This window comes from Actinacidiphila glaucinigra (genome assembly GCF_900188405.1).
Lineage (GTDB): Bacteria > Actinomycetota > Actinomycetes > Streptomycetales > Streptomycetaceae > Actinacidiphila > Actinacidiphila glaucinigra.
Genome location: NZ_FZOF01000012.1, coordinates 55784 through 111356 on the forward strand (window position 1 = coordinate 55784; position 55573 = coordinate 111356).

At 73.2% G+C, this 55573-nt stretch carries 50 protein-coding genes, 3 tRNA genes and 1 pseudogene; 13 read left to right on the forward strand and 41 right to left on the reverse strand.

Annotated elements, in window-relative coordinates; translation table 11 throughout:
- Nucleotides 1-91: 91 nt before the first annotated feature.
- From CHF15_RS23425 to CHF15_RS23435, 3 genes are all read right to left on the reverse strand, one after another.
- Entirely contained in the window at nt 92-403 is a 312-nt protein-coding gene (locus CHF15_RS23425) for a DUF6412 domain-containing protein (RefSeq protein WP_375821286.1), read from the reverse strand.
- A gap of 47 nt (nt 404-450) precedes the next feature.
- Nucleotides 451-1212: a class E sortase gene (locus CHF15_RS23430; RefSeq protein ID WP_089225835.1), complete on the reverse strand. Its 762-nt coding sequence runs from the start codon at nt 1210-1212 to the stop codon at nt 451-453.
- Nucleotides 1213-1282: 70 nt separating this feature from the next.
- The gene (locus tag CHF15_RS23435; RefSeq protein WP_245938998.1) at nt 1283-2590 is read right to left on the reverse strand and encodes a DUF445 domain-containing protein; all 1308 of its coding nucleotides are present in this window, start codon (nt 2588-2590) and stop codon (nt 1283-1285) included.
- A 173-nt stretch (nt 2591-2763) separates the two neighbouring features.
- Here CHF15_RS23435 and CHF15_RS23440 point away from each other — a divergent pair, with 173 nt between their 5' ends.
- Together CHF15_RS23440 and CHF15_RS23445 are read left to right on the forward strand one after the other, a co-directional pair.
- Nucleotides 2764-4089, forward strand: a complete 1326-nt coding sequence (locus CHF15_RS23440) for an SGNH/GDSL hydrolase family protein (RefSeq protein WP_089225837.1) — start codon at nt 2764-2766, stop codon at nt 4087-4089.
- Between the two features lie 25 nt (nt 4090-4114).
- On the forward strand, nt 4115-5227 hold the full coding sequence (locus CHF15_RS23445; RefSeq protein WP_089225838.1) for an aminotransferase class V-fold PLP-dependent enzyme: 1113 nt from the start codon (nt 4115-4117) through the stop codon (nt 5225-5227).
- Nucleotides 5228-5589: 362 nt separating this feature from the next.
- Here the strand turns inward: CHF15_RS23445 and CHF15_RS23450 are convergent, their stop codons facing one another.
- The 3 genes from CHF15_RS23450 to CHF15_RS23460 are packed head-to-tail and all read right to left on the reverse strand — an operon-like array spanning nt 5590 to nt 8163.
- Entirely contained in the window at nt 5590-6567 is a 978-nt protein-coding gene (locus CHF15_RS23450) for an ABC transporter ATP-binding protein (protein ID WP_089225839.1), read from the reverse strand.
- Nucleotides 6567-7370, reverse strand: coding sequence for an ABC transporter permease (locus CHF15_RS23455; RefSeq protein ID WP_089225840.1), 804 nt, complete (start codon nt 7368-7370; stop codon nt 6567-6569). Before CHF15_RS23455 ends, CHF15_RS23450 begins: the two co-directional genes overlap by 1 nt.
- Nucleotides 7363-8163 (reverse strand): ABC transporter permease, encoded by an 801-nt coding sequence (locus CHF15_RS23460; protein WP_089225841.1) that lies wholly within the window; start codon nt 8161-8163, stop codon nt 7363-7365. Before CHF15_RS23460 ends, CHF15_RS23455 begins: the two co-directional genes overlap by 8 nt.
- Nucleotides 8164-8435: 272 nt before the next feature.
- Between CHF15_RS23460 and CHF15_RS23465 the strand changes: the two genes are divergently transcribed.
- Nucleotides 8436-10667 carry a transglycosylase domain-containing protein gene (locus tag CHF15_RS23465; RefSeq protein ID WP_089225842.1) on the forward strand — a complete coding sequence of 744 codons (2232 nt, stop codon included), beginning with the start codon at nt 8436-8438 and terminating at the stop codon, nt 10665-10667.
- A 33-nt stretch (nt 10668-10700) separates the two neighbouring features.
- Here CHF15_RS23465 and CHF15_RS23470 read toward each other — a convergent pair whose 3' ends face one another.
- The 3 genes from CHF15_RS23470 to CHF15_RS23480 all read right to left on the reverse strand — a co-directional run bounded on the left by CHF15_RS23470 (nt 10701) and on the right by CHF15_RS23480 (nt 11797).
- Entirely contained in the window at nt 10701-11021 is a 321-nt protein-coding gene (locus CHF15_RS23470) for a DMT family transporter (RefSeq protein WP_089225959.1), read from the reverse strand.
- Nucleotides 11022-11124: 103 nt separating this feature from the next.
- Nucleotides 11125-11463: a GroES family chaperonin gene (locus tag CHF15_RS23475; RefSeq protein WP_026251892.1), complete on the reverse strand. Its 339-nt coding sequence runs from the start codon at nt 11461-11463 to the stop codon at nt 11125-11127.
- A gap of 10 nt (nt 11464-11473) precedes the next feature.
- Nucleotides 11474-11797: a DUF3618 domain-containing protein gene (locus CHF15_RS23480; RefSeq protein WP_089225843.1), complete on the reverse strand. Its 324-nt coding sequence runs from the start codon at nt 11795-11797 to the stop codon at nt 11474-11476.
- A gap of 100 nt (nt 11798-11897) precedes the next feature.
- Here CHF15_RS23480 and bcp point away from each other — a divergent pair, with 100 nt between their 5' ends.
- Complete coding sequence (gene bcp, locus CHF15_RS23485; protein ID WP_018564004.1) at nt 11898-12365, forward strand: thioredoxin-dependent thiol peroxidase; 468 nt, start codon at nt 11898-11900, stop codon at nt 12363-12365.
- Between the two features lie 28 nt (nt 12366-12393).
- Here bcp and CHF15_RS23490 read toward each other — a convergent pair whose 3' ends face one another.
- Together CHF15_RS23490 and CHF15_RS23495 are read right to left on the reverse strand one after the other, a co-directional pair.
- Entirely contained in the window at nt 12394-13035 is a 642-nt protein-coding gene (locus CHF15_RS23490; protein ID WP_089225844.1) for a class F sortase, read from the reverse strand.
- Between the two features lie 4 nt (nt 13036-13039).
- The gene (locus CHF15_RS23495; protein ID WP_143681625.1) at nt 13040-14023 is read right to left on the reverse strand and encodes a hypothetical protein; all 984 of its coding nucleotides are present in this window, start codon (nt 14021-14023) and stop codon (nt 13040-13042) included.
- A 193-nt stretch (nt 14024-14216) separates the two neighbouring features.
- On the opposite strand from CHF15_RS23495, the gene CHF15_RS23500 reads away from it, so the two are divergent.
- Complete coding sequence (locus tag CHF15_RS23500) at nt 14217-14996, forward strand: HAD-IIA family hydrolase (RefSeq protein ID WP_089225846.1); 780 nt, start codon at nt 14217-14219, stop codon at nt 14994-14996.
- 54 nt (nt 14997-15050) lie between these two features.
- Here CHF15_RS23500 and CHF15_RS23505 read toward each other — a convergent pair whose 3' ends face one another.
- From CHF15_RS23505 to CHF15_RS23535, 7 genes are all read right to left on the reverse strand, one after another.
- On the reverse strand, nt 15051-16151 hold the full coding sequence (locus CHF15_RS23505; RefSeq protein WP_089225847.1) for a 2-aminoethylphosphonate ABC transporter substrate-binding protein: 1101 nt from the start codon (nt 16149-16151) through the stop codon (nt 15051-15053).
- Between the two features lie 23 nt (nt 16152-16174).
- Nucleotides 16175-16972: an ABC transporter permease subunit gene (locus CHF15_RS23510; RefSeq protein WP_179279928.1), complete on the reverse strand. Its 798-nt coding sequence runs from the start codon at nt 16970-16972 to the stop codon at nt 16175-16177.
- On the reverse strand, nt 16959-17795 hold the full coding sequence (locus CHF15_RS23515) for a 2-aminoethylphosphonate ABC transporter permease subunit (RefSeq protein WP_245938999.1): 837 nt from the start codon (nt 17793-17795) through the stop codon (nt 16959-16961). Before CHF15_RS23515 ends, CHF15_RS23510 begins: the two co-directional genes overlap by 14 nt.
- Nucleotides 17788-18849 (reverse strand): ABC transporter ATP-binding protein, encoded by a 1062-nt coding sequence (locus tag CHF15_RS23520; protein WP_089225849.1) that lies wholly within the window; start codon nt 18847-18849, stop codon nt 17788-17790. Before CHF15_RS23520 ends, CHF15_RS23515 begins: the two co-directional genes overlap by 8 nt.
- 1 nt (nt 18850) lies before the next feature.
- Nucleotides 18851-19531 carry a phosphonatase-like hydrolase gene (locus tag CHF15_RS23525; protein WP_089225850.1) on the reverse strand — a complete coding sequence of 227 codons (681 nt, stop codon included), beginning with the start codon at nt 19529-19531 and terminating at the stop codon, nt 18851-18853.
- A gap of 5 nt (nt 19532-19536) precedes the next feature.
- Complete coding sequence (locus CHF15_RS23530; protein ID WP_089225961.1) at nt 19537-20658, reverse strand: TIGR03364 family FAD-dependent oxidoreductase; 1122 nt, start codon at nt 20656-20658, stop codon at nt 19537-19539.
- 155 nt (nt 20659-20813) lie between these two features.
- On the reverse strand, nt 20814-21566 hold the full coding sequence (locus CHF15_RS23535) for a GntR family transcriptional regulator (protein WP_089225851.1): 753 nt from the start codon (nt 21564-21566) through the stop codon (nt 20814-20816).
- A gap of 179 nt (nt 21567-21745) precedes the next feature.
- Here CHF15_RS23535 and CHF15_RS23540 point away from each other — a divergent pair, with 179 nt between their 5' ends.
- The gene (locus tag CHF15_RS23540; protein ID WP_089225852.1) at nt 21746-23152 is read left to right on the forward strand and encodes a hypothetical protein; all 1407 of its coding nucleotides are present in this window, start codon (nt 21746-21748) and stop codon (nt 23150-23152) included.
- Here CHF15_RS23540 and CHF15_RS23545 read toward each other — a convergent pair.
- Together CHF15_RS23545 and CHF15_RS23550 are read right to left on the reverse strand one after the other, a co-directional pair.
- Nucleotides 23142-24101: a hypothetical protein gene (locus tag CHF15_RS23545; protein WP_089225853.1), complete on the reverse strand. Its 960-nt coding sequence runs from the start codon at nt 24099-24101 to the stop codon at nt 23142-23144. The two genes, CHF15_RS23540 and CHF15_RS23545, sit on opposite strands and share 11 nt — an antisense overlap.
- 20 nt (nt 24102-24121) lie before the next feature.
- Nucleotides 24122-25324, reverse strand: coding sequence for an ROK family transcriptional regulator (locus CHF15_RS23550; RefSeq protein WP_089225854.1), 1203 nt, complete (start codon nt 25322-25324; stop codon nt 24122-24124).
- A 56-nt stretch (nt 25325-25380) separates the two neighbouring features.
- On the opposite strand from CHF15_RS23550, the gene CHF15_RS23555 reads away from it, so the two are divergent.
- Complete coding sequence (locus CHF15_RS23555; RefSeq protein ID WP_089225855.1) at nt 25381-26451, forward strand: Gfo/Idh/MocA family oxidoreductase; 1071 nt, start codon at nt 25381-25383, stop codon at nt 26449-26451.
- A gap of 75 nt (nt 26452-26526) precedes the next feature.
- On the opposite strand, the gene CHF15_RS23560 is transcribed toward CHF15_RS23555, so the two are convergent.
- From CHF15_RS23560 to CHF15_RS23570, 3 genes are all read right to left on the reverse strand, one after another.
- Nucleotides 26527-27075, reverse strand: coding sequence for a hypothetical protein (locus CHF15_RS23560; protein ID WP_089225856.1), 549 nt, complete (start codon nt 27073-27075; stop codon nt 26527-26529).
- Between the two features lie 128 nt (nt 27076-27203).
- The gene (locus CHF15_RS23565; RefSeq protein WP_089225857.1) at nt 27204-27557 is read right to left on the reverse strand and encodes an STAS domain-containing protein; all 354 of its coding nucleotides are present in this window, start codon (nt 27555-27557) and stop codon (nt 27204-27206) included.
- Between the two features lie 163 nt (nt 27558-27720).
- Nucleotides 27721-28461 (reverse strand): GAF and ANTAR domain-containing protein, encoded by a 741-nt coding sequence (locus tag CHF15_RS23570; RefSeq protein WP_089225858.1) that lies wholly within the window; start codon nt 28459-28461, stop codon nt 27721-27723.
- 172 nt (nt 28462-28633) lie between these two features.
- On the opposite strand from CHF15_RS23570, the gene CHF15_RS23575 reads away from it, so the two are divergent.
- Nucleotides 28634-29674: a glycoside hydrolase family 6 protein gene (locus CHF15_RS23575; protein WP_089225859.1), complete on the forward strand. Its 1041-nt coding sequence runs from the start codon at nt 28634-28636 to the stop codon at nt 29672-29674.
- 21 nt (nt 29675-29695) lie between these two features.
- Here the strand turns inward: CHF15_RS23575 and glxA are convergent, their stop codons facing one another.
- From glxA to CHF15_RS46720, 5 genes are all read right to left on the reverse strand, one after another.
- Nucleotides 29696-31624, reverse strand: a complete 1929-nt coding sequence (gene glxA, locus CHF15_RS23580; protein WP_089225860.1) for a radical copper oxidase GlxA — start codon at nt 31622-31624, stop codon at nt 29696-29698.
- Nucleotides 31621-33423 (reverse strand): glycosyltransferase family 2 protein, encoded by a 1803-nt coding sequence (locus CHF15_RS23585; protein ID WP_089225861.1) that lies wholly within the window; start codon nt 33421-33423, stop codon nt 31621-31623. Before CHF15_RS23585 ends, glxA begins: the two co-directional genes overlap by 4 nt.
- Nucleotides 33424-33863: 440 nt before the next feature.
- A complete protein-coding gene (locus CHF15_RS23590) occupies nt 33864-35978 on the reverse strand; it encodes a SpoIIE family protein phosphatase (protein ID WP_089225862.1) in 2115 nt (704 codons plus the stop codon).
- A 135-nt stretch (nt 35979-36113) separates the two neighbouring features.
- Nucleotides 36114-36186: transfer RNA gene (locus tag CHF15_RS23595), tRNA-Lys, on the reverse strand.
- Nucleotides 36149-36472 (reverse strand): LuxR C-terminal-related transcriptional regulator, encoded by a 324-nt coding sequence (locus CHF15_RS46720; RefSeq protein WP_375821090.1) that lies wholly within the window; start codon nt 36470-36472, stop codon nt 36149-36151. Before CHF15_RS46720 ends, CHF15_RS23595 begins: the two co-directional genes overlap by 38 nt.
- On the opposite strand from CHF15_RS46720, the gene CHF15_RS45825 reads away from it, so the two are divergent.
- Complete coding sequence (locus CHF15_RS45825; protein ID WP_245939000.1) at nt 36384-36734, forward strand: hypothetical protein; 351 nt, start codon at nt 36384-36386, stop codon at nt 36732-36734. The two genes, CHF15_RS46720 and CHF15_RS45825, sit on opposite strands and share 89 nt — an antisense overlap.
- Nucleotides 36735-37871: 1137 nt before the next feature.
- Nucleotides 37872-37944: transfer RNA gene (locus CHF15_RS23610), tRNA-Lys, on the forward strand.
- Nucleotides 37945-38032: 88 nt separating this feature from the next.
- Here the strand turns inward: CHF15_RS23610 and CHF15_RS23615 are convergent.
- The 5 genes from CHF15_RS23615 to ehuB all read right to left on the reverse strand — a co-directional run bounded on the left by CHF15_RS23615 (nt 38033) and on the right by ehuB (nt 42082).
- Entirely contained in the window at nt 38033-38788 is a 756-nt protein-coding gene (locus CHF15_RS23615) for an IclR family transcriptional regulator (protein ID WP_089225864.1), read from the reverse strand.
- A gap of 216 nt (nt 38789-39004) precedes the next feature.
- Entirely contained in the window at nt 39005-39814 is an 810-nt protein-coding gene (ehuA, locus tag CHF15_RS23620) for an ectoine/hydroxyectoine ABC transporter ATP-binding protein EhuA (protein WP_089225865.1), read from the reverse strand.
- Complete coding sequence (gene ehuD / locus CHF15_RS23625) at nt 39804-40439, reverse strand: ectoine/hydroxyectoine ABC transporter permease subunit EhuD (protein WP_089225866.1); 636 nt, start codon at nt 40437-40439, stop codon at nt 39804-39806. Before ehuD ends, ehuA begins: the two co-directional genes overlap by 11 nt.
- The gene (gene ehuC, locus CHF15_RS23630; RefSeq protein WP_089225963.1) at nt 40439-41116 is read right to left on the reverse strand and encodes an ectoine/hydroxyectoine ABC transporter permease subunit EhuC; all 678 of its coding nucleotides are present in this window, start codon (nt 41114-41116) and stop codon (nt 40439-40441) included. The genes ehuD and ehuC overlap by 1 nt, the downstream gene beginning before the upstream one ends.
- Nucleotides 41117-41164: 48 nt before the next feature.
- Nucleotides 41165-42082, reverse strand: coding sequence for an ectoine/hydroxyectoine ABC transporter substrate-binding protein EhuB (gene ehuB, locus CHF15_RS23635; protein ID WP_089225867.1), 918 nt, complete (start codon nt 42080-42082; stop codon nt 41165-41167).
- A 138-nt stretch (nt 42083-42220) separates the two neighbouring features.
- Here ehuB and CHF15_RS23640 point away from each other — a divergent pair, with 138 nt between their 5' ends.
- Entirely contained in the window at nt 42221-43705 is a 1485-nt protein-coding gene (locus CHF15_RS23640) for an NAD-dependent succinate-semialdehyde dehydrogenase (protein ID WP_089225868.1), read from the forward strand.
- 680 nt (nt 43706-44385) lie between these two features.
- Here CHF15_RS23640 and CHF15_RS23645 read toward each other — a convergent pair.
- Nucleotides 44386-45480, reverse strand: a complete 1095-nt coding sequence (locus CHF15_RS23645) for an LLM class flavin-dependent oxidoreductase (RefSeq protein ID WP_089225869.1) — start codon at nt 45478-45480, stop codon at nt 44386-44388.
- Between the two features lie 66 nt (nt 45481-45546).
- Nucleotides 45547-47421 (reverse strand): putative bifunctional diguanylate cyclase/phosphodiesterase, encoded by a 1875-nt coding sequence (locus tag CHF15_RS23650; protein ID WP_089225870.1) that lies wholly within the window; start codon nt 47419-47421, stop codon nt 45547-45549.
- A 426-nt stretch (nt 47422-47847) separates the two neighbouring features.
- On the opposite strand from CHF15_RS23650, the gene CHF15_RS23655 reads away from it, so the two are divergent.
- Nucleotides 47848-48987 (forward strand): M6 family metalloprotease domain-containing protein, encoded by a 1140-nt coding sequence (locus CHF15_RS23655; RefSeq protein WP_089225871.1) that lies wholly within the window; start codon nt 47848-47850, stop codon nt 48985-48987.
- Nucleotides 48988-48991: 4 nt separating this feature from the next.
- A complete protein-coding gene (locus CHF15_RS23660) occupies nt 48992-50221 on the forward strand; it encodes a M6 family metalloprotease domain-containing protein (RefSeq protein WP_089225872.1) in 1230 nt (409 codons plus the stop codon).
- A gap of 97 nt (nt 50222-50318) precedes the next feature.
- Here the strand turns inward: CHF15_RS23660 and CHF15_RS23665 are convergent.
- From CHF15_RS23665 to CHF15_RS23690, 6 genes and pseudogenes are all read right to left on the reverse strand, one after another.
- A tRNA-Lys gene (locus CHF15_RS23665) sits at nt 50319-50391 on the reverse strand.
- 56 nt (nt 50392-50447) lie between these two features.
- Nucleotides 50448-50993, reverse strand: a pseudogene (locus CHF15_RS23670) (bifunctional DNA primase/polymerase); the annotation flags it as partial.
- A 112-nt stretch (nt 50994-51105) separates the two neighbouring features.
- Entirely contained in the window at nt 51106-51477 is a 372-nt protein-coding gene (locus CHF15_RS23675; protein ID WP_089225874.1) for a hypothetical protein, read from the reverse strand.
- A gap of 77 nt (nt 51478-51554) precedes the next feature.
- Nucleotides 51555-52880: an AAA domain-containing protein gene (locus tag CHF15_RS23680; protein ID WP_089225875.1), complete on the reverse strand. Its 1326-nt coding sequence runs from the start codon at nt 52878-52880 to the stop codon at nt 51555-51557.
- Nucleotides 52877-54430, reverse strand: coding sequence for a hypothetical protein (locus CHF15_RS23685; RefSeq protein ID WP_089225876.1), 1554 nt, complete (start codon nt 54428-54430; stop codon nt 52877-52879). Before CHF15_RS23685 ends, CHF15_RS23680 begins: the two co-directional genes overlap by 4 nt.
- The gene (locus CHF15_RS23690; RefSeq protein WP_089225877.1) at nt 54421-55446 is read right to left on the reverse strand and encodes a hypothetical protein; all 1026 of its coding nucleotides are present in this window, start codon (nt 55444-55446) and stop codon (nt 54421-54423) included. Before CHF15_RS23690 ends, CHF15_RS23685 begins: the two co-directional genes overlap by 10 nt.
- Between the last annotated feature and the right edge of the window lie 127 nt (nt 55447-55573).

The following is a 55573-nucleotide window of genomic DNA, read 5'->3' on the forward strand; positions in this document are numbered from 1 at the left end:
GCGGGTGTCGTCGTGCCGGTGGGGGTGGGCGCGGCGTGACGGGGCGCGGTGGGGCAGCGGGTGCCGGGGTGCGGTGGCGGTGGCGTTGCCCCTAGGCGGCCGTCGGGAGGGGACGGCCGGGGGCCCTGGGGCGTGGGCGGCCGGAGGCGTCGGGATCGCGCTGGGGGAGGAAGGCGGTGCGGTGTTCGCGGTCGCGCAGCGCGGTGCGGACGCGTCCGCGGGGTACGGGGGCCGCGGTGGCCGCGAGGCGGAGGGCGCTGCCGACCAGGAGGGCGACGGCGGCGGTGGTCGCGGCGGCGGCGACGGCGGCGGTGAGGCCGGTGTGGGTGAGCAGGAGGCCGGTGAGCAGCAGCAGGAGCGCGGTGCCGTGCAGGCGTGCGGCTGCGGCGGTGCTGCGGATCACGCGGGCTGCTCCTTTCGTTCGTTCCGCTGGGGATGACGAACGGGGGGTCAGCGTGGTTCCGCGGCGGCGAGTCCGCCCCAGACGACGAGGCGGTGGGTGGAGGTGAATTCGGGGGTGCAGGTGGTGAGGGTGATGTAGTGGCCGGGGCCGGTCATGTGGCGGCGGGGGTGGACGGTGCTGTGGGGGACGGGGGCGATGACGGTGCCGTCGGCGGGGGTGGTGCGGGGGACGGTCTGCCGGACGACGTAGGTGTAGCGCGTGGTGGCGGTCTCGACGACGAGGGTGTCTCCGGGGCGGAGCCGGTCGATGCGGCGGAAGGGTTCGCCGTGGGTGTTGCGGTGGCCGGCGAGGGCGAAGTTGCCGGGTTGTCCGGGCTGGGCGGTGTGGGGGTAGTGGCCGGCGTATCCGCGGTTGAGGACCTTGGCGCGGCTGATGCCTTCGGCGATGGGGGCGGTGACGCCGATGCGGGGGATGCGGAGGACGGCGTAGGCCTGGGAGGGCCGTGGCGTGCTGGTGAGGGTGCGGCCGGTGGTGCGGGAGTGGTTGCCGGGGGCGGGGACGGGGGCGCCGTCGGCCGCTGATTGGTCCGATGTCTCGGGGGTGGGGGCGGCGGGGGTGCCGGCGCGGTCCCATTGGCGTTCCAGGGTGGTCACCCGGTCCGTGGCGGCGGCGTGCGCCTGCAGATTGGTCCACCACAGCTGGTGGGCGACGAGCAGCAGCAGGACGGCGCCGAGGGTGAGGGCGGCTTCGCCGGCGCCCCACAGCGCGCGTCCCTGCCAGCGCAGTGGGGCGGGGGTGCGGGTGGGCATGCCGGCACGGTAGATGACGTCGCGTCAGATTCCCAGGCCGCGGCCCCGCCCGCAACGCGCCGACGCCCCGCTATCCCGCGAGGAGCCGGGACACAGAGTAGATGACCAGGCCCGCCAGCGAGCCGACGACGGTGCCGTTGATCCGGATGAACTGCAGGTCGCGTCCGACGTTGGCCTCGATCTTGCGGGTGGTCTGCTCGGGGTCCCAGCCGGCGATGGTGTCGGTGATCAGCGCGGTGATCTCGTCGCGGTAGGTGGTGACCACATAGGTGGCGGCGTCCTCCAGCCAGCCGTCGATCTTGGCGGTCAGCCGCGGGTCCTCCGTCATCCGCGCGCCCAGGGACAGCAGTGAGGCCCGGGCACGCAGCCGCAGTTCGCTGCGCTCGTCCTCGGCGGCGGCGACGATCATGCCGCGGACCGAGCCCCACGCGGACTCGATGAGGTCCTGGACCTCGTTGCGGGCGATCAGGTCCTTCTTGAGTCGTTCGACGCGGGCGCGGGTGTCGGGGTCGGACTGCAGCTCGACGGCGAAGTCGGCCAGGAAGCGGTCGATCGCCTCGCGCGCGGGATGCTCGGGCATGTCCCGCATCTCGGCGGTGAAGCGCACGAGTTCCTTGTAGACGCGTTCGCCGACCCGGCGGTCCACGAAGCGCGGCGTCCAGCCGGGGGCGCCTCCCTGGACGGCGTGCATCACCGAGTCGGAGTGCTCGACCAGCCAGTCGTGGGCGCGGACGCAGACCAGGTCGACCACGCGCCGGTGCCCGCCGTCGGCGACGACGCGCTCCAGCATCTTGCCTATCCCCGGGGCGATCTCCTGGGCGTCGGCGCGCCGGGTGATGGCCTCGCCGACGACGGCCTGGACGTCGGAGTCGCGCAGCACGGTCAGCGCGCCGCGCAGCGCCGCCGCGCCCTGTTCGGTGACGCGGTCGGCGTGCTCGGGGTTTTCCAGCCAGGCGCCGAGCCGCCGGGCGATGCCGACCTTGCGCAGCCGGGTGCGGACGACCTGCGGGGACAGGAAGTTCTCGCCGACGAAGTCGCCGAGGGTGCGGCCGAGCGCGTCCTTCTTCGTGGGGATGATCGCGGTGTGCGGGATGGGCAGGCCGAGGGGCCTGCGGAAGAGCGCGGTGACCGCGAACCAGTCGGCGAGCGCGCCGACCATGCCCGCCTCGGCGGCCGCCGCGACATAGCCGGACCACGCGCCGGCTCCCGCCGACTCGGCCCATCTGGCCAGCGCGTAGACCGCGGTGGCCACCAGCAGCAGGCCGGTGGCGATCACCTTCATACGTCGTACGCCGCGCCGCCGGCCCTCGTCGGCGGGGCTGTACGAGAACGCCGGAGTCGGGTCTTGGTCCGATCCGGTCACCGGAGCCGTTTTCATCCGCCGCATCCACTCCTTCCGCGTATCGTCCACACCACACTCTTCGAGTGGAACGAACAACGAGTTCCCGGCGTCCGACAATGCAGACGGGCAGGCCCCACGTCTCCATGGGATCATGGCGGCAGCGGATCGCGCCGGTTTCCCGCCCTTTGATCCCAGGAGTGAAGCGCCGCATGGCCAGATCGTCGGGTTATGCACTGCTCGCCGGAATTGTCGCGCTGGCCGCGGTCATCTCCGCCGCGATCTTCGTCACCGCCGACCGTACCGGCGCCTCCGGCCGCTCCGGCGGGCCCGTCGTGGCGGCCGGACTGCCCGGTGTCCCCAACCAGGCCGCGCCCGCGGCGTCCGGTTCGTGGGTGGGTACCTGGTCGACGTCCCCGGTGGGCGGCGAGCCGAACGCCCCGGACGGCTACGCGGGGTGGTCGATCCGCAACGTGGTGCACACCAGTGTCGGCGGCACCTCGGCGCGCGTCCACCTCTCCAACCTCTTCGGCCGCACCCCGCTGCAGATCGGCCGGGCGACGGTCGCCGTCGCGGCCGCCCCGGGGTCGCCCGCGGCGGCGGGCGGCACGATGCGGTCGCTCACCTTCGGCGGGCGGACGCAGGTGCGGATCCCCGCGGGCGGCAGTGTCGTCAGCGATCCCGTGCAACTGGCCGTTCCGCAGGCGGCGGACCTGCTGGTGACGACGTACACCCCGCAGGCCTCGGGCCCGGTGACGTACCACCCGCGGGCGCAGCAGACCTCGTTCATGGCGTTCGGCGAGCGCGCCGCGCGCAGTGACGGCGCCGCGTACACCACGCGGACCCCGTACTGGCGCTACGTCACGGGGGTGGACGTCTTCACGCGGCAGGCGGCCGGGTCGGTGGTGCTGTTCGGCGACTCGATCACCGACGGCATCACGGCCACCCCGGGCGCGAACCACCGCTGGCCGGACCGCCTGGCGACGCGGCTGCGCGGCTCCGGCGACCGGGGGCTGCGGCTCGGCGTCCTCAACCAGGGGATCAGCGGGAACCGGGTGCTGCGCGACGGCGAGTACGGCGGCAATCCCAGCGGTCTGAGCCGCCTGGAACGTGACGCGCTGTCCCAGACCGGTGTGCGTACGCTCGTCGTCGAGCTGGGTATCAACGACGTGCTGCGGCCGCCGCAGCGGACCGGCGCGCAGGAGATCGTCTCGGGGCTGCGGGAGATCGTGGCGCGCGGTCACGAGCGCGGGCTGCGGGTGCTGGGCGCCACGCTGACCCCGTGCGGTGGCCACGCAGGCTACAACACGCACTCCGAGGCGGTGCGGCAGCAGGTGAACGCCGCGATCCGGGCGGGCACGGTGTTCGACGAGGTGATCGACTTCGACCGGGCGCTGCGCGACCCGAACCGGCCCTCCGCGCTGCTGCCCGCCTACGACTCCGGTGACCACCTGCACCCCAGTGACGCCGGATTCCTGCGCATGGCGGAGACTGTGAAGTTGTCGCTGCTCAAGGGCGGCGTGGCGGCCAAGGTGTGACGAGTACGGACGGACGGCGACACCCATGACGGAGCACGCGGGCGGGCTGCCCGGCTACGCGGAGCACTTCGGCGAGCCCGAGGGGTACCTGGACTTCGCCCGCTACGGCCCGCCCTCGCGGGACGTCCTGGACGCGACGGCGGCCGCCCTTGCGGCGTCGGCGGAGGCCGACCACACCACCGTCAACGACCTGATGCGGGCCGAGCCTCGGGCCCGGGCCGCGGCGGCCCGGCTGGCGGGCACGGACACCGAGCACGTGGCGCTGCTGCCCAACGCCTCCACCGGGATTTTCCACGCCGCCTTCGGCGTGCCCGGCGGCGCCGTCCTGGTGCCGTCGGCCGACTTCCCCGCCAACCACTACCCGTGGCGGCGCGCGGCCGCCCTGGGCCGGGCGGTGCCGCGCTGGCTGGACGGCGCGCCGACCCCCGACGCGGTGCGCGAGGCGCTGACGGACGAGGTGGTGGCGGTCTCGGTCAGCGCCGTGGACTTCCGCACCGGCTACCGGGCCGATCTGGCGGCGCTGCGCGAGGTCGTCGGGGACCGGCTGCTCGTGGTGGACGCGATGCAGGCGTTCGGCGTCGCCGAGCTGCCGTGGCAGGCGGCGGACGTGGTCGTCGCGGGCGGCCAGAAGTGGTTGCGGGCGAGCTGGGCGACCGGTTTCGCGGCGCTGTCGGACCGGGCCCTGGAGCGGCTGGAGCCCACGCTGACGGGGTGGACCGGGGTCGAGGACGTCGCCGTCTTCGACGACACCGAGCACCCGGTCGCGCCGGACGCGCTGCGCTGGAGCATCACCAATCTGAGCCCGGTGACGGCGGCGGCCTTCGCGGTGGCACTGGAACTGGTCGAGGGTGTCGGGGTGGCCGCGATCGAGGGTCACGTGGCACGCCGGGTCGACGAGCTGATCGACGTGGTCCGCTCGGCCGGCGGGCAGGTGCTGTCCCCGGTGGCCCGTGCCGAGCGGGCGGGCATCGTGTCCTTCGCGGTGCCGGACGTGGACCCGGCGCAGGTCGCCAAGGCGCTGCACGAGCACGGGGTGACCCCGTCGGTGCGGGCGGACTCCGTGCGGCTGTCTGCGCACGCGTCGACCACGGCGGGCGCGGTGGAGCGGGTGCGCGCGGCGCTGTCCTCGCTGCGCTGACCCGCGGGGCGGGGACACCACCCCGCCCGGCCCGCGCCCCGGCCACCGGCTGGCCGGGCAGGGAACACCGCGGTGCCGGGGAGGACCTGTCCGGGCGATCGGCGGCTGCCGCACTGCGCGCGGGCTTCGCGGCGTCGGCCCGACCCGCCGCGCCGTCGTGGGGGACGGGGTCGCCGTCGAGGACCCTTCCCGCGCGGGCTGCCGGCTGCGGCACGCGTCGTCACGTCGGCCGCGCGATGCACGCAGGACGTTCCCGCGGCGCCCCCGGGAGGGCGGCGCCGGCCAAGTCCCCCGCAGGACCCGGAGGTCGTGGACGCCTGTGGCGCCGGCCCGCTCGCACCGCCGGGACGGCGGAGGCCGCCTCAGGCAGGAGCGGTGCTGCTCGCCGCGTACATGCGGGCGATGACGTCCTCGATGGCGGGTTCGCGCACCGACAGGTCGACGACGCCGTGCCGCGCGGCGAGTTCGGCGACCAGGGGCGCCGCGCTGGCGGCCGCGGGGAAGGCGATCCACTGCCGGGGGCCTTCGACGCGTTCGCAGCGGGCGCCGGGCAGTTCCACCGGTGGCAGCTCCCGCTCGAAGTCGACGACGAGGGTGCGCTCGCTGTCGCCGGCGGCGTGCAGCCCGTCGAGGCCGCCGTCGTACACCAGGCGGCCGTGGTCGATGACCATGACGCGGCGGCACAACTGCTCGATGTCGGTGAGGTCGTGCGTGGTGAGCAGCACGGTGGTGCCCTGCTCGGTGTTGACGGTCCGCAGGAACGCGCGGACCTTCGCCTTGCTGACGACGTCCAGCCCGATGGTCGGCTCGTCGAGGTAGAGCACCTCGGGGTCGTGCAGGAGCGCCGCGGCGATGTCGCCGCGCATGCGCTGGCCGAGCGAGAGCTGCCGTACGGGGACGTCCAGGAGCGGTGCGAGGTCGAGCAGGCCGACGCAGCGGTCGAGGTTGCGGCGGTAGCGGGCGGCGTCGATGCGGTACATGCGGCGCACGAGTTCGTAGGAGTCGCGCAGCGGCAGGTCCCACCACAAGGTGGTGCGCTGGCCGAAGACGACGCCGATGCGGCGGGCGAGCCGGGTGCGTTCGCGGGAGGGGTCGATGCCGGCGACGCGCAGGCGCCCGCCGCTGGGGGTGAGGATGCCGGTGAGCATCTTGACGGTGGTGGACTTGCCGGCGCCGTTGGGCCCGATGTAGCCGACGACCTGGCCGGCGGGGACGGTGAAGGAGATGCCGTCCACGGCGCGCACCTGCCGGCGTTCCCGGCGCAGCGGGCCGGTGCGGCGGCGTACGTCGAAGACCTTCTCGACGCGGTCGAGTTCGATGAGGGCGGTCATGTCGGGCATCAGCTCCCGGTGCTCCGGTACGAACGAAGGCCCGCCCGCCAGGCGGCGCCGGCCAGGGCGCAGCAGGCGACGGCGACCAACGGCGGGGCGAAGTCCACCCAGCCGGGCAGGCCCAGGGGGTCCTGGCGGCCCAGGATGCGCAGGGCGGGCAGCCAGTTGACGAAGGCGAGGGGCATCACGAAGGTGACGCCGCGCACGAGTTCCTTCGCGAACACCGACGGCGGGTACTGCAGCAGGGTGGCGCCGCCGTAGGTGAAGGAGTTCTGCACCTCCGAGGCGTCGCCGGCCCAGAACTGGAAGGCCGCGCCGGCGACGAAGACCGCGCCGAAGATCCCGGCGCCGCTGAGCAGCATCATCGGCAGCAGCACCAGGTCCAGGGCGGTCCAGTGCAGTTCCAGACGGGTCACCGACCAGACCAGGACGAGCAGTCCCTGGACGATCCGGCCGATCCGGCGCAGCGCGAAGCGGTCGGCGGCGACCTGGGCGAGGACGGGCACGGGCCGCACCAGGAGGGTGTCGAGCGTGCCGTCGCGGACCCGGCCGCCGAGCCGTTCCATGCTGCCCAGGGCGAGGTCGGCGAGGCCGAAGGCGGTGCCGGCGGTGCCGTAGAGGAAGGCGACCTCGGGCAGCGAGAAGCCGCCGAGCCGGTCGACCTGGGAGAACATCAGCAGGATCGCGAGGAAGTCCAGCCCGGTGGCGGCGAAGTTGACGGCCGCGGTCATGAGGAACGACGCCCGGTACGCCAGGGCCGAGCGGGTCCACATCCACACGATCAGCCCGTAGGCGCGCAGTCCCTCAGCCACCCTGGACCACCACCTTGCGGGTGGCCGCGGACTGCAGCAGCCGCCCCGCGCCGAGCAGGAGGACCGCCCAGGCCGCCTGGAAGGCCAGGGCCGCGGCGAGGGCACCGCCGGTGTGCCGGCCGAGCAGGATGTCGGCGGGCACCTGCAGCAGCGCCGACCAGGGCAGCACCAGGGCGATCGCGGAGAGGTCGCCGGGGAAGGCGTTGAGGGGCAGCAGCATGCCGGAGAAGAAGAGCGTGGACAGGCCGGAGACGGCGACGATCCCGGTGCCGTCCATGAGCCAGAAGACGCTGAGGACGACGAGGTAGCGCAGGGCGAAGCTGACGAGGACGCCGAGGGCGACCGACAGCAGGAAGAACGCCCAGGTGGCGGGGGAGGCCGGGAGGGCGAGGTCGAAGGCGAGGGCGCCGCAGGCCATGGGTACCGCGCCGCGGGCGAGCAGCTGGTAGCCGGCCCGGCCGAGGTCGGCGGCGAGCCACCAGGCCTGCAGGTCGGCGGGGCGGTGCAGGTCGACGGCGATGTCGCCGCTGCGGACCCGCTCGATCAGCTCGTCCTGGAAGCCGCCGCCCATGAGGGAGGACGTCGCGAACAGCGCCTGGCCGATCCAGACGTACGTCAACGCCATGGACTGGTCGTAGCCCCCGAGGTGCGGCCGTTCGTGCCAGAGGGCGATGTAGGTGTATGCGGTGATGAAGCCGAAGACGGTGTTGGTGAAGACGCCGGCCGCGGTGGCCACCCGGTACGTCGCGTGGCGCCGGAAGCCGCTCGCCGCCACGGTCGCGTACAGGTGCATGGTCCCTCCTCCCGGTGTGGGGAACGGGTCCGCCCGTTCGCGCGCAAGCGCCCGACCTTACTCGTGGTGACCGCCGACTGCCACGGAGTTTTCACCCGGCGGGGTGGAGGGCGTCACGCATTCGGCCTGTCACAGGCTTGTCACGGATGCACAGCGATGACCCATTTTGTCCTGATGGTGGGAAAGTGTCCGCCGGGTCGTACGGCACGATTGACCCAAGATGTTCCCGCCGCGGCACAACCCTCGGCGGCCGCGGAGGAGTCAGTACAGACATGAGCAGCAGCAACGCTTCCCCCGGCGGCTGGGAGAACCGGCCCTCCGGCAAGAAGCCGAAGCGCACCGGTGCCCGCAGGCTGATCCCGAGCTGGCGCGCGGTGCTCGGCGCGTTCCTGTTGGTCGTGCTGGCGTGCGCGGGGGCGTTCATCATCGGCTACCAGCTGGTCGACATCCCCAAGGCGAACGCGGGCGCGGTCGCGCAGAGCAACGTCTACCTGTACTCCGACGGCACCCAGCTGGTCCGCGACGGCGCGGTCAACCGCGAGAACGTGGGCCTGGACCAGGTGTCCGAGGTCGCCCAGCACGCCACCCTCGCCGCCGAGGACCGCAACTTCTACCACGAGTCCGCGGTCAGCCCGAAGGCGATGCTGCGCGCGGGGTGGAACACTGTCACCGGCAAGGGCAAGCAGTCCGGTTCGACCATCACCCAGCAGTACGTCAAGAACTACTACCTCAACCAGGAGCAGACGGCGGTCCGCAAGGCCAAGGAGTTCTTCATCGCGATCAAGCTGGACCGCGAGAAGACCAAGGAGGAGATCCTCGAGGGATACCTCAACACCAGCTACTACGGCCGCAACGCCTACGGCATCCAGGCCGCCGCCCAGGCCTACTTCGGCAAGGACGCCGACGAACTCGACGCCGCCGAGGGCGCGTACCTGGCGACTCTGCTCAACGCGCCCAGCGAGTACGACATCGTGGCCCACCCGCAGAACAAGGCCAAGGCGGAGGCCCGCTGGGACTACGTGCTGGACGGCATGGTCAAGGAGGGCTGGCTGAGCGAGGGCGAGCGCGCCGGGCTGAAGTTCCCGACGCCGCACAAGGCCAAGGCCGCCACCGGGATGTCCGGCCAGCGCGGCTACCTGCTCGAGGCCGTCAAGGACTACCTGTACGAGGCGAAGATCCTGGACGAGGAGACGCTGCGCTCCGGCGGATACCGCATCACCACCACCATCGACCGCAAGAAGGAGAAGGCCTTCGTCAAGGCGGCCGAGGAGCAGCTGCTCGACAAGCTCAAGCCGAAGGCGCACAAGGCCGACAAGTACGTGCGGGTCGGCGGGGCGTCCATCGACCCGGCCACGGGCAAGGTCGTCGCGATGTACGGCGGCGTCGACTTCACCAAGCAGTTCGTCAACAACGCGACCCGCTCGGACTACCAGGTCGGCTCCACCTTCAAGCCGTTCATCTTCGCCTCCGCCGTGCAGAACGACTCCACCACCCAGAACGGCCGGCGCATCACCCCGTACACCGTCTACGACGGCCGGAACAAGCGCGAGGTCATCGGACGCGACGGCCCGACCGGCTATGCCCCGGCGAACGAGGACGACGTCTCCTACGGGGCGATCACGGCCACCAACGCCATGGACAAGTCCGTGAACTCGGTCTACGCCCAGATGGCGCAGGACGTCGGCTCGGGCAAGGTCAACGACACGGTGCGGGCGCTGGGGATGCCGGAGAAGGTGAAGCTGGTGAGCAGCCCGGCGATGGCGCTGGGCACGATGACGGCGAGCCCGCTGGACATGGCGCAGACCTACGCGACGCTCGCCAACCACGGCCGGTACGTCCCGTACAGCATGGTCGTGAAGATCACCAAGAACGGGCAGGACGTGCAGCTGCCCACCCGCCGGCCCACCCAGGCCGTGCACCGCGAGGCCGCCGACACCACGACCTCGATCCTGCGTTCGGTGGTCCGGGGCGGCACCGCCACCGCCGCGCAGGCGGCGGGCCGGCCCGCCGCGGGCAAGACCGGCACGGCCGAGGAGGACAGGGCCGCCTGGTTCGCCGGTTACACCCCGGACCTGGCCACCGTCGTCGCCGTCATGGGCCAGGACTCCCAGACCGGCGCCCAGAAGGAGCTGTACGGCACCACGGGACTGCCCCGCGTCAACGGCGGCGGCTTCCCCACGCAGATCTGGGCGCAGTACACGGCCGACGCGCTGAAGGGGAAGCCGGCGAAGAACTTCAAGCTGCGGCTGGAGCCGGGTGCCCAGGCCCCGCCGACCACCGCCCCGCCGGTCAGCTCCGCCCCGCCGACGACCTCGGCCCCGCCGACCACCACCGCCCCGCCGGAGACCTCCGAGCCGCCCGGCACGGAGGAACCGCCCACCAGCGAGGAGCCGAGCGAGCCCGGCGGCCCGTCCAGCCCCGGCGACGGCGGTGGCACCGACGACGGCGGACTGCCCATCGGGGGCCTGGACGGCGACCCCGGCGGCGGGGACGACTTTCCGTAGGCACGCGGCGCCCGGTGCGTTGCGGTGTGACGCTCAGTGCCCCGAGGTCGCCTTCAGGCCGACCACGGACACCAGCAGCAGGCAGATGAAGAAGATCCGGGCGGCGGTCGCCGGCTCGCCCAGCACCACGATGCCGAGCACGGCCGCACCGGCCGCGCCGATCCCGACCCACACCCCGTAGGCGGTGCCGATCGGCAGCGTCCGGGCCGCGTACGACAGCAGCAGCATGCTCGCGACGATGCCGAGCCCCGTGCCGACGCTGGGCCACAGCCGGGTGAAGCCGTCGGTGTACTTCATGCCGATCGACCAGCCGACCTCGAGCAGGCCGGCGGCACACAACAGGACCCATGCCATGACGGGCACCTCCACGATCCTCGGGGGGTCAGGGGGTGCGTCGTCTTTGCATGGGCCCTGGTACGGCGCGTCTCGTCAGGGTACGGACCCGACGATAACAAACTCAGAGGTAGAGGCCGGTGGAGTCCTCCGAGCCCTGCAGCCGCTCCGCCGCCACCGCGTGCAGGTCCCGCTCCCGCATCAGCACGTACGCCGTACCGCGCACCTCGACCTCGGCCCGGTCCTCCGGGTCGAAGAGCACCCGGTCGCCGACCTCCACGGTCCGTACGTTCTGTCCCACCGCGACGACCTCGGCCCAGGCGAGCCGCTTGCCGACGGCCGCCGTGGCGGGGATCAGGATGCCGCCGCCGGAGCGCCGCTCGCCCTCGGGGACGTCGGAGCGCACCAGCACGCGGTCGTGCAGCATGCGGATGGGAAGCTTGTCATGCGTATTCGAACTCACAGGTACGACGTTACCGGCGGCGCCGGCGCAGTGAGAGCCCGGCCACCACCGCGACCAGTGCCACCGCCGCCACCGCGACCGGCACGATGCGCTCCACGCGGGGCGCGCCGTCCTCCGACACGAAGTGGCCCCGCAGCTCGGTCACGCCGCGGTTCACCGCCACGTACGCACGGCCCGCGGTGCGGTCCACCGCCGAGCTGACCTTCGCCTTGGCGTCCGCCGCGAGCGTGCTGGGATGCACCCGCACCGCGATCTCGTCCAGCGTCGCGGCCAGCGCCTGCCGCTTGAGGGCGATGTCCGCCTCGATCTGAGCAGGGCTCCTGCCATCCGACACTGCTCCGCCTCCATCGTCCTTGTCGACCGGTACCGTGCAGACAGTCTGTCAGCCCGTCCGTGCCGATGCCCGTCGGCACCCCGAACCGGAGAACTGCACCATGAGCGAGCGCCTCCAGCCCGGCGACACCGCCCCCGCCTTCACCCTTTCCGACGCCGACGGCAACGAGGTCTCCCTCGCCGGCCACGCGGGCCGCAAGGTCATCGTGTACTTCTACCCGGCCGCCCTCACGCCCGGCTGCACCAAGCAGGCCTGCGACTTCACCGACAACCTCGACGTGCTCGCGGGCGCCGGCTACGACGTCATCGGGATCTCGCCCGACAAGCCGGAGAAGCTGGCCAAGTTCCGCGAGAAGGAGTCCCTGAAGGTCACCCTGCTCGCCGACCCCGACAAGTCCGTGCTGACCGCGTACGGCGCCTTCGGCGAGAAGAAGCTGTACGGCAAGGTCGTGACCGGGGTGATCCGCTCCACCGTCGTCGTCGACGAGCAGGGCAGGGTCGAGCACGCCTGGTACAACGTCAAGGCCACCGGACACGTCGCCAAGCTCATCCGCGACCTGGGGGTCTGACGGTCTGACACCCCGTCGGCCGGGGCGGTCACGCCCGGGTGTGCGAGCCGGTCAGCGCCGCGTACACCACGACGTTCGCCGAGTAGGACTGGGTGGCGTGGTCGAAGGTGCCGCCGCAGGTGATCAGCCGCAGCTCCGGGCGGACCCCCGAGCCGTACACCCGGTCCGCGCGGAAGCCCGTCTTGTCGACGATCTCCACGCCCTCGACGGCGAACTCGGCGACCGAGCCGTCCGAGCGGGTGACCTCCACCAGGTCGCCCTGCGTGACCGTGCTCAGGGCGTAGAAGACCGCCGCTTTGCTGCGGGTGTCGACGTGCCCGACGATCAGTGCCGCCCCCGCGTCCCCGGGGGCGGGACCGCGCCCGTACCAGCCCGCCACGTCCGGCGTGCTGAACGGCGGCGGGTCCACAGCGCCGTCGGCGGTGAGCCCGCGCTCCACCAGCTTGGCGTGGATGCCCGCCGAGCGGATGTCGATCCGTAGCGGGCGCGCCGGGGGCAGCGGTGTGTGCGCCGCGTACACCTGGGCGGGCCGCCCGGCGGCCCCCGCGGTCGCGGCGGGCGCGGGGGCGCCGATCCCGGACCCCGGCAGGCCGGGGTGGACGTATCCCTTCAGCCACGCCGCGGAGAGCACCACGGCGGCCGCGAGGGCCGCGACGGTACGCGCCTGCACCGGGTCAGTCCCGGGTACGGCGGCGGTGCACGACCAGCCCCGCGGCCCCCGCCACGGCCAGCACGCCGGCCGCCACGATGCCGGGCACGCCCGCGGGCTGCTGCTGCGCGGCGGCCTGATGGGCCGCCATGGCGCCGCCGCCCGCGGGAACGGGCGCGGACGGGAAGCCGGAGGCGGCCTCGGTGACCGCCAGCGTGCCCTCGTGGGACTTCCCGTCACAGGTGATGGCGACCCGGTAGGAGCCCGGGGTCAGCCCGGAGCGGACCACCGCGGAGGCGTACATCCCGCCGTCGCTCGCCGGGGCGAGCGTGACCGGGGTGACGAACGCGGAGGAGCTGACGGTGCCGGTCTTGGCGCGGTCGCACTGGTCGGTGCGGACGTCGACGTCGGCGCCGGGGCCGGCCGTGCCCGGGGTGATCCTCACCGGGCCGCTGTCGACGCCGGCGACGCCTCCAACGCCGCCGACGCCTCCAACGCCTCCAACGCCGCCGACGCCCCCTACGCCGCCGACGCCCCCTACGCCGCCGGTTCCGCCGACGCCCCCTACGCCGCCGGTTCCGCCGTCGTCCGGGCCGTTGCCGCCGCCGTTGCCGCCGCCGTTGTCCTCGCGGCCGTCGTCGTCCTGTCCGGAGTCGTTGCGGCCGCCGTTGTCACGGCCGGAGTCATCGTCGTCGTTGCTGTTCTGGCGGCCGTTGTCGCGGCCGCTGTCGTCGTCGTCATCGTCATCGTCGTTGTTGCTGTTGTTGTTGTTCTGCCGGCCGTTGTCCTGGTCGTCGTCGCCCTTGTTGCCGAACTGCAGGAGCGGATTGCCGCCCCCGCCGTCGTCGTCCCCGTCACCCCCTCCACCGCCTCCGCCGAACTGGAAACTGGTCCCGCTGGAGTCGTCCCGCCCGTCGTCCGCCACGGCCGCGGTACCGCACAACGCGATCAGCGTCGCCGCGGCGGCGGCACACAAGGGAACGCGGGCGGCCCCCATGACAGAGCCCATGATCACAACCTCCACTCACCCGGGCTCATGCCGTCGGATTGGTCGGCCCCGGTGTTTCGAAGGTCCCTTCCCGGGCGGGCCTTCGCATGCGGTGGTGCTCCGGACGGGTCGGGGGGTCGCCCGGACCGGCGAACCCGGGGCGGACACCGCGCGCATGTGCACAGGTCACCCGGCCGGACTAGAGTCCGCAGCCATGACAGCGCGCAAGCCCATCGAATCCTGGCTCACCGACATGGACGGCGTCCTCATGCACGAGGGCATCCCGGTGCCCGGCGCGGACGCCTTTATCAAGCGGCTGCGGGACTCGGGCCGCCCGTTCCTCGTCCTGACGAACAACTCGATCTACACCCCCCGCGACCTGGCGGCCCGGCTCAGCCGCATCGGCCTGGACGTGCCGGCCGAGAACATCTGGACCTCGGCGCTGGCCACGGCCCGCTTCCTGGACGACCAGCACCCCGGCGGGACGGCGTACGTCATCGGTGAGGCCGGCCTCACCACGGCCCTGCACGACGCGGGGTACGTGCTGACCGACCACGAGCCCGACTTCGTGATCCTGGGCGAGACGCGGACCTACTCCTTCGAGGCCCTCACCAAGGCCATCCGCCTGATCAACGCCGGCTCCCGGTTCATCGCCACCAACCCCGACAACACCGGTCCCTCGCCCGAGGGGGCGCTGCCCGCCACCGGCTCGGTGGCTGCGCTGATCACGAAGGCGACAGGGAAGGACCCGTACTTCGTCGGCAAGCCCAACCCGCTGATGATGCGCACCGGCCTCAACACCATCGGCGCGCACTCCGAGACCTCCGCGATGATCGGCGACCGCATGGACACCGACGTGCTGGCGGGCCTGGAGGCCGGGATGCAGACCTTCCTGGTGCTGACCGGCCTGACCAAGTCGGGTGACATCGACCGCTTCCCGTACCGGCCGACCACCGTCGTGGACTCCATCGCGGACCTCGTCGACCTCGTCTGACGACGGCGCGCCCCCGGCCGCGACCGGCCGGGGGCGCACCGCGCCGGGAGCGCGTCAGCTGCCGGTCGCCTCCTGCCAGGCCTGGACGTACGTGTCGAGGTTGGTGTCGATGTCCGCCCAGTCCGGCTGGAAGACCTCCACGTTCTGGAGGATGCGGGACAGCGCTCTGGCGTTGGCGTCGTCGGCCTTCACGTCGGTGCGCGCGGCGAAGCCGCCGCCGATGGAGCTGACCTGCTTCTGGGCCTCCTCGCCGAGCATGAAGTCCAGCAGCTTCCTGCCGTTCTCGGAGTGCGGTCCGCCCTTGACCAGGCCGCCGGCGTACGGCAGCGCGAAGGTGGTGGCCCGGCCGCCCTGGGCGGCCGGGAACCAGATGCCGAGGTTCGGCATCGACTTGGTCTGCGCGAAGTTCATCTGGACGTCGCCGTTGGCGACGAGGATCTCGCCCTTGTCGACCTTCGGCGCCAGCTTGCCGGTGGAGGAGGACGGGCCGACGTTGTTGGCCTGGAGCTTCTTCAGGTACTCCATGGCCTGGTCCTTGCCGCCGAAGTCGTGCATCGCCTTGATGACGACCGCGGTGCCGTCGCCGGCGACGCCCGGCGTGGAGTACTGGAGCTTGTTCTTGTACTTCGCGTCCAGCAGCTCGTCCCAGGTGGTGGGGGCGGTCTTCAGCTGCTGCCTGTTGTAGACGAAGCCGAAGTAGTTGTTGACGACCGAGGTCCAGGTCCCGTCGGTGGACTTGTCGGCGGCCGCGACCTTGTTGGCGCCCTTCGGGGTGTACTTCTCCAGCAGCCCCTTGGCGCCGGCCTGCTGGATGAAGGGCGGCAGGGTGACCAGGACGTCGGCCTGGGTGTTGGACTTCTCGCGGACGGCGCGCTGCACGACCTCGCCCGAACCGCCCTCGACGTAGCGGACCTTGATGCCGGTCTGCTTCTCGAAGTCCTTGAAGACCCGGTCGTACCAGCCGTCGCCGTTCTCGCCCTTGAGGCCGTCGGCGCTGTAGACGGTGACCTCCTTGGCGTCGGAGGCGGAGGAGCCGCCGCCGCAGGCGGTGAGGGCGCCGCCGAGGACGAGGGCGGAGGCGAGGACGGCGATCGGGGCGCTCAGGGCGCGACGGGGGGCGCGGGAGACGCGGGAGACGCGGGGCACGGAGGACATGGCGGGACTGATCTCCTTGGGGGTCATCGGTAGGAGGCCTTGGTGCGGATGCGGGAGAGGGCGAGCAGGACGAGCAGGGTCGTGCCCATGAGGACCACCGCGAGGGCGGAGCCGGTGAAGGGCGAGCCGCGGTCGGTGGCGCCGAAGACGAGGACCGGCAGGGGCAGCCAGTCGGGCGGGTAGAGCATCATCGTGGCGCTCAGCTCGCCCATGGACAGGGCGAAGCAGAGCCCGGCGGCCGCCCCCAGGGAGGGCAGCAGCAGCGGCAGTCGGACCCGCCACAGCACGTACCAGGGGCGGGCGCCGAGGCTGGCCGCCGCCTGTTCGTAGGCGGGGTCGAGGCGGCCGAGCGCCGCCGTCACCGACTGGTGGGCGAAGGCCGTCACCAGGACGGTGTGGGCCAGGATCACGATCCACCGGGTGCCGTTGAGCAGCACGGGCGGTTTGCTGAAAGCCACCAGAAGCGCGAGTCCGGCGACCACCGACGGCACCGCGACCGGCAGCATGAACAGCAGGTCCATCACGCGCCGGGCCCGGCGGCCCAGCGCGTGCGCGGACAGCGCGGCCCAGGTGCCCGCGGTCAGCGCCAGGGCGCTCGCAGCGGCCGCGGTGGCCAGGCTGGCCGTCAGGGCCCGCAGCGACTCGCCGCGCACGGCGGCGTCGTAGTGGTCCAGGGTCGGGCCGGACGGCAGCGCGCCGCTCCAGTGGCCCGCGAAGGACGCGGCCACCAGCACCAGCAGCGGCAGCGCGAACAGCGGCAGGAAGAGCAGGGCGAACAGCGCCCACACGGCCCGGCGGCCGCCGCGGCTATGCACCAGCACGTCGGCTCACCGCCCGGTAGATGCCGTACAGCGTCAGCGAGACGGCGACGTTGACGGTGGCGACGACGCAGGCCGCGGGGTAGTCGGACTCCAGGATCGCCTTGGTGTAGACGAGCATCGGCAGTGTGGTGACGCCCTTGGCGCCGGTGAAGAGCACGATGCCGAACTCGTTCAGGCACATCACCAGCACCAGGCTCCCGCCGGCGGCCAGCGCGGGCAGTGCGTCGGGGAGGATCACCTGCCGCACGATCCGCGGGGCGCGGGCACCCAGCGAGGAGGCGGCCTCGATCTGCGCGGGGTCCAGCTGCCCGAAGGCGGCCAGCAGGGGGCGCATCACGAAGGGCGTGAAGTACGTGACCTCGGCGAGGATCACCCCCCAGGGCGTGGTCAGGAAGGCGAACGGCCCCTCGGCGGCGCCCGTCACGTCCGTCCACAGCCCGTTGGCCATGCCCGCCGACCCGTACACGAAGACCAGCGCCAGCGTGATCAGGAAGGACGGGAAGGACAGGAAGACGTCGACGAAGCGGGCGACCGCGCGGGCGCCGGGGAACGGCACGAAGGCGATCACCAGGGCGAGGACGAAGCCCAGCACCAGGCAGCCGGCCGTCGAGGCGGCCGCGATCCACACGGTGTTGCCCAGCGCCCGCCGGAAGACCTCGGAGCCGAAGACGTCCTGGTAGACGGCGAAGGAGTGCCCGCCGGTGTCGGGGGACACGGACTGCCACACCAGGAGCACCAGCGGGTAGAGGAAGCCCGCCGCGAGCAGCGCGACCGGCACCCCCGCCCACAGCAGGCGCGGCGCCCAGGGGCGTGCCTCAGCCATCGCGGTCATCGCCCCCGGTGCCCGCGGGCAGCAGGACGGCGTCGTCCGGGGCGAAGTGCACGGTGACGGTGTCGCCGGGGGCGGGCGGGTCGCGCAGTTCGCCGACGTCGGCCATCAGCCGGTGGCCCGCGGTCTCCACCAGCAGCCGGTGGGTGGCGCCGCGCCACTGGATGCCGGTGACGGTGCCGGGCAGCGGATTGGGCCCGTCGCCCAGGCCCACGGCGTGCGGGCGCACGCACAGCGTGGCCTCGGCGCCGGGGGCCGCGTCGCCGGTGGGGGCTTGCAGGTCGTGCTCCGCGAAACGCACACCGCCGTCCCTGCCGACGGTGACCGGCAGCAAGTTGGCGTTGCCGACGAAGGACGCGGTGAACTCGGTGCGCGGGCGCCGGTAGAGCTCCTGCGGAGTGCCGACGTCCCGGAGCCGGGCCCGGTCCATCACCGCGATGCGGTCGGCCAGGGTCAGCGCCTCGATCTGGTCGTGCGTGACGTACAGCATGGAGACGTCGGGCAGTTCGCGGTGCAGGCGCGCCAGTTCGGCCAGCATCCCCGAGCGCAGCCTCGCGTCGAGCGCGGACAGCGGCTCGTCGAGCAGCAGCACTTGGGGGCGCACCGCCAGGGCGCGGGCGATGGCGACGCGCTGCTGCTGGCCGCCGGACAGCTCGCGCGGGTAGCGGCGGGCGAACTCGCCCATGCCGGTGAGCGCCAGGGCCTGCTCGACCCGTTCGGCGGTCTCGGCGCGCGGCACCCCTTGCGCCCGCAGTCCGAAGCCGACGTTCTTGTCGACCCGCATGTGCGGGAAGAGGGCGTAGCTCTGCACGACCATGCCGATGCCGCGCTGGTACGGCGGCAGCTTCGTCACGTCGCGGCCGTCGATCCACACCCGGCCGCGGGCCGGGGTGACGAAGCCGGCGACGGCGCGCAGCGCGGTGGTCTTGCCCGAGCCGGAGGGGCCGAGCAGGGCCATCACCTCGCCGGGTTCCACGGTGAGGTCGAAGGAGTCCAGGACGGTGGTGCGGCCGTAGGCCACCGTCACGTCCTCGAACCGTATGCCCATCTCAGAACTCCGCCAGCAGGGCGGGGAGTGCGGCGACGGAGTCCAGGACGTGGGTGGCGCCCGCCTCGCGCAGCGTCTTCTCGTCGTGGGCGCCGGTCAGCACGCCCGCCACGACGGTCGCGCCGGAGCGGACGCCGGAGAGCATGTCGTACGCCGTGTCGCCGGCCACCGCGATCTCGCGGACGGAGTCGGCGGCGCGGGTGCGCAGCAGCGCGGTGAGCACCATGTCCGGGTAGGGGCGGCCGCGGCCGCCGGCGTCGGCCGGGCTCAGGGTGAGGTCGGCGATGTCCTGCCAGCCCAGGGCGGCCAGGATCGCGTCCTGGGTGGTGCGGGAGAAGCCGGTGGTCAAGGCCACGGTCCGGCCCTGCTCGCGCAGCGCGGCGATGGCCTCTGCGGCGCCGGGCAGCGGCGCGCAGGCTCCGGAGTCGACGAGCTCGGCGTAGGCGTGCTCGAACTCGGTGTTGGCGCGCTGCGCCCGCTCCTCGGTGCCGAACAGGGCGCGGAAGACGGAGATCTTGGACTCGCCCATGGTGCGGCGGACGTAGTCGAGGTCGGGCTCGGCGCCCAGGCGTTCGGCGGCCCGGACGAAGGCCCGCTCGACCAGGCCGTCGTCGGCGACGGTGGTGCCGGCCATGTCGAGCACGACGAGCTTGGGGGAAGCGCCGGAGTGAGTGTCTGTCATCTTCGTTACCAGCCGATCTCGTTGGCGGTGTCCTCGCCGATGGCGGGGGAACAGGTCATGCCGCGGCCGCCGGGTCCGGTGACCAGCCACACGCCGTCGGCGACGCGCTGCCGGTGCACCACCAGGGACGGGTCGGTGCACTGCGCGTACACCCCGGCCCAGCGGCGGCGCACGCGCGGCAGGGGGCGGCCGAGCAACTCCGCGGCGGTGGCGGTGAGGTGGTCGTACGGGTCCTCGGTGACGTCGAAGGCGAAGGGCTCGTCGTACTCGTGGGTGTCGCCGATGGTCAGCCCGCCGTCCAGGCGCTGCACCATGAGCAGTTGCATGCGGTGCCCGGCGGCGACCGGCGGCTGCGGCTGGCCGGCGCGCAGCGCGTCGAGCGCGGTGCCGGCGTAGGCCGGGTAGTAGCGGAAGCTGTCGGCGTCGGCGACCGAGGTCGTCAGCGGTTCGTCCAGCGGGTCGGTCTGCGCCATCTGCAGGCGGACCCGGCGCACCGGCAGCCCGGGGCCCGCGAGTTCGCGCACCAGGCCGGTCAGGTGGGCGCCGGTGGCGAGGACGACGGTGTCGCCGCGGTGGGTGTCGCCGTGGTCGTCGCGGACGGTGCCGGGGGAGACGTCGCGGACCTCGCGGCCGGGCAGGAAGGTGTAGCGGCCGGTCGCGGCCAGGTGCGCGCGCAGCGCGGGCAGCGCGACCCGGGACTCCACGGCGGCGTCCCGCTCGCACAGCACGGCGCCGGTGAACTCCCCGCGCAGCGCCGGGTTGCGGCGGCGGACCCCGTCCGCGTCGAGCCACTTCATACCGCGCGCGGCGGCGTCGGGGGAGGCCAGGGCCTGCTCGGCGACGGCGCGTTCCGCCTCGGTGCGGACCACCGTCAGCGAGCCGTTGGCGCGGAAGCCGACCCCGGGCACGACCTCGCCGATCCGCTGCCACAGCTCGCGGGCGCGCTGCGCGGTCCCCAGCTCCGCGCCGGCGGCGCGGCCGGAGACCCAGACCAGTCCGAAGTTGCGGACGGAGGCGCCGCGGGCCTCGGTCTCCCGTTCCAGGTGGACGACCTCGTGGCCGCGCGTGACGGCGTGCCAGGCGTGGAGGGTGCCGAGTGCTCCGGCGCCCACGATCAGGACTCTCATGGCGACCACGGTCGGGTCGCCGTCGGACGCGGCCACGACCGCTCGCTGAACCGGTTGTGAACGGACCCGCAATCTTGGACTAGACCCGTTACCTTTCCGTGACTATTCAAGGGTCCACGAGATGGGAATCCGAGGGGGCGGAAGCCGGCGGATGCCTACGTACGGGACAGATGGGTCGTGAAGCTGAAGCGGTCCCCGCGGTACAGCGACCGCACCCGCTCCAGCGGCGCGCCCTGGGTGTCCCGGCTGTACCGGTGCAGCAGCAGCATCGGCAGCGCGGGCGGCGTGCCGATCAGCAGCGCCTCGCGGGGCGTGGCGAGCACCGTCTCGATCCGCTCGTCCGCGTCGCCGAACTCCACGCCCACGCGCTCGCGCAGATAGGCGTAGAAGGACGAGTCCGGGTCGAAGTCCTCGTCCAGCCGCGGCACGCGCGCCACCGCGACGTAGGTGCTCTCCAGGCCCACCCGCTCCTCGTCGGCGAGCAGCACGCGCTCCATGTGCCACACCGTGCCGCCCGTGGCGATGCCCAGCTGGCCGGCCAGCACCTCGTCCGCCGCGATCCGGTCGAGCGACGTCAGGTTGCGGCCCGGCACCCTGCCCTGGCGGCGGACTCCCTCGGTGTAGCTCGCCAGCGACAGCGGCTGCTCCAGCTTCGGCCCCGCCACGACCGTGGCCCGCCCGCGGCGTCGCAGCCGTCCCTGGATCAGCAGTTCGCGCAGCGCCTGGCGTACGGTCTCGCGCGCCACGCCGAAGCGGGCGGCGAGCTCGCGCTCGGTCGGCAGCGGCACGCCCTCGCCGAGTTCGCCGAGCAGCTCCTCCAGCCGCGTCTTGACGACGAAGTACTTGGGGAGCCGGCCGTGCTCGGGGATGCCGGCCCGGGTCGGCGCTCCCGCCTGGGTGTCGTTCACCTGTCGATCCTCGCAGACGGGGACGGGTGCCCGGCCGCGCGCGGACGGCCGGCGGGCGGTGCGACGACGCCGGGACGTGAGACGTTCACCGGGTGATCACCGGATGGGCGGCGGGAGTTGGGGGCGGCGGAGCAGGCTCTCCCCGCATTTCCGCAGCGATCTTGGAAGGGCGTCCACCGATGCTGTCCCGCACCCGCACGGCCACCCTCGTCCCCGGCGCGGTCGCCACCGTGCTCGCCGCCGCCATGGTGCCGCTCCTCGGCACCCCGGCGGGCGCCGCCTCGTACGGCACCCCGACGATCTCCCTGTCCGCCGCCTACCTGTCGGGCGCCGTCGGCGCCACCGGCGACCCGGCCGTCACGGTCACCGTCGCGCAGAGCGGCGCGGACGCCTCGGCGCTCACCGTCGCCGCCTCCGCCAGCACCAAGACCTCCGTGGCCGCCACCGGCGACGTGACCGTCACCGGCACCGGCGGCACCCGCACCCTCACGGTCGCCCCCCGCGCCCGCGGCTACGCCGACCTGACGGTCAAGGTGACCGGCCTCGGCGGCAAGACCGCCACCAAGACGCTGCACTTCGCGGCCTCCGCCGCCGTCACCCACGCCGCCGACACCCGCTACACCACCGGCTCCAGCGACGCCTCCGCCGCCGTGGACGTCGGCGGCGGCTACATGGTGGTCGCCGACGACGAGAGCAACGTGCTGCGGCTGTACCGGCGCGACGGCTCCGGCGCCCCCGTGCGCACCTGGGACATCGGCTCCAAGGCCGGCGCCTCCTCCGAGATCGACATCGAGGCCGGCACCCGGGCGGGCGGCACCATCTACTGGACCGGCTCGATGGGCAACAACAAGGACGGCGAGGTCAAGGCTGACCGCTCCACGCTCTTCGCCACCACCGTCACCGGCAGCGGCGCCGACACCCAGCTGACCGTCTCCGGCTACTACGAGGGCCTGCGCGCCGACCTGATCGCCTGGGACAAGGCCAACGGCAACCGCTACGGCTTCGCCGCGGGCGCCGCCTCCGGCGAGATACCCAAGGCCGTCGACGGCTTCAACGCCGAGGGCATGGAGTTCGCCCCCGGCTCCACCAGCACCGCCTACATCGGCTTCCGCGCCCCGCTGGTGCCCCCGGCCTCCGGCGGCAAGGCCCTGCTGGTGCCGGTCACCAACCTCGACAAGCTGGTCGGCGGCAAGCCCAACACCTCCGTCCACGCCACCTTCGGCACCCCGGTCACCCTCGACCTGGGCGGCCTCAGCGTCCGCGACATCCGCCGCAACGCCGCAGGCCAGTACCTGATCCTGGCCGGCTCCTGGGCCGCCGACGACAACAGCGACCCGTACGCCCTCTACTCCTGGGACGGCAGCGCCGGCAGCGCCCCCGTCAGGCTGCTCGACCTGCCCACCTCCGACCCGGGCGCCTGGGAGGCCATCGTGGACGTCCCCGACCTCACCGCGGCCGGTGCCCGGACGCAGCTGATGACCGACAACGGCGCCGCCGACCTGTACGGGGACGGCAAGGAGGCCAAGGACCTCAGCCACCCCGAGTGGCAGAAGTCCCGCAGCACCTGGTTCACCCTCAGCGGCTGAACCTCAGGGCCGCACCGCCCATGACCATGAGCACCCCGGCGCCCGTGAGCACCAGCGCGGGCGCCCGGTGCGGGTCGCCGGTGGCGGCGAGGCTTGGGGCGGCGAGGCTTGGGGCGGCGAGGCTTGGGGCGGCGCCGGGCGCGGTCTCGGCGCCCTTGCCCGGGACGGGTCCGGCCCCGGGGCCCGTCCCCGGTCCGGCCTCCGGTCCGGCTTCCGGTCCGGTCCCCGGTCCGGTCCCTGCCGAGGGGTCCGGTGCCGGCGAGCCGCCCGGCCGGGTGCCCGGCCCCTCGCCCGGTCCGGTGCCGGTGCCGGTGCCCCCGTCCCCGCCTTCGGCGCCGTCCGGCCGCCCCTCCTCGCCGGTCCGGCCGGGGCGCGGGGACTGCGGCCCGGCTGTGGCGTCGCGGGACGGTACGACCTCGAAGTCGTAGCCCTCGGACTCCCCGACCCAGTCGCCGTCCGCACCGCGGCGCTCCATGATCGTTGCCGTTGCCGTGACCGGCCCGGCGGGCGCCGGCGCGGTGAAGCGCAGCCGCAGCGCGATCGACACCTTGCGGCGCGACGGCAGCGTGGTGCCCGGCCCGTTCTCGCCGCCCACCACGGCGATGTTCTCGTCGTTGGCCGTGTGCTGTACGGCCACCGGCCGCCAGGAACGGTCCGGTGCGTTCCCGGCCTTCGCGACGGGGTCCGCCACCTGGTACTCCAGGAGGATCTGCCCGGGCGTCAGCCGCCGTCCGCGGTCGACGAAGACGAGGACCGGGTGGACGTCGCGCAGTCGCCCGCGCGAGGTGTTCTCCAGTTCCACCCGGAACTCCCGGGGCCCGGCCCCCGCCGTGTAGGTGTGGGGGCCGCCCAGCAGCCGGGCGGTGACCGGGAAGTCATCCGCGGCCGCCTGGGGGGCCGCCGCCACGACCGCGGCCGTCGCGACGGCCAGAGCGCTGCACCACCTCATGGGCAGTGAAGCTCTCACGGTCATCCGCTGATATCACCGCGCGACGCGGTGACGGTCCGCCCCCGCACCCGTACGGGCGGCCGGCCCACCGCCGTCTGGCCGAAGAGCGGCGCCAGCGCCAGCAGCGCGGCCCCCTCGGCGACCACGCGCCGCCCGGCCGTGGCGACGGTGACCGGCACCGTGCGTCCGGCCGCGCGCAGGGTCCGCGGGTCCATGGCGGCGGCCACCTCGCGCGCGAACAGCCCGGGGTCCGCCAGCACCGTACGGCCGCCCAGCACCACCCGGTCGATGTCGAGCAGGGAGACCAGATTGGCGGCGCCGACACCGAGCAGCCGCGCGGCCCCCGCCGTGTCCCCGCGGCCGACGGCGGCCAGGCACAGCGCCTCCAGGCAGCCCCGGTTGCCGCAGGCGCACACCGGGCCGTCCGGGGCGACCGCCTGGTGGCCGAACTCGCCGGCGCCCGTGCGGGCACCGCGGTGCAGGGCGCCGTCGAGCACGAGGCCCGCGCCGAGCCCGGTCCCCAGGTGCAGATAGCCGAACGAGTCCCCGGCGCCCGGGCCGGGCTCGGCGCCGGCTGCCGCGTCCTCGCCGGTCGGGAGCACGGCGAGCGCCGCCGCGTTGGTGTCCTTGTCCAGTACGACCGGCAGCCCGAGCCGTTCGGCCAGCGCGTCGCGCAGCGGGTAGCCTTCCCATCCCGGCAGGCCCGTGACACGGTGCAGCACCCCCGCGGCGTGGTCCAGCGGGCCCGGGCAGGCGAGCCCCGCGCCGAGCACCGCCCCGTCCGCGCCGGGTGTGGCCCGGACGGTCTCCCGGACCAGCCCCGCCACCGCCTCCAGCACCTCCCCGGCCGGGCGGCCGAGGTCCAGCGGGAGGGTCCTGGCGTCCACCACGCCGCCCGCCAGGTCGGCGAGCACCACGGTCAGTTCGTCGCGGTCCAGGTGCACCCCGGCGGCGTACCGGGCGCGGCGGGCCAGCCGCAGCAGGGTGCGGGGCTTGCCGCCGGTGGGGGCGCCGCGTCCCGCCTCGTCGACCAGCCCGTCCGCCCGCAGCCGTGCGGTGATCTTGCTGACGGCCTGCGGGGTGAGCCCGGTGCGCTCGGCCAGTTCGAGACGGCTGATGCCGGTGCCCGCGCCGACCGTCGCCGTCCGCAGCAGGCCCAGGACGAGGGCGGTGTTGTGGCTGCGCAGCGCGGGCAGGTTGGCCCCGGAGATTCCCCTGTTCACGTCTCCTATTGTCAGGCTCCCTTGCACTTTGGCAACAGCGTTGCTTAAGTGGTCGCATGTCTCCCGCACCCCTTCGCGTCGGGCTGGTCGGCTACGGTCTGGCCGGTTCGGTCTTCCACGCCCCGCTGATCGCCACCACCGACGGCCTCGTCCTCGACACCGTCGTCACCAGCAACCCGGAGCGCCAGGCGCAGGCCCGCGCCGAGTACCCGGACGCCCGTCTGGCCGGCCACCCGGACGAGCTGTGGAAGCGGGCCGGCGAGCTCGACCTGATCGTCGTGGCCTCGCCGAACAGGACCCACGTCCCCCTGGCGACCGCCGCCCTGGAGGCCGGACTCGCGGTCGTCGTCGACAAGCCGGTCGCCGGCACCGCGGCCGAGGCGCACGCCCTCGCGGACCTCGCCGACGAACGCGGCCTGCTGCTCTCGGTCTTCCAGAACCGCCGCTGGGACAACGACTTCCTCACCCTGCGCGGGCTGCTGGAGCGCGGCGAACTGGGCGACGTGTGGCGCTTCGAGTCCCGCTTCGAGCGGTGGCGGCCGAGCCTGAAGGGCGGCTGGCGCGAGTCCGGCGACCCCGCGGAGATCGGCGGCCTGCTCTACGACCTCGGCAGCCACCTCGTCGACCAGGCGCTCGCCCTCTTCGGCCCCGCCGTCTCCGTGTACGGCGAGCTGGACGTGCGCCGGCCCGGCGCCCAGGTGGACGACGACGCCTTCGTGGCCGTCACCCACGCCGGGGGCGTCCGCTCCCACCTCTGGATGAGCGCCACCACGGCGCAGCTCGGCCCCCGCTTCCGGGTGCTCGGCAGCGCCGCCGGCTACGTCAAGCACGGCCTGGACCCGCAGGAGGCCGCCCTGCGCGACGGCGCCCGCCCCGCGCCCGGCGCCGTGTGGGGCACCGAACCGGAGGCCGAATGGGGCCTGCTGGGCGCCGGCGACGACGTGCGCCCCGTGCCCACCCTGCCGGGCGGGTACCCCGCGTACTACGCCGCCGTCGCCGCGGCGCTGCGCGACGGCACCGCGCCGCCGGTCACCGCCCGCGAGGCCGCCGACGCGCTCACGGTCATCGAGGCGGCCGCCGTCTCGGCCCGCGAGGGACGGACCGTGACGCTCACGCCGAAGGTCTGACCCCCCAGCGCCTTTCGAGGTGTACAGCGCCCGGCCCGCGGTCCGCTCCTCCCGGAGCCGCCGGCCGGGCGCTCCTCACCCTCGGGCGCCGGGACCGCGGGAGTGGTCCGGCGCGTCAGGGGAGGGGCGGTGGGGCCGCCCCGGACCGTCCGGTTCGGGCAGCCGGGCGCGGAAGCGCACCAGCACCGCGCCGTCGGCGGTGTGGTGCACCCGCACCCCGTCCAGCGGTGCGCCGGTCCCGGTGCCGGTCAGCGCCCGGCACAGGAGGGTGGGCCCGTCCGGGGACGGCGGCCGCGGCGGCACGCCGGCGAGACCGCCGGGCGGCCGGTGGTAGCCGGTGTCCGTCACGCACACCGAGCAACGGGCGCCGTCCACGCCCAAGGTGACGCGGAACCGGCGCGCCCGCCCGTACGCGAGGACATAGCCGCAGGCGACCGCGACGGCCTCGGCCACCCGCGTCGCCGCGGAGCCGTAGGCCAGGGTCTCCAGCGCCGCCCCGCTCATCCGGGCGGCCAGGGCGTCGCTGCCGGGGGCACGCTGCAGGGAGAAGGTCCAGCAGACGTCGAGTGCGGATCTGCGCGGATCGGACAGGGACAGTCGTGAGGAGGCCGCGAGCTTGGCCATGGCCGGACCACGTCCTGAAGGCATAGGAGGCACTTCCGGCGACCGGGGTCCTGGGCCGCCCTGCCAGGCTAGAACACCTGAACGCGGCCGGGCTAGGGCGTGTCGGGGGCGCGTGTGCGGCGCGCGCTTCAGGCCGTGGGCTCCGGCCAGTCCGGCAGGATCGTGAAGCTCCGGGTCAGCCGCGTCGCCCGCAGCGTGCGCAGGGTGAACTCGTCGCGGCACACCAGCCGTACGCGCCCGGAGTGCTCCTCGGCGCGGCGCCGGGCGCGCACCAGCGCCGACAGGCCGCTGCAGTCGATGAACTCCACCGGCCGCAGGTCCACCACGATGTCCGGGCGGTCGGCACCGGTCAGCGCGTCCAGCGCGGCGGACACCCCCGGCGCGGTGAGCACGTCCACCTCGCCGCCGAGCGTCACGAGGGTGCTGGACCCGTCGGTGCGCCGGTGGATCCGGGGCGTGGTGTCTGTGGCGTCGTCGGACATGGGACGTCTCCGGGAACGGGAGCCTGGCGAGTGCGGCAGGGACGGGAACGGGACGGGACGCCACCGGGGTCCGGGGTGGTGGGCCCAAGCCTATGCCCGGCGCGCGGGCACCTGCCCGGCCGAGGACGAATACCGGACGTCCCCCGCCGGCGGATCCGGCGGATCAACTTCCGGATCCCCGCAGGGCGTCGGAGTCCACCGTGCCGTCCACGACGCCCAGGGCCAGTTCCGCCAGCCGTACCCGGTGGGCGCGCGCGTACCACCGCAGCGCCGTGAACGCCTCGTCCACACCGACGCCCCAGCGTTCCGCCAGCATGCCCTTGGCCTGCTCCAGCACCACCCGGCTGTCCAGCGCGGCCTGCAACTGGGCGGCCAGCGACTCCTGCCGCTGCCGGGCCCGTTCCTGGAGTATCCCGATGGCGGCGGCGTCCGCGAACGCCCGGGCCAGTGCCACGTCACCGCCCGGAGGGTCCCCGGGCGCCCCGCGGAACAGGTTCAGCGCCCCGATCACCTCGGCCCGGCGCCGCAGCGGTACGGCGTACGTGGCGTGGAAGCCCCGGTCGCGGGCGAGCGGGGCGAAGCGCGGCCAGCGGTCGTCGCAGCGCGCCAGGTCCGGGGCCGTGACCACGTCGCAGCCGCGGTAGCAGTCCAGGCACGGTCCCTCCTCCCGCTGACGCACCAGGAGTTCGCCCGCCCCGCCGCAGCCGGCCGAGGTCCGCAGCTCGCCGCGCCCGTCGGCCAGCAGCAGCCCGGCCGCCGTCACGTCCAGCAGTTCCACGCAGCGGTCGGCGACCCGCTCCAGGAAGACGCCCACGTCGAAGTCGCCCTCCAGGGTGTCGGCAAGCTCCACGAAGACCTCGGCGAGCCGCAGCTCGCGCGCCCTGTGCGTCGGGTGCTCTGTCACGTCCGGCTCCAGCCCTCGGCGGCCACGGTTTCGCCGGGGGATTCTGCCATGGGAGCGAACCGCGGCATTCGACCTCAAAGACGCCGACTGACCCGATACGAGGGCCCGTTGGCGGTTCGGTATGTCAGGATTGGCGGCGACCGGTCTCGTCCCGCCATCCAAGGGGGAGTGGATGTTCGGCACCAACACCGGCCCGCTGCGCAGAGCGGCCTGCGCCGTGTCCGCCGCCGGACTGCTCTCCGTGGCGCTCGGCGGCTGCTTCGGCACCGGCAAGCCCGGGGGGAGCCAGGGCAAGGGCGGCGGCAGCAGCAGCCCCCAGAGCACCAGCACCGCGGGGGCGCCGTTCTGGGTCAACCCCGACACGCCCGCGGCCCGGCAGACGGCGCAGTGGCGCAAGGACGGCCGGGAGGGCGACGCCGAGCTGCTGGAACGGATCGCCGGCCGGCCCGTCGCCGAGTGGATCGGCCAGGACGACGCCGGGCAGCGGGCCCGGCGCTACACCGAGGCCGCCGCCCGCGACGGCCGGGTCCCCGTGCTCGTGCTGTACAACATCCCGCACCGCGACTGCGGTCAGTACTCCCAGGGCGGTGCCGCCGACGGCGCCGCGTACCGCGCCTGGGCGGACGAGGTCGCGGCCGGCATCGGCGACCGCGAAGCGCTGGTGGTGCTCGAACCGGACGCCCTCACCCACATCGTCGACGGCTGCACACCTGCGGAGTTCCACGACGAGCGCTACGCCCTGCTGACCCACGCCGTGGACACCCTGGGCGCGTTGCCGCGCGTGCGCGTCTACCTCGACGCCGGCAACGCCGGCTGGGTCACCGATCCCGCGCGCCTGGCGGGCCCGTTGCGCGCCGCCGGCATCGCCGGGGCCGACGGCTTCGCCCTCAACACCTCGAACTTCTACACCACCGCCGCGAACACCGCGTACGGCAGGAAGCTGTCGGCGCGGCTCGGCGGCGAGCACTTCGTCATCGACACCAGCCGCAATGGCCGCGGGCCCCTCGACGGCGCCCACGACGAGGCCTGGTGCAACCCGCCCGGCCGGGGCCTGGGCAGCCCGCCCACCACCGACACCGGTGACGAACTCGTCGACGCCTACCTGTGGATCAAACGCCCCGGCGACTCCGACGGCACCTGCAAGGGCGGCCCCCGGGCCGGTGACTGGTGGCCCGAGTACGCCCTGGGACTGGCCCGGCGCGCGGCCTCCTGACCCCGCGCCGGGTCCCTCCCGTCAGGTCACCCGCACCCAGCGGGCCTCGGAGGGCGTGCCCTCGTCGTCGGTGACGACCAGCATGTACCAGCCCGGCGGCACGATCGACGGGTCCTCGGGGACGGTCACGCTCACCGACCCCTCGCCGTGCTCCACGTCCAGCGCGATCGACCGCTGCTCCACGTCGGTGGCGTGGGTGACCGCGCTCGGCCGCATCAGCCGCGCCGTCTCGATGTGCTCCGCGTACGCGGTCGCGTAGGTGGCCGTGCCGCCGCGCCGGACGGCCGCCGGGCCCGCGCCGAGCGAGGGCCGGGAGTCCCGGTAGCGGTACGGCGGGGTGTAGACCTCGATCCGCTGCTCGAAGAAGCCCGGCTTGGTGTCGGCCGCGTCGCCGAAGAGCGGATTGGAGCCGAAGACCGCGACCCGCCCGTCGGGCAGCAGCAGCGCCTCGGAGTGGTAGTTGCGGCCCACGGACGGGTCGGCGGCCTCGCGGAAGGCGTTGTCCGCCGGGTCGTAGATCTGCGCCCGCAGGATGTCGCTGCCGCCGCGGCCCCGGTAGTCACGGGAGCCGCCGGTGGTGAACAGGGTGTCGTCCGGCAGGATCACCGTGTTCAGGTAGCGGGTGGGCTCGGGCAGGTCGGGACCCGGCGTGTACCGCGGGTCCGCGGCGTCCAGGTCCACCACGGCGGTGCGGGTGGTCGAGGAGCGCGACTCGCCGACCCCGCCGCCGCCCAGCACCATCACCTTCTGGTCCTGCGCGGGCGGCAGCAGCACCGAGCCGGCCGTCTCCAGGTCCTTGGCGTCCTTCAGCCCGGAGACCTCGGTGAAGCGGTTGGTGCGCAGGTCCCACACGCCAGGGACCCGGCCCTCGTCGGCCGGCCCGTACCCCGCGTTGGCGCCCGAGTAGAAGATCTTCCCGCCCTTCATCAGGAAGAGTGCCGGGTAGGTGGGGAAGTAGCGCTCGGTGGTGTACGTCCACCTCCGGGTACCCGGGTCGTAGATCTCGTTCTTGCCGGGGACGACCTGGCCGATGTCGTCCAGCCCGGAGACCGAGAGCACCCGGCCGTCGGCGAGGGTGACCAGCGTCGGGTACCAGCGGGCCTCGTTCATCGGGTCGACCGGGACGTAGCGCTCGGCGACCGGGTCGAACTCGTAGGCCTGCCTGATCCCCTGGAAGTCCTTCTTGTCCAGGCCGAGCTTGGTGGCCAGCCCGTAGAAGTTCTCCCCGTCCTCGCCCGCCAGCCCCTGGATTTCGTACTGCGCCGCGGTGTTGACGATGCCCTTCTCGCCCTTGACCAGCGACTGCACGAACACCCGCGCCTCGCTCGCCGTGACGGTGACCTCGCCGGTCCGGGCGTCGGCGGTCTTCTTGGCGCGGGGCACGTTGACGGCGAACTCCGACCGGAAGGAGCGGCCGTTCTCGTTGTTGGCGAAGACCGTGCCCTTGGGGAAGTTCCGCGGCTTGTCCGGGTCCTCGTTCTTGATGAGCATCGCGCCGCCCGCCCGGTCCACGGCCTCCTTGAGCTTCTCGTAGCGGGCGGTGCCGCCGGCCACCAGCAGGGTGCCGTCGGCCAGTTGCGTGTGACCGGCGCAGAACATGTCCTTGGGGGTGCCGATCTCCCTGAAGGTGTTCTCGGCCGGGTCCCAGAGCACGCTCTTGAAGGACTTGGCCTTGAAGTTCCGCTCGTCGTTGCCGGAACCGGCGATCAGCAGCACCTTCCCGGTGCGCAGCAGCGCCGCGTGGATGGCGTTGACGCGGAACTCCTCGGGGACCTCGACCCGGTCCCAGTGGCCGTACTCGGCCTTGTACCCGGGCTGGTTGATCTTGTATTCGTGGTACTTCGCGGCGGAGTAGCCGTGGATCGCGGGCGCGTTCATCCCGGCGAGCACGCCCACGGCCGTGCCTCCGACGGCTATCTTCCGCAGTCTGCGGCTGGGTCGGTAGCTCATCGGGCGGCGCTCCTGGAACGTACGAGGGACAGGGACCAGACGGCGACCGGCGCCAGCGCCAGGAGGAACGCCAGCGTGGCCCACGTGCGCATCGCCACGTGGGTGTGGCCGTTGAGGAAGCTGGCGGCGAGCGAGCCGCCGAAGACGAGCAGCCAGAACAGGTGGATGCGGAAGGTGGACAGCAGCCGGTCCGGGCTCGCGGAGTCCCCCTTGGGGGTGACCACGAATCTGCTCTTGCGCCGCAGCACCGCGTCCATCAGCGAGCGGGCGTAGATCGGCGCGGACAGCGCCGACATCACCATGCCCGCCGCGCCCGAGGAGCCCTCCGGCTCGTGCGGGCTGACGTTGTGCCGCCGGTTCCAGACGTACAGGCCGATCTGCAGCGCCGCGGCGTCGCTGTACAGCATCATCCAGACCTCGGAGTCGATCTGGATGCCGGAGGCGCCGAGACCGAGGAAGAGCGCGCAGCTGAGGCCGCCCAGAACCCAGTTGACCGCCGTCATCGGGTAGTAGACGACCATCAGCGAGTAGTTGAGCAGGCGCCCGGGGGAGAGGGTGAACGGCACCTTCCAGAACTGCTTGATCAGCGTCTCGTAGGTGCCGCGGCTCCAGCGCAGCTGCTGGGTGAAGAAGTCGGTCCAGGAGGACGGTCCCTCGCCGACGGCGAGGACGTCCGGGGTGTAGACCGAGCTCCACTTGCGGCCCGTGGCGGGGTTGCGGTGCCGGTGCAGTTCCAGGCCGGTGGCCATGTCCTCGGTGATGGAGTCGTACAGCCCGCCGACGCTCTTGACGGCGCTGATGCGCACCGCGTTGTTGGTCCCCACGAACATGGGGGAGCCGTAGCGGTTGCCGGCCCGCTGGATGAGCGCGTGGAAGAGGAACTGCTGGCTCTCGGCGGCCTTGGTGACCGCGCTGTCGTAGTTGCCGTAGACCTGCGGCCCGACGACGAAGGCGACGTCCGGGTCGCGGAAGTAACCGAGCATCCGCTCCAGGAAGTTGGGGAGCGGGACGTGGTCGGTGTCGACGGAGGCGAAGAAGTCGTAGTCGTCGCCGTGGGCGTCGAGCCAGGCGTTGTAGTTGCCGTGCTTGGTGCGGGCGCGGAAGGCGCCGCTGGGGCGGTTCCAGCGTTCGACGCCCTTGCGGGTGAAGTGGCGTACGTTCAGGCGCTCGCACAGGCGCTTGACGTCGGGGTCGTCGCCCTCGTCCAGGAGCCAGATGTGCAGGGTGCCGCGGTGGCGCAGGCGGACCGCGGCCTCCAGGGTCGCCCGCACCATCGCCAGGGGCTCCTTGCCCGGGACGAAGGTGGTCACGAAGGCGACCTTGCTGCCCCTCTCGGGGACCACGGGTACCGGATCGCGCGCGACGAGCGTCGCGTGGGCGTTGGACGTCACGTTGATCAGCCGGAAGAGCTCGATCAGGCCGATGGATATCAGCATCACGGCGTCGCAGGCGACCATCCAGCCCGGCGCGTTCTCCCGGCGGGTCCAGTGGGCCGGCTGCATCAGCCAGACGAGCAGCACCGCCGAGAGCACCGGGGCCGCGCCGAGCAGCAGTGCCGCGCGTATCCGGTGGGGCTCCTCGGAGAGCAGGCTGCGGTACTTCACCCGGTACGGGACGCCGGGCTCCGGTTCGGTGAGCGGGCCCGCGAGTCTGCTGTAGTGCTCGTAGTCGTACCGGGGCGCGGCCGCGCCGGGGTCCGGCCGGGACGGGCCGGGGTGGGACTGCTGGGGTATGACGGGCACGGGCGTTCCGGCCCGAGGGTCGGTCGTGTACTGCTGGGCGCCGGGTGTCGGCGGCATGTGGATGCTCCCCCCGAAGCATGTCGCGCCGCTGTCGCGGCGGTGTTGGTGCCCCGGGCGCTGCGGCCCCCCGCCCCCGGGGCATGCGTGGGCGTTCTGTGGCCTCCGGGTCGCGTGAGGCTGGCTATGACTCGTCAACGACCGGACGACCGTGAGGTAACGCCTGAATTCACCCCCCTCGCCCCCTGAGGGCCGCCCCCGGGCCCCCACACGAAAAAGCCGCCGAAACGGACCCGTTCGTTCACCGGTAAGGGCGCATAGGTCCGTTTGGCGCATACATGTCCTGCGGACCCAGCCTCCCTGAATGCCCGTCTTGATCGCAAGGTGTGAAACGAGTTGTTAACCGGTCGTATGAGCGATTTGGTCCCGTTGTGGGCGGGTGGCCGGCGGCAGGGACCGTACGGCCGTCGAGCGCTCCCCCCGGCCCGCGGGCCGGCGGCTCAGGACTCCTCGGCCGCCTCGTCCTCGGCCGCCGGCGCCCCCATCCGGGCCAGCAGCAGGGCTACGTCGTCGTCGGGCGACTGCAGCCCGGCGCCCAGGACCACGTCGCAGGTGTCCTCCAGCGTGCGGCGGCGGCTCTTGAGCTTGAGGACGCGCATCAGCGTGCGCAGCCCCACGTCGATGGACTGCCGCCGGTCCTCGACCAGCCCGTCGGTGAACAGCGCCAGCAAGGTGCCCTCGGAGAGCTTGCGCTCCACGGTGCGGAAGCGGATCCCGCCGACGCCCAGCGGCACCGCGCTGGGCAGGTCGATCAGCTCGGCGCGGCCGCCCGGCGGCACCAGCACCGGCGGCAGGTGCCCGGCGGTGGAGAACTGGCAGCGGCCCGTCGCGGGGTCGCAGACGGCGTAGACGCAGGTGGCGATGAAGTCGCCCTCGGCGCTGCCGGTGATGTTGTCGAGGTGCGCCAGCACCTCGTGCGGCGGCAGGTCGAGCCGGGAGAAGGCCCGGGTCGCCGTGCGCAGCTGGCCCATGATCGCCGCCGCGTGCAGGCCCTTGCCCATCACGTCCCCGACGATCAGCCCGACCTTGCCGTCCCGCAGCTGCAGGACGTCGTACCAGTCCCCGCCGACCTCCCGGACGGCGGGGATGTAGCGGGCGGAGATCTCCATCCCGTCCACACGCGGCGGCTCGTGCGGCAGCAGACTGCGCTGGAGGGTGAGGGCGGCGTTGCGCTCGCCCGCGTACAGCCGCGCGTTGTCGATGGAGATCGCGGCCCGGGCGGCCAGCTCCAGGGCCAGGGTCCGGTCCTCGTCGTCGAAGGGCTTCTGGTTGCGGGTGCGGAACATCCCGACCACCCCCAGCACCTCGCCACGGGCGATGAGCGGCGCGGCGAGGTAGGAGTGCGCCCCCGCCCGTTTCAGCTGGGCCGCGGCCCGGTCGTCGCGGGCTATGCGGCGCAGCATGCGGCTGCTCACCCGGTGCACGACCACCGGCAGGCCCTCCCGCACGGTCTTGGTGATCAGCCGGTCGTCGGTGTACCGGGCCAGCTCGCCGACCGGGTCGACGGCGCCGATCGCCTCACCGGAGTCGGCGGCCGCGACGGCCAGCGCCCGGAACTCGGCGGACTGCTGCGCGCGCACCTTCGGCACCGGGCCGCCCCGCAGCACCTCGTCCAGCACGTCGACGGTGGCGATGTCGGCGAGCGTCGGCACCACCACCGAGGCCAGCTCCTGCGCGGTCTGCTGCAGGTCCAGCGTGGTGCCGATCCGGGTCCCGGCCTCCGCGATCACCGCGAGCCGGCCGCGGGCCTCGGCGATCTCCTCGGCCGCCTGGTGGCGCTCGGTGAAGTCAGCGATCGACGCGGCCAGGCCCAGCACCCGCCCGGTGGCGTCCTGGATCCGGTAGTACGAGATCGACCAGGCGTGGTCGTGCTCCTGGTCGGCGTACGTCCTGACCACCGTGTCCAGGTCCAGCAGCGGTTCCCCGGTCTCCAGCACCTCCCGCATCCTGGCCTCGATCGCCCGGAACTCCGACCCCCGCGAGATCTCGCGCACCCGGCGCCCCAGCATGGCGGCGGCGGGCAGGCCGTGCAGCTCCTCCATGGCCCGGTTGACCCGGACGATCCGCAGGTCGGTGTCGAAGACGGCGAGCCCGATCGGGGACTGGTCGACGAGGCTGCTGGACAGCGCCATGTCCGTCTCCACGCGCCGCACCGTGGACAGGTCGGCGCCCAGGCCCAGCGCGTAGACGCCGCCGTCCACGTCGTGCATCCGCATGTTGCGGAACTCGACGTCCCGGGTCGTGCCGTCGGCGTGCACGATCGGGAACACGCCCTGCCAGATGGCACCCGCCCTGACCTGCTTGAACAGCTCGGTGACCAGCTCCAGCTTGTCCGGCGCCACCAGCAGCAGGCCGGCGTTCTGGCCGAGGGCCTCTTCCGCCGAGTAGCCGAACAGTCGTTCGGCCTCCGGGCTCCACAGCACGATGTGACCGGTGCGGTCCAGCACCATCGCCGCGACCTGCAGAAGGTCGAGCAGGCCCCCGGGCGAGGCGGCCTCCGGACTCGGCCGGGCCTCCCTGCCCGTGCCGGGCGGCGGCGGATCGTGCGCGTGCATGGCCTCCTCGTGAGCCCCCGTAGAGCTCTCACATCATCGTTACGGGATATTTTCGCACCGAGTCAACCAGGATGCCGCGCTTGTCGCACAAACGAGCGAGGGCGCCCTTCCCGAAGGAAGGGCGCCCTCTCGCTGTGCGCCGCCAGGGACTCGAACCCCGAACCCGCTGATTAAGAGTCAGCTGCTCTGCCAGTTGAGCTAGCGGCGCTCACCGACAGAGAGGATCCTACCCGACCTGCGGAGGTGCTTCCGACCACGTCGTCCAGGAGCGCGGGGTCGTCGTCCAGCCAGCCGAGGCGCACCATCTTCACCCCGGCCTGGAAGCGGCTGTCGGCCCCTATCTGCTGCATCAGCTCGGCCACTATCCGCCGCACGGTCCGGTCGGACAGCCCCAGCTTCCGGCCGATGGCCTCGTCCGTCAGCCCCGAGGCGAGCAGCCGGACGACCTCGCGGTGGCGCGCGGCGGGCGCGGCGCCGACGTCGTCGGTGAACAGGTCCGAGGCCGCGGCCCAGCAGTGCTCGAACATCTGCCGCAGCACGGCCACCATGGCGGGGCTGCGCAGGACCATGGCGGAGCCCGCGTCGCCGTCGCCCCCGCCTTCGTCGAGTCCGAGCGCCGGCACGACGGCGAGGGTGTGGTCCACGATGATCATCTTCATGGGCAACGTCGCGGTGGTGCGCACCTCGCCCCCGTCGTTGACGAAGGTCCGCAGATGCGTGCGGATGTTCGGGACCGCTGCCGCGGTGGCCAGGTAGATGGACCGCTGGCGGACGCCGCGACTGAGCGCGTCGCGGTTGCGGGAGTCGCCCAGGTGCTCCTCCTGCACGCTCGCGTGCATCGAGAGGATCTCGGTGGTGACGGTGCTGGCCGCCTCGTCCAGGATCGCCGCGATCTGCGCCGGCTGCACTGCCACCTCGACGCGGGCCTCCGCGAGATGACGCATGTGCACCGGCTGGAAATCGGCCGCCACGCGGCTCAGGGCGGTGTGGGCGTTCGTGATCGTCTGGACGAGATCGTCGGTGCGTCGCCGGCTGCCCTCGATCAGCTGGGCCATCGCCGTCGCGGGGGAGTGCACCGACCAGCCGCTGCGGGAGGAGGGGAACTGCGCCGCGAGTCCCAGATCCGCCAGGCAGCGCACCGCCGCGTCCAGTTCCTCGTGCGACCAGCCGGTGAGTGCACAGACGCTTTCGGGCGCCCAGTCGGCGTCGGCGAGAGCCAGGGCGTAGAGTTCCTGCGCCCGGGCGCGCAGAAGGTCGTCGGTCACTGCTCGCACCCCCAATGCTTCACGTCACCCCCGGCTTCGATCAGGTTAAGGGGCGGGGCTCGTGTATGGACCCTTCGGGGCCCATCCGGTCCCATGTGTCCGCATAGGGCCATGTCCGAATCCGGAACGCGAAAACTACAGACCAGCGGCCCGGCGTCCGACACAATTCAGTCAGTCGTACGGTTCCCCCAGACCGGACCGGCACCCCCAACCAGCAATACCCCAGCTCACACCCCCAGGACAGGTCTGCCATGTCATCGATTCGTCGCAACGCCCTCCGTGTAGTACTGGGCGTCGCTGCCGCCATCTCATTGGGGTTGATCGGCGCGACAACTGCTTCGGCGCAGCCCGCAGTACAGGGCGACATCGTCTGGGCGGCTCCCAACGACATCGTCTGGTAGCCAACCGGCGGGCAGTACCTCCAAAGACAACAGCATCCCCCCCAAAAGCCACACCCCCTCCCCCCACGCTGATGGGCCCGGCATACCTCCCCCCTCTTGCCGGGCCCTTCAGCATGCCCGCGTGCGGGGGGTGTCCGCGCGTTCGGCCCGAGCTGATCAGGGCCGGCTCCGGGGCCGGCGGCAGTGGTCATGAGCACCCCCTCCGACCCCGTATGATTGTCCTGCACGCGCCGCTAGCTCAACTGGCAGAGCAGCTGACTCTTAATCAGCGGGTTCGGGGTTCGAGTCCCTGGCGGCGCACAGCGACAGGGCGCCCCTCCTCCGGGAGGGGCGCCCTTCGTCGTGTTCCGGTGTGCGCGGTGCGCGGTGCGCCGTACGGCGTCCGGCGTCAGAGGGTCAGCGAGAGCAGCACCGGCGCCGCGCGCTCGTTGAGGGTGTCGGCCGCGCCCTTGAGGCGGTGGGCCTGGGTGACGGGGAGGGAGAGGGCGAGGCAGCCGACCGTCTTGCCGACGGTGATCGGGATGGCGGCGCAGACCGTGCCGATCGCGTACTCCTGGAGGTCCAGGGTGGGCGTGCTGGCCGGCTGGCTCTCCAGCTTGGTCAGCAGCAGCTTCTCGCTGATCGTGGTCTTGGACGTGAGCCGTACGGTCTTGTGCCGGGACAGGTGGTCGCGGCGCCCGTTGTGGTCGAGTTGGGTGAGCAGGCACTTGCCGACCGCGCTGGCGTGGGCGGCGAAGCGGAAGTCCACCCACTCGTTGACCTTGGGTGCTTCCGGGCCGTCCGCGAAGTCGATGATCTTGACCTCGCCGTCGTCGTAGCGGCTGAAGTAGACGGCCGCGCCGACCTCGTCGCGCAGCGTCATCAGGATCTTCTTGATCTTCTCGCCGAGCGCCAGGTCGCGGCTGGCGCTGCCCAGCAGGACCAGCGACTCGCCGACCGCGTAGCCGCCGCCGGGCAGGGCGTTGAGATAGCGCTCGCGGTTGAGCATGGCGAGGAGTTGGCCGAGATAGCCGATGGGTACCCCGATTTCGCGGGCGAGCTGCTCGGCGGTGACGCCGTTCCTGTGCTTGTCCACGGTCTCGAGCACGCGCAGCGCGTGCTGGACCGCGTAGACCGGCGCGACCTGTCGGTGCTCAAGCGCCACGGTGTCCCCCTACAGGTGTGACCGTTTGCGTCCTTGCTGTAGCTGCTGGTCACGGCTGCCGGGCACGACAGCCGGGCCCGGCAGCCGGGCCGTATTCCACGATAGCCTCAATGTGGTTTGCAGTAGAGCCCGTTGGAGCTTTATGTGGCGGGCCGCAGGCGTATACGCAGGAACGGGCCACTCTGGCATATGCCAAGGGCACGGACCAATTTTTCGTCAGAGCACCGCACCGAGGAATTCCCGGGTCCTGCCGTGCTCCGGGGAGCCGAAAATCCGCTCCGGCGGACCGGACTCGACGACCCGTCCGCCGTCGAACATCAGTACGCGGTCCGAGACGTCCCGGGCGAACCCCATCTCGTGGGTGACGCAGAGCAGGGTGATGTCCGTGCCGTGGGCGATGTCCCTGAGCACGTCCAGCACACCGGCGACCAGTTCGGGGTCGAGCGCCGAAGTGACCTCGTCCAGCAGCAGGATGTCGGGCCGCATCGCGAGCGCCCTGGCGATGGCCACCCGTTGCTGCTGGCCGCCGGAGAGCCGGGTGGGGTGGGCGTCCTGCTTGTCGGCGAGTCCCACCAGTTCCAGCAGCCCGCGGGCGCGCTCGGCGGCCTCGTCGCGGTCCATTCCGAGCACGTGCACCGGGGCCTCGGTGACGTTGTCCAGCACCTTCATGTTCGGGAAGAGGTTGAAGTGCTGGAACACCATGCCGATCCTGCGGCGTCTGGCGCGCAGGTGCCTCTCGTCGGCCGGGACGAGCCGGCCGCCGCGGCCCGGCATGTGCGAGAAGGGCTCCCCGTCCACATGGACGACGCCCTCGGTGACCCGCTCCAGGGTCATCAGCAGCCGCAGGATGGTCGTCTTGCCCGAACCGCTCGGGCCGATCAGGGTGACGCGCTCGCCGCGGCCGACCTCCAGGTCGAGATGGTCGAGCACGGTGTTGTCCCCGTACCGCTTGACCACCTGGTCGAAGCGGACGGCGGGCGCCGCGGCGCCGGACTCGGTGGGGGTGGGGGACTCGTCAGTGAGCAAGGCGCTTCTCCAGCTTCCGCATGAGGATCGAGGTGGGGCAGCTCGCGACCAGGAAGACCAGGGCGGCGAGGGTGAACGCCTCCAGGTAGGCGAAGTGGTCACTGCCGAAGCGGTTCGCCTCGTGCACCATCTCGTTGACGGTGATGACCGACAGGAACGGCGTCTCCTTGAACATCGAGATCACGTAGTTGCCGAGGGCGGGCACGATCTTCCGCAGCGCCTGCGGCAGCACCACGGCGAACCAGGTGCGCACGGGCGGCAGGGACAGCGCGACGGCCGCCTCCCACTGCCCCTTGGGCACCGCATCGATGCCCGCCCGGTACACCTCCGAGGTGTACGTCGCGTAGTGCACGCCCAGCACGGCTATCCCGATCACGAGCGGGTCCAGCCCCGGGACCAGCACCCACACCGCGAACAGCTGGATCATCACCGGCGTCGAGCGCACGAACTCCACGGCCGCCCGCAGCGGCAGCGTCACCCAGCGGCTGGGCGTGCGCCGCAGCACCGCGATGCCCAGCCCCAGCACGACGGCGAGCAGCGAGCCGAACACCGTGGCCAGCAGGGTGATCCCGAAGCCGTGCAGGATCAGCGGCAGGCCCTCGCGGGCCGTCTCCCAGCTCCACATCAGGCCCGACCTCCCGCCGGCTGTCCGAGCCGCGCCTTGGCCACGGACTCCAGGCCGTTCATGGCCAGGGTGAGCGCGTAGGCGAGGACGAAGTAGACGACCAGGAGCAGCAGGTACGCGGTCGCGGTGTCACCGGTGGTCGAACGGAGCTGGTCCATCTGGAAGGTGACGTCGGAGATGGTGATCAGCGACATCAGCGGGGTGCACTTCAGCAGCTGGATCAGCAGGTTGTTGAAGGGCGGGATCATCTGCGGCCAGGCCTGCGGCAGGACCACCAGGCGCATCCGCTGCCAGGGCGTCATGCTCAGCGCCACCGCCGCCTCCCGCTGCCCGCGGGGCACGGCGTCCAGGGCACCCCGCACGACCTCCGAGCCGTACGCCCCGTAGTTGAGCCCGAAGGCGACCACGGCGCAGGCGAGCGGCACGAGCTTGAAGCCGAGGATCGGCAGCGCGAAGAAGAGCCAGAACATCTGGACGTACAGCGAGGTGCCGCGGAAGAACTCCACGACCACCCGGGAGCTCCCGCGCACCAGCAGCCGCCGCGAGCGCGCCATGAAGCCGAGGACGAAGGCGAGCAGCAGCGCGAGCGCCGCGCCCAGGACGGTGGCCTGGACGGTGACCCACAGACCCGCCCCGACGCTCGGCAGCGAGTGCGTGAACTCCGTGAGGCCGGACAGGGGTTCACCGGCGTGGAAGGCGTACGGATACGAGGACAAGGCGCCGCCTCAGGCCTTGCACAGCTGGGCGGTGCGCAGCGTCGCCGGCGGGACCTCGGCCTTGGTGAAGCCGTACTTGCCGATGAGGGAGGTGTAGCGGCCGGGGTCGGCGGTGATCTTCCCCAGCTCCTTGTTGAACGCGTCGCGCAGCCCCGTCGCGCCGGGCCGGAACACCGCGCCGCCCGGGCTGTACTGCCTGCGGCCGCCGACCACCGGCAGGAAGGGGTCGAGCACCTCCACCGCGGCGCCGTCGTTGGTGCGGGCCAGCCAGCGCAGCGAGATCCCGGTCAGCGCGAAGGCGTCGATCCGGTCGGCGAGCAGCGCGTCCACCCCGTCCTGCTGCTTGGCCAGGGACTTCACCGAGGTCAGGGGTACTCCGGCGGCGTCCGCGTAGTCCGCCTCGACCGCCGCGCTCAGCACGCCGACGGTGGCCTTCTCGCGAGCGCAGGACAGCAGGTCGCTCAGGCCCTTGGGGTTGCCCTCGCGGACCATCAGGGCGGTCGGCGAGACGAACTCGGGCTCGGAGAAGATCACCTTCCGGCAGCGGTCGGGGGTGATCGCCATCCCGGCGCTGACCACGTCGAAGCGGTCGGCCGTCAGGCCCGGTATGAGCGCGCCGAAGTCGGTGAGCGTGGGCCGCAGTTCCGGCACGCCGAGCGCCGTGAAGATCTCCCCGTGGAGGGTGGGCGCCTCGCCGGCCAGCTCGTTGCCGTCCCGGTACCCGTAGGGTGCCTCGCCCGCGAAGCCGACCCGGACGTACCCCTGCTTCCTGAGCGTGGCCAGCAGATCGCCGTCGCCGGTGGGCGCGCCGGTGCCGGCCTGCGTACGGCTGCACGCCGCCAGCAGCCCCGGGACCGCGGCGAGACCGCCGACGGCCGCGGTACGCGAGAGGAAACCTCTGCGGGACAGTGAACTGCGCTCCGACATGAACCAGACCTCCGGTAGTTCGCTTCCGTGCGGCGTGACCACACGAGGGCCGCGCCTACCCCGGCGTACGGGGGGCATTCATGCGAATCTGGTGGGGTACCCGATGTCCGGAACGTCCGCGAGAGGCAGGGAGCTGCCATGAGCGACAGCACCGAAGGGAACGGCAAGCGCGAGCAGCTGGTCGTGGAGCGGGTGCCGAAGGCACTGCTCGTCGGCGGCCGCTGGCGGCCGGCGAGCGACGGGCGCGAGTACGAGGTGGAGGACCCGTCGACCGCGCGGTCGCTGTGCGCCGTGCCGGACGCCGGGGCGGAGGACGCCAAGGCGGCCATGGACGCCGCGGCCGCCGCGCAGGAGGGATGGGCGGCCACGGCGCCGCGTGAGCGCGGCGAGATCCTCCGCCGGGCCTTCGAGCTGATCGTGGAGCGGCAGGAGGAACTCGCCCTGCTGATGACGCTGGAGATGGGCAAGCCGGTCGCCGAGTCCCGCAGCGAGGTCCTGTACGCCGCCGAGTTCTTCCGCTGGTTCTCCGAGGAGGCGGTGCGGATCGAGGGCGACTGGCGCACCGCGCCCGACGGCAACGGCCGGATCTGGGTGATGCGCCGGCCCGTGGGCCCGGCGCTGCTGATCACCCCGTGGAACTTCCCCATGGCGATGGGCACCCGCAAGATCGGCCCCGCCGTCGCCGCGGGCTGCACCATGATCGTCAAGCCGGCCCACCAGACCCCGCTGTCCATGCTCGCCCTCGCGGAGATCCTCGGGCAGTCCGGGCTGCCGGACGGCGTGCTCAACGTCCTCACCACCTCCCGCCCCGCGGAGATCAGCGACCCGCTGACGGAGGACCCGCGGCTGCGCAAGCTCTCCTTCACCGGGTCCACGGCCGTGGGACGCAAGCTCATCGAGCTCAGCGCGCGGCAGGTGCTGCGGACCTCCATGGAGCTGGGCGGCAACGCCCCCTTGATCGTCTGCCGGGACGCCGACCTGGAGAAGGCCGTCGAGGGCGCGGCGATCGCCAAGATGCGCAACATCGGCGAGGCCTGCACGGCCGCCAACCGGATCTACGTCCACAGCGATCTGGCCGAGGCCTTCACCGGGCGGCTCGCCGAGAAGCTGGGCTCCATGGTCGTCGGCCGCGGCACCGAGCCCGGCACCCAGGTCGGCCCGCTCATCGACGGCGCGGGCCTGGACAAGGTGGACCGCCTGGTGCAGGACGCCGTCTCGGCCGGGGCCCGCGCCGTCACCGGCGGCGCCCCGCTCTCGGACCGCCCCGGGTACTTCTACCCGCCGACCGTGCTGGCCGACGTGCCGACGGACGCGGCGATGCTCCGCGAGGAGATCTTCGGCCCGGTCGCGCCGGTCGTCACCTTCGAGGACGACGACGAGGCGATCCGGCTGGCCAACGACACCGAGTTCGGCCTGGTCGGCTACGTCTTCACGGAGAGCCTGCGGCGCGGGATCCGCTACGCCGAGGAACTGGAGACGGGCATGCTCGGGCTCAACAAGGGCGTCGTCTCCACGCCCGCGGCGCCCTTCGGCGGCGTGAAGCAGTCGGGGACCGGGCGCGAGGGCGGAGCGGTGGGGATCGACGAGTACCTGGAGATCAAGTACGTGGCGGTGGACGTCTGACGGGCGACCGGGTGTGCGCCGCCGCCCACGGCGGCCGCCGGTCCGGGTGGCGTGTCGGTAGGGCCGGGATCGTCTCGCACGACGTCGCGTGCGTTCCGCTGCTGTGGCCGGCGATGTTCCGGCCGGCGGATCTCGTGACCGGGACGTTCGAGGTCGAGGAAGAGGGAGCGGTGCAGGTCACGGCGCCGCCGGCGACGAAGGAACGCGCGCTCGCCCAGCTCGGGGCCGCGCCGGCGGTGCTGAACCGGCTTCGCCGCCTAGGGGAGGCTGGACGCCCACGCAGCCCCGCTGCGGCAGGCGGTCGAGAAGGCGCCCGGCGCATTCGTCACGATCGAGCTCGACGAGATCGAGGGGCGGTGGGAGGAGGGCACCTTCCAGCCCGCGTTCCGTGCCGCACTCGCCTGCTACGACGCAGACCGATCCGGCCGCCGACCGTGCCCGCCCGATCGAGCCGGCACAGCTGCGGCCCGATCGGCCCTGTCCCCCGGCGCGGCTGCTCGTCGACCGGTCGGAAGCGGCGACGACGACCACTGGAACCTCGTGCGGCTCCTGGGCGCGAGTGTCCGAGCGGGGTGCCCTGGGAAACGGGGGCGGCGAGCGGCTGATCCCCGCGTCGCCCGTTCGCGCCGGCGGCCGGCACCGGCGGCCGGCGCCCCGCACCGGCCGCCGCGCGCGGCCGGTCAGGCGCCGCCGGGCAGCCCGTAGGCGTCGGCGATCAGCTCGTAGGAACGCAGCCGCGCGGACGGCGTGTGGGCGTTGGCCGTGATCATCAGCTCCTGGGCGCCCGTGCGGCGTACCAGCGCGTCCAGGCCGTCGCGGACCGCGTCCGGCGTGCCGTGCACCACGTTGCCGAGCCACGCGTCGACGAAGTCCCGCTCGGCCGGGCCGAACTCGTACGCCTCCGCCTCCTCCGGTGAGGGCACCAGGCCCGGGCGTCCCGTGCGCAGCCGCAGCATGGCCAGGGCGCCGGCGAGCACCTGCCGGCGGGCGTCCTTCTCCTCCTCCGCCGCCAGTGCCGCGACGCCGATCAGCGCGTACGGCTCGTCCAGCACCTCGGAGGGCCGGAAGGACCTGCGGTACATCTCCAGCGCCGGTTCGGTGTTCGCCGCGGAGAAGTGGTGGGCGAAGGCGAAGGGCAGTCCGAGGACCGCGGCCAGCCGGGCGCTGAAGGTGCTGGAGCCGAGCAGCCAGATCGGCGGCCGCGCGGACGACTGCACGCCGCCCGGCACGGTGCCCTGCACGGGACCGGGGATGGCATGGATACGGGCGTAGGGGTGGCCGTCGGGGAAGTCGTCGTCCAGGAAGCGGATGAGCTCGGACAGCTGCTGCGGGAACTCGTCCGCGCCCTCGTTCAGCCGGTCGGTGCGGCGCAGCGCCGCGGCGGTGGCGCCGTCGGTGCCGGGGGCACGGCCGAGGCCGAGGTCGATCCGGCCCGGCGCCAGGGCCTCCAGGGTGCCGAACTGCTCGGCGATGACCAGCGGCGCGTGGTTGGGCAGCATGACACCGCCGGAGCCGAGGCGTATCCGCTCGGTGTGGGCGGCGAGGTGGGCGAGGATCACGGCGGGGGAGGAGGATGCGACCCCGGGCATCGAGTGGTGCTCCGCGACCCAGTAGCGGTGGTAGCCGCGGGCCTCCGCGAGCCGGGCCAGTGCGACCCCGGCGACGAGGGCGTCCCTCGCGGTCAGGCCGCTGCCGACGCCCGCCAGGTCGAGGACGGAGAGCGGGACGGGTGCGCTGCCGAGGGTGGTGCCTCGTACCGGGTCGTTCGTGTCCACGTGCCTGTGTCGCCTCCTGCGCCGGTTCCTTGCCTACGGCAACGACCAACCGGGCGGCGGCTCCGGCTATTCCCCGGGTCCTTCGCCGGGGCCCGGTCCGGGGCCCGGCACGTCGCCGCGCAGCGCGGCGATCGCCTCGGGCGGCACGGGACGCGAGTACAGCCACCCCTGCCCGGTGTCGCAGCCGATCCGGCGCAGCCGCTCCGCCTGCTCGGCGTTCTCCACGCACTCGGCGGTCACGGTCAGCCCGAGCCGGTGGGCGAGCTGCACCAGCGCCTCGACGATCGTCTCGTCGGCCGGGTTGGGGTGCAGGCCGTCGCGGAAGCCGTGCACGAAGCTGCCGTCGAGCTTGAGCGCGGAGACCGGCAGCCGGCTGAGGTAGGCCAGGTTGGAGTAGCCGGTGCCGAAGTCGTCGATGGCGATGCGCACGCCCATCTCCTGCAGGGCGTGCAGCGCCTGCAGCGGCCGGCCGGCCGAGCCCATCACCGCCGACTCGGTGAGCTCCAGCTGCAGCAGCCCGGCCGGCAGCCCGGTGTCGTCGAGGATCTCCGCGACGTCGGCGACCAGATCGGAGTCCCAGACCTGGCGCACGGCGACGTTGACGCTGACGAAGATCGGGTCGTCCGGCCAGTCCTTCTGCCACTGCCGGGCCTGGCGGCAGGACTCGGCGAGCACCCAGCGGCCCAGCTGGACGATGGAGCCGTTCTCCTCCGCCAGCGGGATGAAGCGGTTCGGCCCGAGCAGCCCGAAGTGCGGGTGCTGCCAGCGCACCAGGGCCTCGACCCCGCGCAGACTGCCGCTGCCCAGCTCGACCAGCGGCTGGTACTCCAGCGCGAACTCCCCGCGCTCCACGGCCTGCCGCAGGGTGCTGGACAGCGCCTGCTTGGTCATCCGGTGGGCGTTGCGCTCGGGGTCGAAGAGCGTCCAGCGGGCCTTGCCGTCGGCCTTGGCCCAGTACAGCGTGGTGTCGGCGGCCTGCATGATGCCCGTGGCGGTGGCCCCGGCGGCCTCGCGCTCGACGACGCCGATGCTCGCCGAGACCGCCAGGCGCTGCCCGGCGAGGTCGAACGGCAGCTGCAGCGCCGCGAGTACGGACTCGGCGAGGCCGGTGGCCTGCCCGGTGCCGGTGGAGTCCTCGACGAGGACGGCGAACTCGTCCCCGCCCAGCCGTGCGACGAGGGTCCCGCTCCGCGCGAGTCGGGCCGCGCAGTCCGAGAGCCGGCCGGCGACGGCCTTGAGCAGCCGGTCGCCGACCCGGTGGCCGAGGGTGTCGTTGATCGCCTTGAAGCCGTCGAGGTCGAGGTAGCACAGGCCGATCCGGCCGGTGCGGCTGTCCGCGCCCTCCAGGGCGGTGGCGAGGCGCTCGAAGAACAACTGCCGGTTGGGGAGCCGGGTGACCGGGTCGTGCATCCGCAAGTGGCGCAGCTGCTCGCGCAGTTCGCGGGTCTCGCCCAGGTCCTCCACGGACACCAGCGCTCCGCCGGGGACGGGCACCACGACGACCTCGGCCCAGACCGTGCGCCCGTCCGGTCCGCACACGGGTCTGGTGCGGCGCAACTCCCCGCGCCGTCCGGTCAGCACGTCCTCGTACTCGGCGTACTCGGCGTACTCCGGGCTCTCCCCGAGCGGGGGCGCCTCGCCGCCGGCGCCGGTGAGGCCGACCAGCTCCGCCGCGGTGCGGGTGGTGAGCAGCACCGGATCCGCGCCGAGCAGCGCGCCGAACGCCGGATTGGCCTCCCGCACCCGGCCGTCGGAGTCGACCAGCGCCATCGGCAGCCGCGCCACGTTGAAGGCGGCGCGGTAGTCGCGCACCTCCGGGGCGGACCGCTCCTGGACCGACCGTTCCGGGGCCGAAGCATGACGCTGAGTGACCGTCGTGGCCGTCGCCTCGGGTTCGGGGTCCGGGCCTCCCGAGGGTCCGCCCACCGCTGGCTCCCGCATATCTGTCGTCTCGCACACATGGTCGTGGAGGAATCGAATGACCGCCAAGAGGCGGCGTTCATGCTGGAAATGTGCCGATCATAGACGTTGGGGAATTGGCCCGGCCACCGCCGTCGTGGTGATTCTCGGCACGTGGCAGACGATCTTGATCATTTGTGATTGGCCACTGAATTCCATTGATCGGTTTTCGTCACTCATTACGCACTGTAGTGATCGGACGGTAACCCGGGCGGCGCAGCACAACGGGGCAAAACATAGCAAACCGTAGCAGCGTGATGTGGGTGTCCCGACCCCGTACGGGAGGTCCACGTGCCGCTGTCAGGGCTACCCATACGTGCGCATCGGCGGTTCCGCCGGAGCGTCCGCGGGCATGCCCACGGTGGGCTCCGGGCGGTCGTCGCCGCCGTCAGCGTCTTTGCGGCCGTCGTGGCGTGGACGCTGGTCACCGGCCCCGCGGCGGGGGGCTCGGACTCCTCGCTGTGCGCCCTGTCGCGGACCCGGGCCCACCACTCCGAGGGCGTCAGCGCCTGGAACACCGCCTACCCGCGGGCCCGTGGCGACGTTGACGCGCTGATGGTGTTCCTGGCGTTCCCCGACGCCGCCCCCACCATCAGCCCGGGCGAACTGGCGGCCGATCACTTCCCGGCCACCGCCGACTTCTTCGCGCAGGCCTCGTACGGGACCTTCCGGCTGCGGCCGCGGCTGCTGCCGCACTGGCTGCGTATGCCCGCGCCGTCCACCTCGTACGGCATCGGCCGGGACTGGAGCCCGGCCCTGCGCGCCCGCTATCTGCGCGATGCCGTGGTGGCGGCCGACGGGCAGGTGGACTTCTCCCGGTACGGGGTCGTCTACCTGGTCGCCGACCCCGACGCGCCGGGTGTCGACCCCGACGCCACGAAGGTGGTCAACCTGGGCCGGCCGGTCCGGGTCGACGGCGCGGACCTGCACCGCTTCGTCACCGTCTTCGAGGGCCACCCGCCGGACATCAACGTGCTGGCCCACGAGACCGGGCACGCCTTCGACCTCCCCGACCTCTACTACCGGCCGCCCGCGGGCAGCAACGCCGACTGGGACACCCACGTCGGCGACTGGGACCTCATGGGCAGTCAGTTCGGGCTGTCCCCCGACTTCTTCGCCTGGCACAAGTGGAAGCTGGGCTGGCTCCGGCAGTCGCAGGTCCGCTGCGTCACCGAGGGCGGCACGCACACCTTCCGCCTGAGCCCCGTGGAGCAGCCCGGCGGCACCAAGCTGCTGGTGCTGCCCGCGGGGCTGGAGGGCGCCGTCGCCATCGAGGCCCGCGCCGCCCTCGGCAACGACCGCCTCACCTGCAGCCAGGGCGTGCTGATGTACCGCGTCCGGGCCGATGTGTCGTCAGGCGACGGCCCCGTGGACGTCGTCGACGCCCACCCCGCCAGCGACGCCTGCCGGGAGTCCTCGGTGTACCCGCCGCTGGCCGACGCGCCGCTGCGGACGGGAGAGACCTATGCCCTCGGCCGGTCGGCGCGCGTCCACGTCGCCGACCGCCACTCCGACGGGTCCTGGACCGTCCAGGTCACCCAGGGCTGAGGCGATGCGCGGTCCCCGGGCACTCGCGGTCGTGGCGGTGCTCCTCCTCGCGGCAGGCAGCACCGCCGTCACCGAGGGCGTGCCCGCCGCGGCACCGCCGGCCGACCGTCCCTGCGCGCTGCGCGCCGCGCCGGGCGTCACGATGTCCGAGGGCTTCGGCGGCGCGGACGGCCGTCAGTTCGCCCGCGCCACCGGTGAGGTGCGGGCCCTCACCCTGCTCGTCGACTTCCCCGACAAGCACGCCCCCTACAGCGCCGCCGAGCGCTACAGCGAGTTCTTCCCCGCCGTGCGGCACTGGTTCTACCGCGCCTCGTACGGGAAGCTGCGGTACGTCTCCACGCCGGTGCTGCGCTACATCCGCATGCCGAAGCCCTTCCAGTCGTACGGGATAGGGCGCGGCTACGGCTGGCGCACGCACACGGCCATGATGCGGGACCTGCTGCGCGTCGCCGACCGCCGGATCGACTTCTCCGGGTACGACCTGGTCAACGTCCTGGTGACGCCCAACGCCGGGCCGCCCGCGGAACAGGCCGTCCTCTCGGTGACCTGGACCGGCGCCTCGGCCGCCACCACCGACGACGGCACGAGCCTGGACCGGGTCTCGCTGGTCTACGGCCACGACCAGTCCGGCGCGCGGGTGCTCAGCCACGAGAACGGCCACGCCTTCGGGCTGCCCGACCTGTACTCCGTCGAGGACTTCGGGCACACCGACACCCTCGCCGGCCAGTGGGACAGCATGTCCCTGGACTGGGGGCTGCAGGGCGACCTCTTCGCCTGGCACAAGTGGCGGCTGGGCTGGCTCGACGACTGGCAGGTCGTCTGCGTCCGCGACCCGGGAGCCCGCTCGGTGCACCTCACGCCGGTCGAGGTGCCCGGCGGCCGCAAGGCGGCCGTCATCCCCCTCGGCCGGACCCGGGCGTACGTCGTCGAGGCGCGCGCCACCCGCGGCAACGACAGCGAGGCCTGCCGCGAAGGGGTGCTGGTCTACCAGGTGCGCACCGACGTCGACTCGGGGCACGGGCCCGTCACCGTGGAGGACGCCCACCCGCGTACGACCGCCTGCGAGTACAGCAGCGCCACCTTCAACGCGCTCAACGACGCCCCGTTCTCCTCCGGCGGACGCTTCACCGACCGCGCCCGCGGCCTCACCGTCGAGGTCCTCGGCCGCGACCCGGACGACGAGGGCTGGACCGTGCGGATCACCACCTCGCGCCCGCTGTGGGACGGCCCCTAGAGCCGGCGTTCGGGACCCGCGGCCGAAGACGCGGCCGGACATGACGAAAGGCGCCCTCCCGATGGGAGAGCGCCCAGGTCAACGGCCTTGCCGTGAGTGCGCCGCCAGGGACTCGAACCCCGAACCCGCTGATTAAGAGTCAGCTGCTCTGCCAGTTGAGCTAGCGGCGCTCGCTGACGTCGTAGACATTAGCATCCGCTTGCGGGCGGGTGAAAATCGATAATCAACCGGCCTCCGCGCGGGCCGCGCGGACGCAGGCCCACAGCAGGACGTCGGCCCCGGGGAGCCAGGGGCGGCGTGTGTCGGGGGCCACCAGCCAGCGCGAGCGCCCGTGACCGGTGTCGCTGTACGGCGGGGGCAGCGCCACCGAGTCCCCGGCGCCGTGGCACAGCACCGGCGGCACCGCCGGCCCCCACTCCTCCCAGGTCAGCAGCGAGGGGAGGCGTGCGGCGGTGCCCGGCTCGGCGAGCAGCAGCAGCCGGCCGCGCAGCGTTGCGGCCGGGCCGGAGCCCGGGCCCGCGGACCACAGGTGCTCCAGGACCCGGCGTCCGAACAGGGCCGGCAGGTTCACCGCGTCGAAGGCCGTCCCGCAGGGCAGCACGCTGGGCGCCGTGGGCCGCGCGGACCACAGGGCGCGCACGCTGCGCGGGAAGGCGCTGGAGGAGGCGAGCCAGTCGGCCCCGTCGGGGGTGGGGTACTGCGCGTACGGATATGGGTGGGAGGCGGACTCCGGCACGCCCCCCGGCCATGTGTGCCACTGCCAATCACTCATGACCCATACAACTACCGTGAGTGAACGTTTCGCTACACGACATCGCCCGAAGGCCGGACACGCCCGCCATGTGTCGGGTACCTTGCCCCGACCGCATATGCCAGGTGCGCCGTCAGGACAGCGCCGCGTCGCCGCCCCGCATCAGGCCCTCGCCGAACTCGATCATCCGCTTGGCGTAATCCTCCGACCAGCCCGCCTGCTCACCGATGGCGGCGGGGGTCAGCCGGTCGAAACGCTTGGGGTCGGCGAGCTGCGCGGCGGCTATGGCCTGGAACTCCGTCGCCCGGTCCGCGGCCGCCCGGAAGGCGAGGGTGAGCTCGGACGCGCGGCCCAGGAGCTCACGGGGGTCCTCGATGGACTCCAGGTCGAAGAAGTGCTCCTCGTCCTCGGCCAGGGCGGCGGGCTCGAACAGCAGCTGGGCGGGTTTCAGGCGCGGGGCGGGCTGCTTTCCCGCCGCGCTGTGAGCCGACTGCGGCTCGGACATGAACGTACCTCCAGGATCGTCGGCGCCTTCCATTGTCCCGCCCCGCGCAAGAGTGCCCCGGGCGGACGGCGGGCGCGCTACGGCCGCCAGGTCACACGGTGCTCGGACAGGTGGGCCAGCACGGCGTGGTTGGCCTCCCAGCCGTCCGGGAACTTCACCGTCACGCCCAGCTGCACCGGCTCCGTCGAGGGGTGCTCGTCCAGCAGTTCCGAGACCCCCGCCCGGCACACCACGATGCACGCGTGCCGGTGGCGCGAGGCCAGCACGCACAGGCGTCCGGTCTCCAGATGGAACGCCGTGGCGTCCGGGCGCCCCGACAGCGGGTGCAGCACCACGGTGACGTCGAACTCCCGGCCCTGCAGCCGGTTGGCGGTGTCCACGGTGACCCCGGTCACCCCCAGGTCCGCCAGCGCCGCACGGACCGCGGCTGCCTGGTCGCGGTGGGCCGTGCCCACCGCGATCCGGTCCGGGCCCACCGGGGCGGTGCCCCGTTCGGAGACCGCCACGCCGCCGCGGTCCAGCAGCCGCCGGACGACCAGCGCGATCGCGCGCACCGCCTCGGGGTCGGTCCGCGGGGTGCGCCGTGCGGGCAGCTCCAGCAGTCCCCAGCCCGACGCGGCGGCCTCGTCCACCACCCGGTCCGGGCCCGAGCCGTCGCCGGGCACGCCGAAGGAGAGCCGCCGGTCCCCGTGGCCGGTGCCGCTGCGGAACGGGGTGTAGGGGTAGAAGGCGTCCGAGACCAGCGGCGCGGCGGAGGCCGGCAGCCGCCAGGACACCGGCAACCGGTGCTGCGGCAGCCCCGGGTTGTGGGCCAGCAGGGTGACCACCGCACTGGCCGACGGGTCGTAGCTCAGCCCCGCCCACTGCTCGGCGCCGACCACGCTGAACGGGTCCAGCTGGCCGGGGTCGCCGACGAACAGCGCCCGCTCGAACAACCCGGCCACCTGCAGCAGCGCGTCCGAGCGCATCTGGTACGCCTCGTCGACGATGGCGTGCCGCCAGGGCTCCACGTCCTTGACGAAGGCCCACTTCGCGGCGGTCGCGATCACCACCTTGGCCCCGGCGAGGTCGGCCGCCTTCGCCGACTTCAGCACCGCCTCGTGGCGGTCGAGCACCGGGTCCGGCGGCGAGTCGCTGCCGTGCAGCCGGCCGATCGGCAGCCCGGGGTCGGCGGTCGCCAGCCGGTCCACCAGATCGTCCACCTGCGCGTTGGTCTGGGCGACCACCATCAGGGACTCGCCGGCCGCGACCAGCTCCTGCGCGGCGCGCACCACCAGCGTCGACTTGCCCGCGCCGGGCGGGGAGTCCACGACGACGCCGCGGTGTGTCCCGTGCAGGGTGTCGTGCAGGATCCGCTCGGTCGCGGTGCCGGCCGCCCGGGCGGCGTCGCTCACCGGGCTCACAGATAGTCCTCCGTGGTCGCGAGGTCAGGGCTCTCGGTGACGGCGACGGGCGCCGTGGGCGTGTCCGCGGTCACGGTCGCGGCCGCCGCGCCCGGGGGCCCGCCGTGGGTCCACGGGGTGTCCTCCGGCTCCGGCAGCCCCGCGCCGCCGCGCGGCGCGTGCTCGAACAACGTCCAGCACACCTCGTCCCCTTCCTCCGGCACCGTGCCGGGGTCGGGGACCTTGCCGCGGCCCATGCCGTTCACCACCCGCAGGAGCACCGCGCCGGAGCCGGCCCACTCCACGAACCGGGCCTGCTGCGTACGGCCGTCCGGCAGCGCGCGGTAAAGCTTCGCGTCCTCGTCCAGATGCGGGCGGTCCTGTGTGAGAACCGTCACCAGCGGGCGCGGCTTGGGCACCTTGCCCTCGCTCATCGCCATCTCCACCCGGTCGACCCGGCCCGCGAAGGCCTCCCCGGCCAGCCGCCGCCCGGCCATCACCAGCGGGTCGTCCAGTGCCTCCTGGGCCTCCAGCCGCACCTGCGCGGTCTCCCGGCCGGCGAGCTTCTGCGCCGCCGACACGGCGTCGTCGCGGCGGGGCTGCGGCGGCTCCCCGGCGCGTACCCGGTCCCGGTGGGAGGTGTACGACCAGCGGTCGCGTTTCCAGCGGTCCGCGACGTGGGCGCCCTCGGGCAGCTCTCGCAGCAGGTCCATCGACCGCCACACCGCGTCCCAGGTCGGGCGCATCTGGCCGGCCAGCAGGCGGGCGATCTCCTCCCCGGCCCCGGTGATCCCCGCGTCGTAGCGGGCGGCGGCCGGGGCGAGCACCGTGTTGTCGAAGACGGGGTCGGTCGCGGGGCCGGCCGGCGGGAACACCAGCAGGCCGTCCGGGCCGCGGTGGGACTCCGCCCGGCGGGCCGCCTCGATGCCCGTCATGCCCTCCGGAGGCTCGACCCAGGCCAGCAGGGCGCCCAGGTGCTGGTCCTCGAGGTTGCTCTGGCCCGTCGCCCAGTGCCGGGTGAGCAGTTCGGTCGCGGACAGCAGCAGCGCGGAGCCGGGGGTGCGGGCGCGCTCCCCGTAGTGGGTGAGCCAGCGGCCGAGCAACGGCACCCGGGCCGGCACCGGGTGCGGCTCGTCGGGGTCGTCCTCGGCGGTGCGGCGGAAGCGGGTGGAGCGCCCGAGCAGGCGCACGTACTCCACCGCGGAGGTGTTCGCGACCACGATCTGGGGCGCGTCGGCGCAGACCTCCGACTTTTCCCTGTTGCGGGTCGCCGGCTCGGTCTCCGTGTCGTCCGCGTAGGACTCCAGGTAGGGCAGCACCACCTGCGCCAGCTCGGCCAGGAAGGCGAAGCGCAGATCGCGGTCACGTGGCTGCGGCACCGCAAGCAGCCGGGGCTCGTCCCGGTCCGTGCCGACCAGGGCGCCCAGCGGGGCGCCCACCTCGCCCGCGGTGGTCAGCGGGACGAAGACCAGCGGCCGGTCCGACAGATGGCGGTGGCGCGCCGTCGCCAGCGGGGTCGCCCGGCCGGTCGCCATGGCCTCCGCCCGGGCCAGCACCGAGATCAGCGACATCCCAGGGCCTCCGCCCGCAGGGCGTGCGCGCGCCGCAGCGCGGCGACCGCGGGGTCGTCGGGATCGCCCTCGGTGCCCAGCGCGGCCGCCAGCACCTGCTCCACTTCGGTCAGCGCGCCCAGTTCACCGCGCACACCGCGGCCGAGGACCTCCACCGCGCCGCAGCCCCGGGCCTGTTCGCGGCAGTGGAAGGACAGCTCGCAACTGGCCAGGCACTCGGGCGCGTACGCCGCGGGCAACTGGTCCACCGCGTCGGAGAGCTCCGCGGCGGGGCGGGTCGCCGTCCGTCCGTCGTCGGCGAGCCGCAGGTCGAAGGTCGTGCCCTCGGGCAGGGCGGCGGCGATCTCCTCGATCCGCGTCAGCCGGGTCAGCTGCCGCCGGGTGACCGACAACTGCTTGCGGACGTCGACGAACTCGGCGGCGGGCAGGTTGGAGAAGTCCTTGGGGCAGACCAGCAGCACCCGGTGCTCCGGGGTGCCGAACCCCAGCCGCTCCAGCGCCAGGACGTACACCGCGGCCTGCCGGGCGGCGGCGCCGACCTTCACCGCGTCCGCGGAACCGTCGAGGATCGGGAAGGACTTGACCTCCACCACCGTCCACGAGCCGTCCGGCCGCACCGCGATGGCGTCCGGCTCGAGGTAGACGGGGGAGTCCGCGACCTCGAGCACGAGCAGGGGGTGGTCGAGCAGCGTCCACCGGCCCGCCGCGGTCGCCTCCTTGAGCGCGAGGCGGGTACGGGCCACCCTGCCCTCGGGGCCCGGGGCGGACAGGTCGGGCAGCACGGCCTCCGTGCTCTCGGGCGCGCCCAGCAGGCGCAGCAGTTCGGCGCACCCCTCGGCCTTCACCCGTGCCTCGAAGGCATGTCCGCGTACGAAAGCGAACTGGGACTGCCCGAAGGGCGCGGGGTTGCCCAGCACGCGGGCCACGGCCGCCTTGTCCACCCCCGCGGCGTCCATCAGCGCCCGGCGCCGGCACCCGGGGTTCGCGGCGAGCGCCGCCAGGGCGCGCGCGTCCATCGGGCGCGGCACGGTCGTCGGGCCACGCAGCGCGGCCAGCCGCTCTCGCAGATCGTGCGTAGTGCTCACCCGCGCAAGTCTCGCACCACCCACCGACAACGCGGGCCACAATGCGGACGCCGCCGGT

What these genes read in the sequence shown, in the direction of transcription:
- CHF15_RS23430 (WP_089225835.1), bottom strand. Translation starts at nt 1,212, where the DNA reads ATGCCCACCCGCACCCCCGCCCCACTGCGCTGGCAGGGACGCGCGCTG.
- CHF15_RS23435 (WP_245938998.1), bottom strand. Translation starts at nt 2,590, where the DNA reads ATGAAAACGGCTCCGGTGACCGGATCGGACCAAGACCCGACTCCGGCG.
- CHF15_RS23440 (WP_089225837.1), top strand. Translation starts at nt 2,764, where the DNA reads ATGGCCAGATCGTCGGGTTATGCACTGCTCGCCGGAATTGTCGCGCTG.
- CHF15_RS23445 (WP_089225838.1), top strand. Translation starts at nt 4,115, where the DNA reads ATGACGGAGCACGCGGGCGGGCTGCCCGGCTACGCGGAGCACTTCGGC.
- CHF15_RS23450 (WP_089225839.1), bottom strand. Translation starts at nt 6,567, where the DNA reads ATGCCCGACATGACCGCCCTCATCGAACTCGACCGCGTCGAGAAGGTC.
- CHF15_RS23460 (WP_089225841.1), bottom strand. Translation starts at nt 8,163, where the DNA reads ATGCACCTGTACGCGACCGTGGCGGCGAGCGGCTTCCGGCGCCACGCG.
- CHF15_RS23465 (WP_089225842.1), top strand. Translation starts at nt 8,436, where the DNA reads ATGAGCAGCAGCAACGCTTCCCCCGGCGGCTGGGAGAACCGGCCCTCC.
- CHF15_RS23470 (WP_089225959.1), bottom strand. Translation starts at nt 11,021, where the DNA reads ATGGCATGGGTCCTGTTGTGTGCCGCCGGCCTGCTCGAGGTCGGCTGG.
- bcp (WP_018564004.1), top strand. Translation starts at nt 11,898, where the DNA reads ATGAGCGAGCGCCTCCAGCCCGGCGACACCGCCCCCGCCTTCACCCTT.
- CHF15_RS23495 (WP_143681625.1), bottom strand. Translation starts at nt 14,023, where the DNA reads ATGGGCTCTGTCATGGGGGCCGCCCGCGTTCCCTTGTGTGCCGCCGCC.
- CHF15_RS23500 (WP_089225846.1), top strand. Translation starts at nt 14,217, where the DNA reads ATGACAGCGCGCAAGCCCATCGAATCCTGGCTCACCGACATGGACGGC.
- CHF15_RS23505 (WP_089225847.1), bottom strand. Translation starts at nt 16,151, where the DNA reads ATGTCCTCCGTGCCCCGCGTCTCCCGCGTCTCCCGCGCCCCCCGTCGC.
- CHF15_RS23515 (WP_245938999.1), bottom strand. Translation starts at nt 17,795, where the DNA reads ATGGCTGAGGCACGCCCCTGGGCGCCGCGCCTGCTGTGGGCGGGGGTG.
- CHF15_RS23520 (WP_089225849.1), bottom strand. Translation starts at nt 18,849, where the DNA reads ATGGGCATACGGTTCGAGGACGTGACGGTGGCCTACGGCCGCACCACC.
- CHF15_RS23525 (WP_089225850.1), bottom strand. Translation starts at nt 19,531, where the DNA reads ATGACAGACACTCACTCCGGCGCTTCCCCCAAGCTCGTCGTGCTCGAC.
- CHF15_RS23530 (WP_089225961.1), bottom strand. Translation starts at nt 20,658, where the DNA reads ATGAGAGTCCTGATCGTGGGCGCCGGAGCACTCGGCACCCTCCACGCC.
- CHF15_RS23540 (WP_089225852.1), top strand. Translation starts at nt 21,746, where the DNA reads ATGCTGTCCCGCACCCGCACGGCCACCCTCGTCCCCGGCGCGGTCGCC.
- CHF15_RS23545 (WP_089225853.1), bottom strand. Translation starts at nt 24,101, where the DNA reads ATGAGGTGGTGCAGCGCTCTGGCCGTCGCGACGGCCGCGGTCGTGGCG.
- CHF15_RS23555 (WP_089225855.1), top strand. Translation starts at nt 25,381, where the DNA reads ATGTCTCCCGCACCCCTTCGCGTCGGGCTGGTCGGCTACGGTCTGGCC.
- CHF15_RS23560 (WP_089225856.1), bottom strand. Translation starts at nt 27,075, where the DNA reads ATGGCCAAGCTCGCGGCCTCCTCACGACTGTCCCTGTCCGATCCGCGC.
- CHF15_RS23565 (WP_089225857.1), bottom strand. Translation starts at nt 27,557, where the DNA reads ATGTCCGACGACGCCACAGACACCACGCCCCGGATCCACCGGCGCACC.
- CHF15_RS23575 (WP_089225859.1), top strand. Translation starts at nt 28,634, where the DNA reads ATGTTCGGCACCAACACCGGCCCGCTGCGCAGAGCGGCCTGCGCCGTG.
- glxA (WP_089225860.1), bottom strand. Translation starts at nt 31,624, where the DNA reads ATGAGCTACCGACCCAGCCGCAGACTGCGGAAGATAGCCGTCGGAGGC.
- CHF15_RS23585 (WP_089225861.1), bottom strand. Translation starts at nt 33,423, where the DNA reads ATGCCGCCGACACCCGGCGCCCAGCAGTACACGACCGACCCTCGGGCC.
- CHF15_RS23590 (WP_089225862.1), bottom strand. Translation starts at nt 35,978, where the DNA reads ATGCACGCGCACGATCCGCCGCCGCCCGGCACGGGCAGGGAGGCCCGG.
- CHF15_RS45825 (WP_245939000.1), top strand. Translation starts at nt 36,384, where the DNA reads ATGGCCTCGTCCGTCAGCCCCGAGGCGAGCAGCCGGACGACCTCGCGG.
- ehuD (WP_089225866.1), bottom strand. Translation starts at nt 40,439, where the DNA reads ATGTGGAGCTGGGAGACGGCCCGCGAGGGCCTGCCGCTGATCCTGCAC.
- ehuB (WP_089225867.1), bottom strand. Translation starts at nt 42,082, where the DNA reads ATGTCGGAGCGCAGTTCACTGTCCCGCAGAGGTTTCCTCTCGCGTACC.
- CHF15_RS23640 (WP_089225868.1), top strand. Translation starts at nt 42,221, where the DNA reads ATGAGCGACAGCACCGAAGGGAACGGCAAGCGCGAGCAGCTGGTCGTG.
- CHF15_RS23650 (WP_089225870.1), bottom strand. Translation starts at nt 47,421, where the DNA reads ATGCGGGAGCCAGCGGTGGGCGGACCCTCGGGAGGCCCGGACCCCGAA.
- CHF15_RS23660 (WP_089225872.1), top strand. Translation starts at nt 48,992, where the DNA reads ATGCGCGGTCCCCGGGCACTCGCGGTCGTGGCGGTGCTCCTCCTCGCG.
- CHF15_RS23675 (WP_089225874.1), bottom strand. Translation starts at nt 51,477, where the DNA reads ATGTCCGAGCCGCAGTCGGCTCACAGCGCGGCGGGAAAGCAGCCCGCC.
- CHF15_RS23685 (WP_089225876.1), bottom strand. Translation starts at nt 54,430, where the DNA reads ATGTCGCTGATCTCGGTGCTGGCCCGGGCGGAGGCCATGGCGACCGGC.
- CHF15_RS23690 (WP_089225877.1), bottom strand. Translation starts at nt 55,446, where the DNA reads ATGGACGCGCGCGCCCTGGCGGCGCTCGCCGCGAACCCCGGGTGCCGG.